The organism is Bradyrhizobium manausense (genome assembly GCF_018131105.1).
Lineage (GTDB): Bacteria > Pseudomonadota > Alphaproteobacteria > Rhizobiales > Xanthobacteraceae > Bradyrhizobium > Bradyrhizobium manausense_B.
Window position 1 is genome coordinate 1 of sequence record NZ_JAFCJI010000007.1, and the last position, 57,671, is coordinate 57,671.

Sequence of the window (57,671 nt, forward strand, 5' to 3'; positions counted from 1 at the left end):
GCGAAGTTCGCCGTGAACGTCGCCAGACCCGTCGGCGCCGTGCCGCCGGCCGTGTCGGTCCCGAGCGCGCTCTCGTCTAGGATCAACGTGTCCCGGAATACGTCTGACAGCCGCCCCGCCGTGGGGCCATCGTCCTGGATCGTGAACACACCGGTGCTCAGGTCGATCGGTGTCGACACGTGGTCGCCATCCGCATCCGTGATCGTCTGCACGATTTGAAGCAGCCCAGCGCTCGTCGTCAGCGTCGCGGCGTCGTCCGAATCGCCCGTGTTCGGATGCCACAGATTGTGCAGCTGCGTGAACGTCACGTCACCAGTCGTCTCGTTGATGGTGATCGTGAAGTAGGTCGTGCCGTTCGCCGTGCCGCTGATCGTGTCGCCGGACTGGTTCAGCACGATCTGCAGGCCCTGGCCCGGATGGGCCGCGTCGACGTCGGTCGGATCCAGCGCGTACAGACCCGACGCGACGTTCGAGCCCGTGAGCACCAGCTTGAACACGGTGCTGCCGGCGCCGTCGGCGCCGTAGATGCCGCCTGAGAAATTATCACCAAATTTCGCGGTCACCGTCGCCAGACCCGTCGGCGCCGTGCCGCCGGCCGTGTCGGTCCCGAGCGCACTCTCGTCCAGGATCAGCGTGTCCGTCGCCCCCGTCACCGTGCTCGGAAGCGGGCCGTCGTCCAGAATCGTCAAATGCGGACCGACGTCAGCGCTCGCGCTTGAGCTCTGGTTGCTATTGTCGGTCACCGTCGCCGTCACAGTCACCAAGCCCGCCGCCAGCGAGATTCCCTCATTGGAATCGGATGGATTGTTCTCGTGAACGCTGCGCAGATCCGTCAGCGTAATGTTGCCGGCGCCGTCCACCGAGATCGTGAAATCCCTGAGCCCGGCGGCCGCCGCTCCGGCATTCGCCCCTTCGCGGCCGACCACGACGCCGTTCTCAACGAACAGGAACACGTGATTTCCGGTCTGCGAATCGATCAGCCCGGTGTCCACGCCCGGCGCGCTGATCGACAGCGCGAAGGTCAGCGACTGCTGGCCACCCGGCACATTGAGCGTGACAGGCAGAAGCCCCGATACCGTCGTGCTCGCCAAGCTGGGTGTGGTGCCGTCAATGGCGTTCGTCGCTGATGTCAGGAAGCTCTCGTCCACCACCAGTGCCGGCAGGGCACCCAACGAGATCGTCGGCGCGGGAGAGGTTGGGGTCTGCGGCACGAAGCCGGTGGGGAAGTCGACCTGGAATGTCGGCAACTCCTCCTGCGGGGCCAGCGTATTGGTGGGCACCGGCGGCAGAGGGTCGACCGTAAACGGGCTGAAATTCGCGCCGCTCGCCTGCGCGTTGTTCTGCCCGAGCGAATCGCCGGCGGCCGGGAGAACGGCAGAGGCCGCGGATGGATCATTGATGATCGGGAACGCGCTGGCAAACTCGGCGACGGTCAGATCGCGACCCGGCGCGACCTCGATGGTGAGATTGCTGAGTTGATCGTGGCGGGAGTCGAAGAACGGCTCGACCGTTACGGTGGAGTGATTGTCGAAAAGGATGATCAGCTTTTCGCCGACATGGACGAGCGTAATCTTCTCATTCGAAATCGCCGAAAAGTCGACTTGAACCTTCTGGTCGTATCCCAGGTTCAAAACGACCGCCTGATCGGCGAATGGCTTGGTCAGCTTGAAGATGCGCGGCTGAGATGCGTTGTTCGAATTTCCGGCACCAGTTGCCTGGGCAACCCGAAACTGCTCGTTCATGAAATCTCTCCGCGAAAAGGACGTGAAGTGAAAATTACGGGTAAATTTACGTCGAAGTGTATCTTTAAGCTATTGTTAACCCCCCGAAGGGTCAAGAAAACTATTTGGTTAATCAATACTTTCGATCAGGATGTGGTAAAGGGCCGCGCGACAGCGACATGTCGCAAAACGGGGCGAAAACCGCCTGCCATTTTCGCGCATGTCGCTCCAGGCCTAGAGCGGCAGCTGGAGCTAAAGATGAGGAATTTACTGGTAACGGCCGTGCTGGCGGGATTTTTCGGGTTGCAAAGCGCCGCGGCTCAAAACTCGACGGTGCCGGATCCACAGACGGTCGAACGCACGGTCAAGGCGCTTCCAAACAAGGATACGCAAATCGGGCTTTACATTAACGTCAGACCCGATTGCACGTCCGGGCCCCTGCCAACCATCCGATTGGCAACCTCCCCGACGTCGGGAAAGGTCGTCGTAAAGTCCGGTAAGGTGAAGGCGACCAACTACAAGGCCTGCCTGGCCCTGGAAGTGCCCGCTTACATTGCCTTTTACAAGTCCCCCCCGGATTTTACGGGGGACGATCAACTGACCATTGAGGTCAAGTATGCCGGTGGACGGACCGAGATCCAAAAGATCACGGTCAGTGTCGTGGGCCCCGGCGGTCAGAAAATCTAGCGGCGGATCAAAGCCCGGGATCGGCGGCCATATGGCCAAAGCTCCGTCGATCGGGGCTTAAGTTTACTCCACCCGCGTGACCTCGCATTCGCTGCGAGAGTTAGGTCCAACCACGCCGATATTGACGTTCTTGAACTGGTAGCTCGCATGCGCGGGAACAGGCTGGTTAGCCCACACCAAAACTGTGGTGGCGCGCTCTCGATCCCCATCCATCCAGCAAGTCAGCTCGACGCTGTCGATCTTGTTGTCGGTGCCGTTGGAAAGCACAAAACTGGCAATTCCGTAATTGTCGGCGCGCCGCGTCGTCTGAAATGAATCGATCTTGACGAGTTCGCTCAGGCCGGAATGCGCTACGGGCGGTTGCGTGCCTTGCGCTGCCACGACGCCACCCAGGGCGCACAGCCCCACAAAGCAGACGATCTCGGCCAACGACCTCATCACGCGCCTCGTCCCCACACGCGGCGATCTTTCCGCGCTTTCGGGATCAGCGCAAGTGGCCGTCGCCATTGCGGCGCGACAACTCGCGCCTGCCTCACGAAGCAGCGACGTCAGTGAGAGATCGTCTTCACCAGCGAAGACTGCGCCGGGTCTGCACCGCAATCGCCGATCCGATGCGCCACGACCAGTTCGACCCTCGGCACCTGCCCTTCGCTAAGCTCATTCTGCTCAGTATAGGACTCATCACTGTGAACCGTGATCACCGTGCTGACGGGCCCCATGAAATCGCAACGGTTGGCGAAAGTGTATTGATTGTTCTTCTTTTCGGGCCTTGCAGAGACGCAGCTGCCAACCGAGGGCGACGAGAACGTCGCCTTCATCGAAACGGTCGGATCGACGCAGGCCGTCACCTCCCGCTCGAGCAAACGCTGCTTCGACTTGCGATGCGCGACCATATCGAGCGTACGAACGAAGTGCCACAGACCCTTGCGGAAGGTCGGCCCCGCAAATTCATCTGCCTTGGCTACAGTCGCGATCGGGGCCATCAGAAGCGCCACAGCGGCACAACGAATGATGGAAGATGCAAGAATTGAACGGCGGTCTGTGCTCATTGTCTCCATACCTGCTCGCTTGCTCCCCGGCGGGATAGCCGCACAGTCAAATCATTGCCGCAGGTTCACGCACCGCCGTAAAGCAAACATTAACAATACGGCAGCCCCGTTAAATTACGGCAAACTCGCATGCCCTGATCGGCTGCGCCTCGAATCGTGCGTGACCACCCCTGCTCCCCGCGCGACTTCTTGTCACGGGCGTGGACGGCCGGTCAACCACGCGCCATTACGGAGAGGTCACCAAAGGCATTAAAGGCAATTTATGGAGCATTAATTCTGGCAACCGCGGCATTTCAGTAACAGTTGCTGCTCCCTATCGCGGATAGCATTCGAGCGCGCAAACGGGTCCTGCGAGGCACGGCCGTGGCCAAATTCTGTTTATCCCGGAGCTGGCGCAAGGGCGTTCGTGTACTCTGAAGGCGCGCGTCGGGCGGTTTCCCGGTCTCGTGGGCCCACCGGAAGCCTCGGTTTTGCGCGATCAAGACGGGATAAATGCAAAGCTCCGACGTCTTGTTCAGTCTGACACACCCGCACTCGCGAACAGCAATCCCGCGGTCAGATTCCGGAAAGCCGACAATGCTCGATGCTCGGCCCCTCGCGAGTCGTCGCGAACGCCAGAATGCACCCGGTTCAGCGCGCTGTAAAACGAGACGCCGCTGATTGACCTTTGACGCTATTTTTGCTCTTTTAGTTGAATATTTCTCGCTTTTGGGGGCTGCGATGCTGAGCCGATTCAATGGGTTTCTAGGGGGAGCGATCTTTTTGAGTCTGGCGGTCGGTACGAGCGCAGCCGGCGCGGCCGATTTGGGCTTGGTGACGTCGGCCCCCGTCGGAAGCTGCAGCGAACTGGTGTTTGTCTGCGAAAATGGCCGGCAGTACCCGCTTTGCCCGATTGCGGTCTCGGTTGCCGGCGAGGTCGTTACGGCGACTCTGCACACCGGCGGACATGGCGGTGCGCATGTCCGGATGATTCCAATGGGCGTCGGCTACCGTTACGCCGGACGGGGTGTCTGGCTCGACGGTTTCCGCGAAAATGCTCTGCTAAACTTCGGTAAGCACACCCAGATCGCCTGCACCCTCGCCCACTGAGGCGAGGGCTCTACAGCGCGTAGGTTATCCCTTGGTGCGCAGCACGACGCCCTGCGACCTCGGGTACATATACGCCTTGGGCTGGACGTAGACCGGGCAGTAATTATTCCATTGATACTGCTGCCAATTCCACTTCCAGCAACCAGCTTCAACTTGCGGTTCGGAGCCGAAATCGAGACGATACGGCTCGTCTCCGAAGGGATAAGGGCCGCAATGCGCGGCACTTGAAACGAACATCACGGTCAGGGAAGTGGCGGCTGCGGCCAGCAATTTTGGCATGTTGCCCTCGATCTTCACGAGCGAATGCGCGACAGTGCCAAAGCGGGCGTTTTCAATCAAGGCCCTCGTAGGCGAATAGTCGAGCGCCGGCCGGTCGTTTGCCCGTTGCGTCTCGTTTGATGTCCTGCTGATCATCGTGGTCGCCGTGCAAGCCAATCTCGCCATTCTTGTTGCACTTGCCAATCGTCCGAACGGGCGGATTGCGTTTGCCGAGTTCGACCAGCAACTCCAAACGAACGAGGGGAACGGAAAACTCCAGGAGCCGATCGAACAGCAGGTCTCAGCCGGAATCGAGCTTATCGAGGCCGGCCTTGCCGTCGTGGATGGCGATAGCCTGGAAATTACCGAGGCCGGCCGCTCAGTCATTGAGGGCCTCTCCCATCGCTCGTTAGCCCAGGCAAATTCGCTGGAGATCATCGATCACCTGGTCGGCGCCGAGGTGCGATCGAGGATATTCAACCTCGAACTCCGCCAAGAGATCGAAACCGACGCCCCCCAAGCCTCGGACGCTCCCGCAACGGACGGGGTGGACGATGCATCTCGACCTTCGACCGAACCGAGCCCCGCGAATCCGGATGCGGCTGCGGCTGCGGCTGCTGCGCCGCGACCGGTGACGCCGCCACCCAAAAGGGCTCCGCCATCGACGATGGTCGCGCAGGCCATCACACGCGAGCCAGAACGAGCGCGAAACAGGGGCGACTCGCGAGCCCGGACGATCGGCGCATTTGTGCGGCAGTTCCATCGCCTGGGCGCGCTGTGGCGGCGGCACCTTGAGGACGATCTGCCGAAAACGCGGACGATCAACCGGGGAGCCAATTTCAACGGAATCGTAATCGCGCTCGTCAGCTTGCTGGTCGTTATCATCTGCGCCGGTGCTGCGATTGCCTTAAGACAGATCCGGTCTCTGGAAACGGAGATCTCCTCTCTACAGCGCGAACTATCGCCGCTGAAAGATAAGCTTTCACGTTTTGATCAGGCGGAGAAAACCAGGCAGGCCGAAGAAAAGGCGCGAGAAGAACGGAGCAAACGGGCAGCCGACAATCCTCCACCGCAAGCGCCGCTCTCGCTGTCGCGCGAGGAAATCCAACTCATTCGCGAGTATATCAAACCCGCGCCAGGCATCTCCTCCTCGTCCGCGCCGGCGGTTGGCGATCCGATCGTCGGAGCGACAATACCCTTCCCTTCCCCGGTTACGGACAAGGTGCCCAAACTACTTGGCGCGAAATTCGCGATCCGCAATGGGGCCATCCTGATCGTCAGAAGGGACAGCCGTCAGGTCGACGCTGTCCTTGGGCCGAACTGACTGAACCGCGGCCGGCAGACGCAATTTCTTCCAGCGGGCGCCCCCTCCGTCGACCCGTCAAAGTGCGAGCGAGTAAGGAAATTGTCTCGTGAGATCGAGATTGAGATAACCGCTGGCGTCGATCCATTGATGTGGACAATAAGCGAGTGTGCTCGGATCGATAAGCAAACCGTCTCGAACAATAGCTTCGCGGGTCCCTATTCGGCCCGTTGCGATCCTTTCGCCCTCGCGGGGATCGAAACGTAACGCATCAAATACAGCGGTGTCGTTTGTCACTCTGGACCCCAAAGGTGCTGAAATTGACGTCATTAAAGTGTCAAAGACTATCGATCCGATCAATCAAGGCAAGCGTTATCGTTTTTGCATCTGCTAACGCGCCAGGAAGGCTCAGGCCGCAGTGTTCGACCACAAACGTCACAAGCTGAAATCCAGACTATGAACGAACGTCACTAAACTCGGCACGCGGGCTGACAACGCGCTGTCAAAGACCGGCGGCCACCTTCAGCGGCACCAATTCACCAAAATCGAGCTCTTTCGCTTTCCAAGATTTTGACGTGACAGGCGCCCCTATCCGCTACCGCCAACACGGAAGAGCGGCTAGATTTATCGCTGCCCACTCCTGTTTCCAACGGCTAATCTGAGAGGAGAATTGCGATGCAAGGTCCTTCACGCACACTGGCGACGGCCGCGCTTCTTGGCCTCTGCGCCCTCGCCACATCCGGATCTGCCCTCGCGGGCGGAGGTCGGAACGGAACGGGCGGGCTCCCGACCGTCGACACCGTGTGGGGCTTCGGATACGGCCCCGGCGCATCGACCTATTGGCCATCTGCTTCCGTTGCAGAAGACAGCGGCACCTTTCGCTACGAATATCCCGTTCCCGCCGGCCATGACGTGCGAGCGATCGCCGTCGATCTCTCCAGTTCAGGCTTTCGGCATCGGCGGGTCGCCGGACCGGGAATTATCTATTATCACGGCGAGCTTCCGCGGCCATATCGCACGAATCAATACTGGTGATTGGCGAACGACCCGCGCCGCATCGGCGCCAGCGGCATCGCGATGGATCCGGCGGCATCTTCCGTCAGCCGCCGTCTCCAAGTGGCCGCAAATAGTTGCAGAGGGAAACAGTGGCGAACGCGCAAGCGCGACAACCTGTAGGGGCCTCGCTCATCCCTCCGTCTCAATCGCCGGAACGATCGAGGGGCCTTTTCGATTTGGGTCTGCGCTTGCTGATCATTCCTCTGATCGCATCGTAGGCTTCGATGAATGGGGGTGTCAGCGAGAAGAAGACGTCGAGTGCAATTGCGATGATGGCTTGTCGTAGCGAGAGGCTCTGGGCATGCGCTTCCGTCGATCCATTGGTCACCCCCGCGGCCACACCGGGACGGCGCAGCTTACGCGGCGGGATCATCACGACGACGAAGAGAACATTGATCAGCAGCCAAATACCAAGAATGATTAGCAACGTTCTCATTCAGGAAATCCCGAAAGGCGAGCCTTCAAAACATAAATTCCATCGTCCGCAGGATAAATATGCCCGGGTTCACGTCACATTTGTCCAGACTGGCCCTTGATGCAAGTAAATCTTGGCCGGCAAAAATTAAATGCCCCGCCTGAACCAGCGATCGGCACAGGAGGCGGACTACCGGGCCAACAAGGCCGGCAATTGTCGGTTTAGGCAGCGTTCTAAATTGGGCCGCGGTGAGTCATGCCCCGGCGGGCCCGCGATCGCGCGACCCTAATCCAGGAATTCGACGCCGATGCGATTTTCGCTCGACCAGACGACACGACAATCTCTGATGATACGATCCTTCTCCAGCATCAGCCTGAAACGAGGCCTGACGAAAGTTCGATCTGGAACTTCAATCGCGGCGCCCTGATTTGACAAGCTGACCACGCGGCATCGCATGCTGGATCCGTCGCCCGCGATGTAGGCAACCTCGTCGACGGTCGCGCGCTGATGTTTACGACGCTCCTCCACGGACGATTCACACCCTGCTCAAGTTCTTGCCGTTGAGGAAGTGCACGCCAATATGCGCACCATTGATCCACGCCAATTCGCAGCGACGGAAGGCCGCTCCGGTTGTCGAAAGGAGCAGGAAGAACTCCTTCAGCGCAAGACCTTCGATCGAGCCGTCAACCTTGAGCTTCGCTCCCGCTTCGGCCACATCGGTCATCTGACATTGACGGCTCCATGTCCCGTCGATAGCCACCATGTGCACGTCGATGCCGCGCGAGAACTCGACGCGTGCCGTTTCACGGTTTTCGGGGGGTAGAAAGCCAGACATACCGGGTCAAATCTGGGTTGAAACATTCAATCAAGTCGCCTCTCGTCGAGGCCTGCTATTCAGGCCCGCCGGGCGACACGCCCTTACGATATTTACGCTTCCTCAGCCGCCGACCGAGACACGCATCACTGAAATTGCTGCGTCGTCGATAGTGCGAGACAAAAATTCAGGAAAGGCTAACGGCCGGCCGGATTCGGTAAAATCGAGGCCGAACTGTCCGCGACCGATCCAGGCGCGAGTGCGAGTCGAACGAGCGCCAGCCATCCTTTAATGGATTTTACAATCCTCACTCAAACGGCATAAAACAGGCATAACTCGGTTTTACGTTCCAGTACTTTTGCGGATTTCTGGCCATGTTCCATGATGATACGGTTCCATCGCGAGCGACGGAACCTTGCCAGCCCCGGGTCGAACGGCGCCGCAACACGCCCTTGGCCCGCCTCCACCGCACTTTTGCCGGAGGCGGGCTTCCTTTCTATCTCCGTTCCCGAACTGAAAGGGGCCGCTCAAAAGAGCGGCCCCTTGCCGGTCGAAATGATTGTCCGTGATGAAATGCCAGCCCCGGCATCAACACCCTACCGGTATTGAAGTGCCATGTGGATTCCGTTCTATTACGGTGAATGATACTGCCGTAATTCGTCGGCAGGGTGCGGGCTGTGAACGTGCCGGACGGGGTAGAAATAACGTCACCTTCGGCTTCACAGCCGCTCCGGAAACGGTTGAGCACTACGCGGGCCATCAACTCTCTTGAGGCCGCGTCCCGTTCGTTGCCGGCTTTGTAGGGAAGCACTTCCCAAGAAGCCTTGCCGGGCGTAGCGGGTTACAACTTGCAAGCCGCCTCCCTCAAGCGATCACTTTAGGTAAAGGACGGTTCGATCGATGATCCGAACGTGATCGTATGATACACGTAAGCTTATGCGCTGGCTCGGCCGGGCTAGTTTGCACCAGCGATGAGCAACAAATTGTTGATCACGGGGGTGGCGAGGAACGCCACTACAAGTGCGACGTTGTAGATGTTCTTGGCGCGCCAAAGAAGAGCTGCGACAACCACTGTGGCTGCGAGTTTAGGTATTAGCCACCATTCGCCCAGCGACGTTTGACTCCACGCCATTATCGGATTTGCCTCGTGCAACCCGAGCTCCAAAAACCTGTTTGTCGTGGCGAAGTCAGCGCACCCCAATAGCAGGACCGAAAGTATTAAGATTAGCTTAATGCGGTTCATTTCAGCCTCACTGGCCTACCAATGAACCAAGGTTACTGTGGTTCCCTTAAAAAAAAGTGAGCCTCTATATCCCAATCGGATTTATCCGAGATTGGGCTGAAAACCTGCGAGCAAAGACCCGCTCGAGGAAAGGCTTTTCGACCGCATCGATCTGACTGAGGCAGGCTTTATCGCAAGGAACGGCGCGCAGTTGTAAACCACCGGCGCCGACAGCGAGGCCGCCGGAAGAGCAGAAGCTTATCTTCATAGCAGGACGTTTTATGGGAGCAAATCAAGAGCTGCTACGATCCGCCAGTTGCTGCTGGCCGCCGCCCCGGGCATTATATTCCCGTAAGCCGGCTCTGCCCTCCTAGATTCAAATCACCGTCCGGAGAAGCTTCTGAGATGCAAGTCTGGATCTATACAGACACGAGCAAGAGCGTTGGTGATCCGCAGCATCTGAGGGTCTTTGCCACGAAGCTGGACGCACAAATGTGGTTTCAGAAAAATGCTCTCCAGGGCGTCGCTTTCGCTTATCAAACCACGGTGGCGCCATGCGACAAGCGATCTTCAGCGCCGAAGGTCGAGGCAAATCTGATCAAGACGCTCCTGGTTCTTTCCGTCTTGCTACTGGGGATCGCCGATCTTTTCACGACAAACGTGATTCTGAATCTCGGCCTTCACGAATTAAACCCGTTTATGCACTTTGCTCAAACGTGGCTCGGAGTGTGGTGGCTTGTCCCCAAATTGACCCTGACCTATTTCATGATGTGGCTGCTTTGGCGAAGCAACAACCCTTACAATATCGCGATCGTCGTGGCGTTTTGCAGTACGCCAGTATGGAACAACCTGGTGATTATCGCGGGTGCGCACTGAGGCTAACGAAGTCCAGCGCCATCGGCGCTCATTCCTCATGTGCTTTCGAGCAATGTTTTTGTCTCGATGCCCATGCGACAAATGGGTAAGCCAGCAGAAGCAGATAGTTTGAGGGCATTGCATTATCGACGCCAAATGTCTTCGGCCTCTGTCCCTTGGGAAGGTATACAGTTCCAAAGAGAAGATCGTAGAATGAGAACATGCCCGCGAAATTCTTGTCTCTAGCTTCCAGCTCGGAGCTGTGGTGCCAGTGATGAAATTCGGGCGATACCAGAAGGTATCGTAGCGGGCCATAGTTCAAGTGGACGTTGGCATGAACGAGATAGGCCTGCCAATAGTAAATGAGGAAGTAAGTCCCAATCGCTTCCGAGGAAAAGCCGAGCACGAACAGCGGAAACACCGAGCCCGCTTTCATGAATATCACGTCGAGCGGATGCTGATGAACCGCAGCGAGCCAATCCAGCTCTTCGACAGCGTGATGAACGGCATGGATGTGCCACATGGCAGGCACGGCATGCAGGATTCGGTGAGTCCAGTAGACTCCGATGTCACCAATCAAAACCACGAGGATGACTTGCACAAAAAAAGGAAGAGCATCGATCGCGTGCTTCACCGCCGTGGGAAGCACCGACTGATTGACTACAATGGCTACGGCGACGATAACGACCACGCCAGCCAGAACCAGCCACCCGTTGACGAACTGGAAGACCAGATCGGTTAGCAAACCGCGTCTGAAGATTTTTTGAGACCTCGCAGCAAATAGCCGCTCGACCGGAACGAAGATCAAGAGCGTCAGCAGGAATTTGCTAAATCCAAATAGCTCGTCCATTCAACTATCGCTTCAAAACAACAAGAGCCTATCGCTAGCTTGATTATTCGCCCATCACCGCGACGCGCTGAGTGACCAGTTCAACTCGTGCCCGCGATAATCAGGATTAAAATTATTCATTGCGCTGTCTCAGCGCATGGGAGAGTATCAAATTTTGATGATGCAGACGATGAGTTTTTGCCCGGCTTTTCGTTCGGTTTATCAAAAAGTTAATTTTGGCTGGCATCCTGGAGGCCGCCCTAGCGAGTGAGCACCGCCTTGAATCGACGAGTCGTTAGTGATGTCGGGTGAGATCGCGCGTACCGCTTTTTACCTGGCCCTGCTTTTGGGAGCCATCTACGGCAGTAGGTGGATTGAAAACCGATGGCCTATCGCGGACGTTCCCCACTCAGAGTTTCGGGATGACTGGCTTGCGGTCATCGTGAGCGTCGGTTTGTCCAGCCTGCTCGCTCCGCTCGCAGCAATCATTGCAGGTACCATTGCGCGTTATACCGGGCTTGGCTGGATACACTTACCGACGGAAGGCTATTGGTGGTACGCCTCTCTCGCGTGCGTCGTGCTTGCGCTGGATCTCTACAAATACACATTCCATCGTCTCCAACACGCCATCCCGTTCCTTTGGTCGATGCATTCGTTCCATCACAGCGCGAACGCGGTCACGTTCATCACCGGCGCCCGGCATTATTGGCTTGAGAGAGTGCTGGCTGACGCATTTCTTCCAATTCTGGCGATCTTGTTTCGGATCCCGCCGGATATGGCCATCGCCACGGGCTTTATCTTCTTCATTCCCGACGCCTGTGCGCATCTGAACGTGCGCATTCCGCTCGGTCGATTTGTGACATGGATCAACAACCCGCAATGGCATCGCATCCATCACTCGGTTCTCATGGAGCATCGGGACAAGAATTTTGCCGCCTTCTTTCCCTTCTGGGACTTTCTGTTCGGCACGGCGTGCGTTCCAAAACCGGACGAGTATCCGGCAACGGGCCTTGTGCCCGCCGAACGCGTGGACATCATCAACAGCGTGATCTGGCCACTTCGACACCTGCGGCATCGAGAGGCCAGGACCGAAATTGAATAGCGACTTCGCTTGATAGCCAATCGGCCTACGGCTGATTGTTCGGAGGCCGCTCGATGAATCTCCGGCTGCCGTTGAGGAGCTCGAGATTGTTGGCGATGACCGGATTGCCCGGGTCGAGTGAATAGGCCTTCTCGAACTTACGCCGTGCCGCGCTCAGATTGCCGCGCAGCATGTAGGAGTAGCCCTGATCGTTCAGGATCTGCACGCTCTCGCCGCCGAGACGGATCGCCTGGGCATAGGCCTGGTCGGCCAGATCGAAGCGGCGCAAACGGTCATAGCTTGCCGCCAAGCCGGTCCACGCGGTCAGGTCCTTCGGCGACTTCTCGACGGCGTCCTTGAAGTAGCGCTGCGAGAGTCCGTAATTGCCGCGATTGTATTGTTCGAGTCCCATCCGCACCGGCTCGTCGGAGGGATAGTATTTGACGTCGGTCGGCTCCTGAACGGGGTCCGGACCGCCGGCGTCCACGGGCGCAACGATCGCGGCCTCGCGAACCGTGGCATCGCAGCCGGCGAGGACTGCTCCCATCAGGCAACAGCTCAGCGTCAGGATGAGACGACGCATCGGTCCCCGCCCCCCGCCGGCTCGCAGCGGCCTTTGCCAGCCCCCAACAAAATTCTGCAAAACAACCCCATGCACAGTAGCCAAACCATTCAAATAACTCGAACTTTTCTACTTGCTTGCCGCTCCGCCAACCGGTATCGAGACACCGGCCGACGCGCCCGCTCCCAATCCTTGGACGTCGATCGTCTGGGTCGGCGTGGGCCGTACCCCCATTTGCGTCGTCGGATCGCTGATGTCAGGAAGCTGATCCACCGGCTGCTTGGTGTTGCCATAGCGGGTGACGGCAGCGCCGACGCGACGCGCGTCGGTCGCGATCCTGGTGTCGCCGACATAGCGCGGCCAGGGATTGATCGTGTGCGTGACGGCGTTGACCTGCTTGGCATCGCCGGCGCTCATCGTGATGGTGTCGGAGCGCTGAAAGTAGCGATCCACCTCGTCATGCCCGGCGAGCCCATAACAGCCCCCGAGCAGGAAGGGCGCGCACAGAGCCAGATACCTGATGGTCATCTCTCGCGTCCTTCAGTTGAGGGTTTTCACGACCGGCTGGTCGACGACTGCGGCCGGAGGCGGAACGGGCGTCCTGATCTCGGGCGCGATGATGTGGCCGTAAGGTCCCTTCACCTCGCCGCCGGAATTGACGTAGTCGTCGTAACGCTTGCGGACTTCCATCTGGCCGTTGAGGAAGAAATCGACGTCGTTGGCCGGCAGCCGCGAATCCAGCGGCGAGGCCAGTTGCTGTCCCGGCGCAGCCGGCGCCACCAGGTGCGGCGTCACGATGATGACGAGATCGGTTTCCTGCTGCTGGTAGGACTTGCTGCTGAACAGAGTTCCAATCACCGGTACCGAGCCGATCCAGGGCAATTGCGAGACGTCCTGGCGGTTGCGAGTCTGGAGCAGGCCGGCGATGGCGAAGCTCTGACCATCGCGCAACTCGACCGTGGTGCGCGCGTCGCGCCGCGAAAGAGCGGGAATCGTCGTCCCCGCGATCGTGACCGCGTTCGAGAAATCGAGCTCGCTGACGGACGGTTCGACCCGAAGGTTGATCGTGCCACGCGAAAGAACGGTGGGAACGAAGGCCAGTTCGACACCGAACTTCTTGAATTCGATCGTCACGGTCGGCACCAGCCCGGCAGTGCCCGCTGTGGAGGCTACCGGAACCGGAAATTCACCGCCGGCAAGAAAGCGCGCAGAGTCGCCGGAAAGCGTGGTCAAGTTCGGCTCCGCCAGCCGGCGTGCCAATCCCTTGGTTTCCAACGCAGAGATCAGCAGGTCGACCGAGCCGCCGTTGCTGGTCCTGATGATACTGGTGAGCAAGCTTCCGAACGGAGCCGGAGCGACTCCGCCTGCGGTGCCGACAAGCGTCCCGATCGTTCCAAGGATAGGGAGGCTTCCCGTGGGCGCCTGACCAACCGGGCCGCCTCCAGTGCCGAGAGCACCGTTGGCGGTATTGATGCCGCCAATAGGTGCACGACCCACAGCCGTAACCGCACCACGCCCAGTGTTTCCGACGTTAGTGCCATTGGCATTAGCCGCATAGAGGTTGACGCCCAGGTCGCGGCCAGCGTCCCGGTTTACCTCGAGAAAGCGCACCTCCAGCATCACCTGCTGCGGCGCTGCCACGCTCATCGCATTGACGACGGTGCCCCCCTTGGCGACCGTGCCTGTCGCAATCGCCATCGCCCGCTCGGCCGCGACGGCATCGGGGACCGTTCCGCTCAGCACCACCTGCCCCTCGGACGAGGAAACGCGAACGCTGGCGGAGCCGGTGCTGGCGCGGATGTTCTGCTGCAGGCTGTTGGTATCGATGGCGACCTCGACATCGAGGATGCCGATCTGCTTCATCGCGGCGTCGAACAGGATGACGTTGGTGGTGCCGGTTTGCTTGCCCTGGATGTAGATCAGGTGGTCGCTCAGCGACTTGACGTCGGCAATGTCGGACGAGCCCGCCACGATGGTCGCAAAAGCCTGCTCGACCCGGAAGGTCCTGGACTTGTTGACGATGACCTTGATGCGCTGGACGTCGTTCATCTCGCTGACGAACACGCCACCGCCGGACACCCGGCGGTCGGCAGCGCCCGCGCGGTCCGCGGAGCCCGCAAACGCAAGTCCGGTGCTCAGAGCCAAAACGCTCAGGGCGAAACGCCTGCTTCCGGCCCCCATGAAAACGCGACCGCCACCCATTTCGAAACCCCTTGCCGCATTCTGCGGCTGTCCCCCAACAATGTATTCCGGGCGCCTTAGCAACTCTCCTTCGCACGCAACGCCACAGAGCTTACAATTCGTTCCACTACAAACCGTTACCGGTTTTTATGGCAGCTGCACCGGACATTAAATGTTCCCTTGCATCCGCCCGGGATTAAAGCCGCCGGCCGCGTACCACGCCACAGAGGATCATCGTCAATCACACACTGAATTGGCAAGGCGGGACCTCTCGTGCAGTGCGTAAGCACCGCAAAAAACTGTTAAATGTGGCCCCTGAGCACCACTTCTCGTTGCTGGGTCGAATCCGCCCGGTCTGTGGCCGTCCACAAACCAATAGGTGGAATGGCACCACCGAGCCCCGATGAATTATCACGGCTGCTACCGGCCGAAGCGCCGCCCCTCAGGTCCCGCCTAAAACGGGATCTTGGTCGATGCGCTCGGCGCATTGAAGGATGAGCCCCAGCCCGTGAAAAGCATGGTGAAGCCCGACTGTGATGCCGTCACAGTCAGCGCGGACGCAGACGCGGCAGTGCTCACCGTGGGCGCAAGTCCGCCACTATACAGGAAGGGAACGATGGCCTGCTTGTCCGCGTCCGACAGATAGTCAGCAGTACAAGCGGATGGGGATGTGCCCGCTATGACAGCGGGCGTGTAGCAATTGACGATGTTCGCCCGCGCGCTGGCACTGGCAAGCATGCGCAACGATTGCATCGTGATCGCATATCGTCCGAAATCGAAGATGGTGAACATCAGAACGAACAGGGATCCGCCGACGAGGCAAAACTCGAAAGCGGCAACCCCGCGCTGATCGAGCTTTTTCATCACTGCACCAGACGCACGGTTTGGATATTCGGCTCTGCAGCCGACCCGCTACCCGCAGAGCCAATACATCCAGAGTTGTCCAGCGTCGTGCTGCCGGTGAATGACACGGCGTAGGCTATGACCTGGTAACAACCCGAACTGGGGGCACCCGACGAATTGCCTCCATAGGTGACGGGCGTATTAGGCACATAGACCGTGCCGTTGAAATAGCTCGTGGAGGTGCCACTGATGTTGACGCCTTGCTTCGTATAGGCCTCGTCATCATAGATGAGAAGCTTGGTCATCAGAGCCTTCACAGTTGAGGACAGTGTCGATGGCCCGGTGGGCGACGTCATCGCCGTCAGTTGAATGGTCGGGGTTCCGGTAACGGTGAAAGTTGCCCCTCCGAAAAAAATCAGGGTCGCCGTCCCTTTTATGGTTGGGCTGCCATTCAGCTTGACGTTTCCCGTAAAATAGTACGTGCCGCTCATCGTAGACGGGAACGTCGGATTGCCGGAGTTGTAACAGGCACCAGCTTCATACGAGACGGCCGTGGAGCCGCTGCAGGCTTTGTTCGGGAAATCCTTTGTACTTAGCGCAGCCATCGCCGCGGCCACCGCGCTGAGCGGATCCGGAATCGGTTGCTGATACGTTTTTACGCCCGTGCACTGGCTCCCGCCGGTCTGAGAACAGCTACCGACCGTGTAGCTTGGCGCATTTACCGAGATGCCCGAATTGCCGATGAAGCCGATCCCGTTTGCCGCAGCACTGTTCGACGAAATGCCGCACGTTGGTGACGATACGTTAGCGCTGCCCTGAAACGTAACAGGGTCTTTCAGGGCCAGCACACATGGGGGCTTCGCCAAACTGTCAACGCCGGCAACCGCGCTCGCAACCACATTGATCGTCGATAGACCCAGCAACTGAGCGAGGTATGCCGGCTGCTGCTGACTGATGGTGGCCTGGACGTAGCTTCCTGCAGTTCCGTTCCACGACCCCAGCGTGGCGATCTGCACCGACTTCGACACGCCTGCTGGAAGGCTGGTAGCACACGTGGCGCCGGGATAGGATGTGTCGCCTGAATTGCAGAACGAGTTCTGCGCTGCAACCTGCTTGCCGCGATAATCGACTGACTGCGTATTGCTGCAGGTTACGCCAGGCTGTGGAGCCTTGTCGCACGCCAACCGCAGGGCGCCCGAATAGGCGGCCGCATCGGCCGCGCCCTGAGCGCGTTGCTTGGTCACGTACCAGGATGCAGCCTCGCCTCCCAATGCCATAGCCCCGATCAAGGGCACTAACGCGACCACCGTTGCAAACGCGGCGGACCCTCGACGGCAGCGAAGCATGTCACGCATGGGACACCTATTGGAATCGCTCTGAGTATGTCAGCGTAAACGAACAGGCGTTGCCGGTGGTGCTCGTGCACAACACCGACGACAACACCATCGGGCTCAGCGTGATCGTTGTCGAATACACGTACCATTTGGCGAACGACGCACCAGAATTTCCAGAAGCGCAAACAGCATTGCTGTCGCCGCAAATGAGCTGAATGCTGGTGATCGGATAGCGGCTGTCGGCCTTGGCGAGCGCGGCCGACGACCAACCGGACGCGCTCGTGACGTCCGGTGGCGGCGAATACAGGATCGATTGCCCGAACGCGCGCAATGCCGAAAGCGCCGAAATGTACTGGTAGCCGGCCACGGCAAGATCAGCGAGCGGAAGAAAGATCACCGTCATCAGAAAAAGGTAGACGAACGGCATCTCGAACGCGACGGCGCCGCGTTGATCCGCGATAAGTGAACGTCTGCCGCTCTTGCGCCTCATCCGACCACTCACCTTCATCACCAGACGTACGGTATCAATCTCCAGCGCGAGGCTTCGTAACTCGCGTACTCGGAGCAGTTGCGCCGAAGCAGATCCTCTTCGTAGTAGATCCGGCATACCTGCACGCCCAGGTGCAACACGAACAGGGCCAGCGTCAGCGGCGACAAGACCTTGAGAACCACACCGAATATCGCGATCTCCTCCGCCAGATAGAGCGGATGCTTGATCCAGCGGTACGGACCTGACTGCACCACCGTGCGCGCCTGCGGCACCAGGCTGAACGACCGGCCAAGATGCCTGATCGTGAAGAGCATCATGGCCATGCCGATCAACAGGCACGCCGTGGACGCAATATTCGGCAGCGCCTTGTCGGTCTCGGCGAAGAAGCCGATCGTCCACGGCAAATAGGTGCCGACAAACGCCGCCACCCGCGGCAGCAAGCCATCCGCATGCGCCTTTGCCGGTGGCCGTGTCATGACCAGGAGCCCGAGCAGGACGTAGAAACTGGCGAGACAGAAGCTCGACAGGACGATCGACCAGGAATCGGAAAACGATCCGACCTTGATGGCGTAGACGAGCGCCAGCAGCATGAACCACATGCCGCCGAGCAGCTGCATCATCCGCTCGTAACTCGATTTATTCGATAATGTGACGGTGCTCATAAATGACCTACTTGAACGCACGGGCGAGGTGCAAAAACGGGCTTCCGCCCAGGATGACGAACATGGCCGGAAGCATGAACAGCACCATCGGAATCGTCAGCTTGGCGCCCAGCTTATGCGCCCGCTCCTCCAGCTTGGTGATGCGCTCTCTCCGAAGGTCTGCTGCAATACCGCGCAGCGCCTGCCCGAGCGGCGTTCCGTATTGCAGGCTCTGGGCGATCACCGTTCCAAAGCGGCGAAGCCCTTCGGACTTGGTGCCCAGCTTCTCGAATGCTTCAGCGCGATTCGGCAAGATCCGGAGATCGTCGAGCAGTCCGCGCAAGACCTGGGTGATCTCCGGATTGGTCTCCTTCATCTCCTCCGCGACGCGTTCAATCCCGCCTTCGAGGCCCATTCCCGCTTCGCTGCATACGACAAGCAGATCGATGGCATCCGGGGTCCCCAGCCGGATGGCCGCATCAAAGCGCCGCTTCAACACAAAAAGGATCAGGCGCGGGCCCATGATTCCGATCACCACTCCGAACAGCGTGAAGATCATCACGTCCGGGAACGGCTTTCCGAGAAGCTGGGTCGTCAAGAAAGCCGCGAGCGGAAACAGGAACATGCTGACCGCTTTGACACCAATCCAGATCGGCAGCGTTCGATAATGGTTGAAACCCGCCGAACGAATGATCATCCGGAGCTCTTCGAGGTTTTCCTCCGCATAGAACCGCTTGTAGCGACCGCCTATCGAGGACAGCCAACCCATCAGGCCCTGCGTGGAGCTCCGGCGGTGAGGGATACCCAGCACGGCACTCGCCACGCGCGCATCCAGCGCGCGGATATGCACCTCGCGAATGACCAGGATGAACATCGCGGCCGCGACGACCGTGGCAAGCGTTGCAAAACCGACGACGGCAGTCATAGGGCCGTCTCCCTCTTGATCATCCAGCGTATCACGAAGTGCCCCACGATGACCGATCCGGCCGCGTAGGCCAGCAGCATGTTTCCAGTCGGATCGTAGAACAGCAGGTCGATCGATTGCGGATTGATGGCATAGAGCAATCCGCCGATGATGAGCGGAGACAGCGAGAGCGCACGCGACGAGAAGATGACCTCACCCGCCAGAGCCTTCGCGCGCGCGGCCAGGGCAACCCGTTGGCTCACAGTCTCGGCCAGCGTTTGCAGGGTTTCCGCCAGGCTGCCGCCCGCCTTGAGCTGGACCGCGAGCGTCACCGCAAACATGGCGTATTCGGGAATCAGGGTTCGTCGATAGATCCCTTCGACGGCCTCTTCCGGAGCCTTGCCAAGGTTCAGCTCGCTGCAAACCGTCGCGAACTCGCGCGCTGTCGGCTGCGGCATCTCGCGCGCGATGGCGCGAAAGGCTTCGTTGACGGGCAACCCCGACCGAACGGTGCTGGTCACCAACTGTATTGCATCGGGAAGCTGGCGGAAAAGCTGGTTGATGAAACGACTTCGCTGCCATCCGAAAACGCCGCGCACGACCAGAAGGGCAACACCACCAGCAGCGATCGACACCGTAGACGTCGAAAACTGCAGCAATCGATGGTTGCCATAAACGACCATGCCGGCGGCCACCGCGCCGGCCAGAAACACCAGGGCGGGATGCACGGCGTAAACGATGTCGGCCTGGTAATTGACGAGCCGGTAGAGCAAATCCCAGCGCGACGCCTTGGCCGCGCGACGGATAGACACCGAGATTTCCGCCTCGGATGTCGGCAAAGCGACCTCGACCCGGCGCTCCATCCGCCTCTGTCGCGCGTCGAGCCACAGCGTATTGATCGTCGCACACAGCAGAAGCACCAGGACGATGATCAACGGCGTCGACATCAGATCTGCCTCATCGCGTCGGCCCAGGCCCGGTCGAGCCCATAATAGACGAGACGGCTCTTGAATTTCGGAACTGCGTTCGTGGACCGATACGTGCCCGATATCCGGCCGTGCACGTCCTCGTCCTTGTACTCGAACAGCGCGATGTCATTGGTGGTGATCACCTCGCCTTCCAGGCCAATCACCTCGGTGATCTGAACGATCCTGCGCTGTCCGTCCCGCATGCGCTCGACCTGCACGATCAGATCCAGGGCGGCCACGATTTGTGCGCGGATCGCACGCGACGGCAGATTGACCTGGCCCATCTGGACCATGTTCTCGACACGTGTCAGGGCATCACGCGTACTGTTGGCATGCACGGTCGAAATCGAGCCGTCATGGCCGGTGTTCATCGCTTGCAGCATGTCGAAGGCCTCGGCACCGCGCACCTCGCCGACGACAATGCGATCCGGACGCATGCGCAGGGCGTTCCACAACAGATCGCGTTGCGTGACCTGTCCCGTACCCTCGAGGCTCGGCGGCCGGGTCTCCAGACTGATCACGTGGGGTTGCTGAAGCTGGAGCTCCGCCGCATCCTCGATTGTGACGATACGTTCGCTGTGGTCGATGAACTGGCTGAGAGCATTCAGCATGGTCGTCTTGCCCGAGCCCGTGCCTCCTGAAACCAGAACGTTCAGCCGGCAGCGGGAGGCAATCTCCAGAAGCTGTCCGAGCGCGAGAGTCATGGATCCGTTCTCGATCATTCCGGCAATGTTCAAGCGCCGGCTCGGAAATTTTCGGATCGATACGCAGGGACTGTGGATAGCCAGCGGCGGCAGAATGATATTGACGCGGCTGCCGTCCGGCAGACGGCAGTCCACCATCGGACTGGATTCGTCCACGCGCCGGCCAACCTGCGCTGCAATCTTCTGCGCGATCGCGGCAATGTGGTCGTTGTCCCGGAACCGTACCGCGACCCGCTCCAGCTTGCCGCTCCGTTCCACGTAGACGTTGCTCGGCCCGTTGATCATGATGTCGTTGATGGTCTCATCGAGCAGAAGCGAACGCAGCGGCCCATAGCCGGTCATGTCGTCCGCAATTTCTTCCGCCAGCAGCAGTTGCTCGCGGCCTGACAGTTCAAGCCGGTCCTGATTGGCGATGCCGTGAATGATTTCCTCGATCTGCCGCCGAAGGATCTCGCGCGAGACCGACGCGGCCGCCGCAGGCTCGATCTGCTCGATAACCCGCTCGCGCAACGAGGCCGGCATGACCGGGTGCCCTGTTGCAGGCTCCTCGCGCTTCTGCGTCGACACGGACAGAGCCGGAGGCTCCCCATTCGGCACAATTGACATCACGTTAGGCGCAATCGGCGGCGGGACGGGCAACGGCGGCGGCGCGCCCGGCGCCTCCGCCGTCCGCATCGACAAAGAGATCGGCATCTCGTCTGGGCGCCTGCCGAACTTCTTCATAGCCCGAGCCACCTTTTCCACCGCCTCTTTTCCTTGGAGCCGACGCCGGTGATCTCCCGCACGATCGGAGCCAGGTGACGCCGCAGCCCACGCACGTGCTTCAGAGCCGGGATGCCGAGGTTGACGGCCTGGGTCATTCCCTTGCCGAGATCAGGGATCACCATGTCAGGCTCTGCACCCAGCGCCTTGACGATGGTCGCCTTGGGCAGCCCCCCGGGTCGGTTCGCGCGGTTAAGCAAGGTAAAGACCCGATCCTTGCCGGCGATGTTGGTGACCGCGTTGCGCAGGGCATGGGCATTGCGCAGTCCGGTCACCTCGGCTTCCAGCAGCACCAGCACATGACGGGACATCTGGATCACCGGGTACATGGAGGCCGCGAAGGGCACCGGCACATCGACCACGATGTAGTTGAACCGCTGGCGGAGCAGGCCCAGCACGTGCCGCACGCCCGCCTCGGTGATGTCGAGCTTGGCGTCGAGTTCTTCATCGCCGGAGATCAGGCTCACGCGATCGTTCACCTCGATTGCAGTGCGCTCCAGAAACAGGGTGTCGGCCCGCATCGGGTTCTCGAGGGCAATACGCAGGCCGGGCCCCGGACGAACGCCCAGCATGACCGCGGTTTCACCGCCCTGCAGATGCAGGTCGAGCAACGCGACCTTGGCCTTCGTCGTCTCGGCCAGCTGCATCGCAAGGTTGATCGCTACACTCGTTGCACCGGCGCCGCCCTGCGCACCGCAAATCGAGACCACATGCCCGCTGCGATCGGCCGGGGCATGCGACACGTCGCCCAGCAGCTTCGGGCGCAACTGGTCCAGCACGATATCCCGCGTGAGCGGCTTCGGAAGATATTCCGTGAGGCCGAGATCGATCAGCGCGCGGTAGAAGGTGATCTCCCTGTTGTCGCCAATCAGGGCCACGCGGACATCCGGCGGGCAGACGCCCGCCAGGCGCTCCAGCTCGGGAAAGGGATCATCGATGCCGCTGATATCGGTCACCAAAGCGAGCAGATCGGTATCCGTCTCCAGCATCTTGATGGCGCTGCGGATGGTGCCGTTCTTGATCGAGAGATTGCTGCCTTCGAGGCCCTTGCCGAGGGCGCTGGCGCTGACCTCGTCATTGACGAAACAGACAATCCGGCTGCGCGTGACGACGGATGTCGTTTCCTGGGACGGAGTGACCACTGCCATGTTCATCAACGCTTCTCCGGCAACTTGGCACCAAGGCCAATCGCGCTTGCGGTGCGCTCCGCGGCTTCCGATCCGTCGCAGGTCACGGCCGCCTCAACGCTTTCGGCGTCCTGCTTCCTGACCGTGTACTGCCTCACATCGCCGCCGGAATGAACGACCACGGCCGTTCTCTGGCCGGCGATCGCATTCTGGCGCGCGAGCTCCGGCGAGACGTCGCAGCTCGAGATCACGCCGGCGTCAGCCTTGTCCCACTGGTCGATGGCGGCCCGCACCGCGAGCGACAGGGTTCCGAGCTGCTTGGCCACCGTGACCTTCTTCACCTGCTCCTGCGTCAGCTCGAGCGAGACGGTTTGCGGCAACTTGCCGGTGACGGTGCTGATGGTGCGCCCGCCCTGCACCAGCTCCTGGTCGATCGCGATGACGCGGACATTTCGCAGAATCGTCTCGCTCATCGCGCGACGGGCGGGATCCGCCTTCTCGAACACCTGGGTCAGAACGACATCGACATGATCACCCGGCCGTACCAGGCCGGAGACGCCGGACTCCTCGTCGACCTTGATGCTGATGGCACGGCTGTCCGGCGCCAGCACGCTGGCGAGGAAGCCGCGATCGCGCGGGCGCAGGATGTCCTGCAGCGTGATCGGGCTGCCGGCGTCGACGAACTTGCGAACCAGCGACCCGGGAAGTCCAACCTTGGTATCAGGCGTTTCGAGGATCGCCCCCGAGGGGACGCGATCCGGCGTCACCTGACGCACCGCGAAATCCTCCTCGCGTGCCAGCGTTCCCCTGGCAAGGGGACGTGTCGCAACAAAATAGCTGACGGTCGTGGGCGCGGCCGGCAGCTTTTCCGCGACCGCGTCCGCGACGACCGGTCCCTTCGCCTCGTTCGCATTATAGGCAATCAGCCCGAGCGCGACGGCTGCGAGCAACAGCACCATGATGACGGAGACGCGCAGAGCGGACGACATGTCAAAATCCTTTGCTCAAAATTGTCCAGATACCGCCGCACGCGATGGCAACCCCATAGGGCAGCGGTGCATGCCGCAAGTGGCGCCAGCGCTCGACGGCATAGACCCGACGCACAAGCGAGGATCCGGCGGGCGCCAGCTTCGGATACGGCAGGTGGCGCATCATCATATGCATGGCGGCCAGGACGCCCCCGGCGAGTGCGGTAACGGTCAGCAGCTCAACGACGCCGCTCAATGGAAGACCGACCGCCAGAGCAACCAGCAACTTGACATCGCCGCCGCCGATCATCCCGCGCTGATAGATGACGAAGAGCACCAGGAACAGCAATGCGGCGACGAACAGCGACTGGCCAAGCTGCATCGGACTGGCTAATTCGCCGACAATTCCAAGCAACGCCAACGCCAGACAAATCTCGTTTCGGATCAACCGTGTCGCGATATCGATGGTTGCGACATACAACAACAATGCGATTTCCAGACACGAGGTCGTGGACGCAATCCAGTTCATGAAATTTCGCCTCAGACGAGACGGAGGGCACGTACAGTGCCCCCGTCTTCAGACGATCTTCTGCGTCAAGCGGCAGAAGCGACAGCGGTGGTGATCTTGCCGATCGCAGTCGTGAGCGCAGTACCGATTGCACCGGCACCGTCCGTTCCGAACGCAGCGGCAACGGCGCCGACGATGCAGGCGGCAACGATCACGTACTCGAAAGACACGACGCCTTCCTTGTCCGCGCGCAAAAGGCTCAGGGCCTCCTTGGCTTTGAAATAATGCTTCAGCATAGGCGTAATCCCTTTTCCAAAATAATGAACGCTACATGGAGCGCCGTTGGCAGAAAAGCCGCCAACGGGATCAGGTGCAGGCGAGGCTGAGCTCGCCTGGCGGCTCCATCCGCTCTTAGGCAGCCGAGGCGACCGCGGTGGTGATCTTGCCGATGGCGGTGGTGAGGGCAGTGGCGATGCCGCCACCTGCGGTGGTGCCGAAAGCGGCAGCGACCGCACCGACGATGCAGGCGGCAACGATCACGTATTCGAACGACACAACGCCGTTCGTGTCCGCGCGCAGCTGCTTCATGGCTTCGGTGGTCTGGATGTAAAACTTCAACATAGGAGAAAATCCCTCGTTACTAAGATGAATTGACCATTACCGTTGGCAGCAAAATTCAGCCAACTGCATAAAACTCTAATGTTTTTCTTTAAAGGTGTCACCTGCTAATCGTTTTTTAACCTTACTCTGGGCGCCCGGAAGACTACGGCCGGGAACAGGATTTAAGGCGCTAAAGCCCGTTAAATTGCGGGTTTATCTGCACATGAACGAAGCGTGCGATGGATTCGCCGGGCGCGGGACGCGACGATTTATCATCGCCGTCCGCTTGCCGGGAACGCTGATGCCAACGCGATTCCGAATTTCCGATGAACAGCAGGCCGCAGGCGCCAACGGCTATGCGTCGTGCGCCGAAGCCGGGCCCGCCAGCCTATTGCCTCACTGGGGCTCCTTCGGCGGCGCCGCGCTGCTGCCCTCGCTTCGCTGCTGCTGCTGGCCGTCCGGTGTGGCCCCGTAAGGCAGCGGCTTGGCGTCGGGATCGGCCCGGCCGCACGAGAGGCTGGTGCAGAAAAAGCCGACATAATCCTTCACGTCGGCGCGATAGAGTTTCACCAGCCCCTGGGTCTGGTCCACGATGACCGTGGCGCGGTGGACGACCTGGCCATCGGCAGCATAGGCCGTCATCATGACGCGACCGGCTTTCAGGCCGCGGATCGTGAACACGCGATCGGTTTCCGGAATCACCTGCGCGATGTCTTCGATCGAAAGCGAGAACCTGTTCACCGGCTGATCCAGCGTGAAGGTGCGGGCCTGCTCGGCGCGAAGCTCGATCGTCTCGGTGGCGACGATCTCCTGCATTCGCTGCGCGTTCGCGGGGCCGATGCAGAGGGCAAAAAGCGACATCAAGGCTGCCGGTAAAATTACGTGTCTCATAAAAAATTCCTCCCGGGAAACAGGAAGCTCATCACCGCAATTTACACGCGGCCGGAGAAGATTAGCATAGCCCGCCGCGACAGTCTGTTTCGTGTTGATCCGGGAGGCCACGACCTTGCGTTTATGCAAGGCTTGAGAGAAGCTGAATCGCTGGGGCGGCTGGGGACACGCATGCGCATTTACTTCGGTTTATCCGTTTTTATCGCCTGCTGCTGGATGTCCGCCGGCGGCGCGCACGGGCAGACCGCGTACATGGTCGACGAGAGGCCCTGCCCCGACCTTGATCCCCGCCTGCGCCAGCCCCGCGACAATGAGTGGTGCGACTACGTCACCAAGATCAAGCGCTGCGACGGCGATCTGGCGGAGCGGGTGTTTCCGCAAAGCCGGGCCCCGGCCTATCTCATGTCCGAACTCGGCACCGAGCACCCTCGCCGGCTGATCTGCCATCCTGACGAATGAGCCGTGATCGACCTCAATGCGACAGCTCGAGCTTCCGCATTTCGCTGATCCGGGCCAGGCAGTATTCGCGGTACAGCTCGTTAATGATGACCCACATGATAAATCCCCATTACTCGAAACAATAAAAGCCTAGCCCCGCCAGGTTTCAGGGCCATGTCGGCGCCTGGAAATCTGGTTTCCGGAGGATTTCCTGTCTGGGGAATTTATGTCAGCGTGCCTGTCATTTAACGAACGTTTATCCCCGCCGGCCCGCCGTCAGCGGCTTCCGCTCCCGGCCAACGAGCCGGTCGTCTCGGCGGTATTGAAGCTCGGCAGGCAATCGCGGCAGATGACGAGTTTTTCGGCCAGCTGCCGGTCCCGCTCGCCTTCGATGTCGTCGTGAACGGCCCACCAGGCGCTGGAGTACGGGCGCAGCGTCGTCAGCGTCCGCTCCCGCTCGCTGATGCGGTCCACCGACGCCGGCTGTGCCGCCACCGGATGGCGCATCGGAGACCTGGCCTGATTGGGATTTCGCCCAAGTCCATCCCACGAAACCGACCTTGTCGCGCCGGCGCGGACCGGTTCAAACGTCGCGCAGCCCGCGCCCCAGATCGACAGCGCCAGGGCGGCGGCATGCCGGGCGCATTTCATCGTCAACCGTCTGCGATAACCCGTGGGCATGATGGCCGACGCAATCCTGTCCTAGCGGAATTTACGCCTGTTGATCACGACGCCGGCCGAGCCGAGAACTACCAGCACGCAGCCTGCGATGATGAGCCAATGTGGGGGCTGAAGTCCGCGCAAGATGTCGATCATGATCCCGTACCGGTTCGACGGCCGCAGAGACGTTGCCTTCAACTGGTCGCGCGGACGGGCCAAGCGTTGATGGCCGGTCCGACGCCGGGACCAAGGCTGCGCGCTTATGGTTAAAACGCCGTAAATCCGGTTTATGTCGCCGGTAAAGGCGTGCTCACGGCGTCATCAACCTGGTCCAGCCTTGCGGGGAGACCTTCGTTGCATCGTCGACATGAGGCGCACGAGGCGGTTCACGCGGCGGATGCTTTCGGCGAAGCGCGCGGCGGGGGCGCGATACCGGATATGGAAAACGAGCTTGCGAAGGCGTGTGAGCATGATGTCCTCCTCAAGACGAGGCGCAAACCGCCGGCTTCGGCAGCTCGCTGCCGACCAACCATCGATTACCGGTGCAGGCGTGGCGATCTGATATAGCGGGTCAGAACAGCCACGCCAGGCGCATTGGCGAGCACCCGGACGCTGACCGCCTGCCGCTTGCCGGACCGCTGATCGGGAGCCAGATTGTAGGTCACCCGGGCACCGGCCTCGGGCGTCAGGCCGGGCGAAAACGATTTGAGATGAAAGAATATGTCGGTGCCGCCGGAATCCGGCCGGATGAAGCCGAATGCCCGGTCGCCGTGATAGGTCTTGATTGTACCTTCCAGCATCCTGCAACCTTTCAGTTCGATAGACGCATGGTTCGCGGAATTACTCGTTGGGCTAACCGGATTTCCTCACCTGCTCGATATTCGTGTCAGCCGACACCGGGAAAACGGACGCGACATTTGAGGCCGGCGGGAAGCGCATAGTTCGGGTTCGGCAATTCAAGGCGAACACCGATCGTCCCGCTCGCCGCGTCGAAGACCTGATCGACGACCGTCACGCGCGCGGCGTATCGGCCGCCTACCGGTTCCTCGGGACGAATCTCCGCAGACGCCCCCACATGGATCTTTCCGAACTGGCTGAGCGGAACATAAACCTCGACCAGCAGCGGATCGATTTGCGAAATCGTCAGAAGATGGGCCTGGTCGTACGCATATTCGCCCGGCCCCAGTTTGCGCTCGACCACCACGCCGTCGATGGGGCTGCGGATGGTACGCAGTTTCAGGACTTCGTTGGCGCGGGCCACTTCGAGCCCAGCAAGAGCGAGGTTGACCTTCGCTTCCTCGACATCCTGTTCGGCCACGCGCGCACTCGTCTCCGCCTCGTCGGCAACCGCGACCGAAACCGTATCATTCTTGCGCAATAGCTTGGATCGCTCGTCCTTGCGCCGGAGGAATTCGAGTTTGGCGATGCTCGAGCGAACCGTCGCGTCGTTCTCGGCACGAGCCTTCGCCAGCAGCACCGCCGCCTGCTCGACTCCCGATTCGAGCCGCGCAACGACATCTCCCTTCTTTATGACGTCACCACGATCGACCAGCACTTCGCTCAGGAGACCCGGAACCGACGTTCCGAGCTTGAGAACCATTTTCGGCTGTATCAGGCAATCGAACTGCCCCTCCGGCTTCGTCTCTTGCGCGTTGGCGCATCCTGCGCCCGCCACCATCGAGACGATCAGAATCGCGAGACCTCTACGCCACACGCCCGACGCGTCAGGGCGCCCCGCATCGTCACTGTCGTGATTGCAATCCCGGAACTGCGCCCGCAAGTCGTCGATGCATCCAAATGTCCGGACCTGTCTCATTCGCCCCTCCCCGAAAACGCAAGCACCCGGTCCAGCCGACGATCCAGCTTCACATTCTGGACGCGCACATAGCCATGTCGCCGCTCCGCCTGGAATTGAGCCAGCCAGCGTAACGAATGGTAGACCCGCAACGGAACAGGAATGCGCGTACCGACGAGTCGCGCAATCAGGCGCGTCATCGATCCTGCATGGATCATGAATACGTCGTCCTGAAGTGAAACGATGGCCTCGCAGCTGCCGGGATCGCCCTGCCGTGCGCAGCGACCGAATAGCTGGCGATCGACCCGCCGGGAATCGTGGTACTCGGTCAAGATGACATGCAGGCCGCCCCGCGCGGCAACGCCCGGGTCAAGCCGGATATCGGTCCCGCGGCCAGCCATATTCGTCGCCACCGTCACGCGCGCGGGCTCGCCTGCCCTCGCGACGACCTCCGCCTCATCCTGGTCCTGCTTCGCGTTCAAGAGCGCATGCGTGATGCCGCGAGCATTCAAGGCCGCGCTGATCTCCTCGGACGCGCCAACCGAGCGGGTGCCGATCAAAACCGCCCTGCCTTCGGTCACGGCCAGCCGCTCCACCCTGTCGGCAATGACCCGCAGCTTTTCAACCGGGGTCGTGCATACCAGAGGGGGAGCCACGCGACGCTGCGAGGGCCGGTTCAGCGGGATGCGAACGACATCGAGGCCGTACACGGATTTGATCTCCCGCGCGACCTCGCGGGCGGTACCCGTCATTCCGGACAGGCGAATGTAGCGACGAAACAGCCGCTGATAAGTGATGCGCGCGAGCGTCTCGCGCCGCTCAGTCGGCTCGCAATCTTCCTTGATCTCGATCAGCTGATGAAGGCCACGTTCCCAGGAGCGGTCGGGCATCACGCGTCCCGTCGACTCGTCCACGATTTGCACCTTGCCGTCCATGACGACATAGTGCTGATCGCGGTTGAACAGCAACATTGCGGAGAGAGCCTGGGTCACAAGCTCCTCGCGAGCCCGAACCGAACTCCAAACGCCGTGCAGCTCGTCAGCGAGCCGTCCGACCTCTCGGCACCCTCCCTTGGTCAGCGCCAGACTTCGCTCTGCGAGATCGATCTCATAGTGCTCTCCCGCGACGAGAGAGCTCGCGAACTGAAGGGCCTGCTCGCATTGCAATTTTTCCTCGGCGGCCCCCGTCGACGACGACAGGATGAGGGGCGTGCGCGCTTCATCGATGAAAATACTGTCTGCTTCGTCGACGATGCCAAAATAGAGCCCGCGTAGCACGAGATCCTCGTCCCGTCGCAAATTTCCGCGCAGCCGCTCGAGTGACAGGTGTAAACTGCTGCTTCGATGCGCCAGCGCGACACGGTCGCGCAGATAGTCGAATGCAAGCTCCTTGTTGGTGCAATATGTCACTGCACTTGCATAGGCGCGACGCCGCTCGGATCTCGGCATGCCCTGGACCACGGTCCCGACACTCAGGCCCAGGAACTCATAGAGCGGCCTCATCTCGCTTGCGTCGCGTTGGGCAAGGTAATCGTTGACCGTAATGAGATGCACGGGATACCCGGCCAGCGCCACCGCGGCCGCAGGCAACGTGGCAGCAACGGTCTTGCCTTCTCCGGTCGCCATCTCCACCAGTCTGCCCTTCAGCAGACCGAACCCCGCAATCAGCTGGACGTCGTAGTGCCGCTGACCGATGGTCCGCGATGCCGCCTCCCGTACCAGCGCGAAGCATCGGCCGACGAGAGGCAGCGTAAAGCCCGAGTTCCGCAGTTTCGCACGAATATCCGATACCTGCAGACGCAATTCGTCATCGCTCATGATCCGCAGGGCATTTTCATGTCCGGCGGTGTGCTCGACGATAGGCATCAGCGCACGAACGGGATCCCGTATGCCGCCGAGCGCGCGTTGAAGCAGATCCTTCGCCAGATATTCGGCCACTCGATCGTGAACCGCCGGCTCGCGGTCTGCGCGCTCCGGATAGGGACGGCCAACCGCCAGGTCGCGGTGATCGAGATCCATAACACTCTTAGACATGGAAGTTTGTCAACAATAGCAGTCTGACGCTGCGATACCATTGCACCGCCAGCGGCTCCTTCCGGTGTTCGAACCGAACGAAGACATGCTGGCCGAAATGGTCCACCGCCTCCAGACCTTCAAGCTCGATGTCGAATTGAAAGGTCCGCTGCAGCGTCTTCGGCCCCTTCGCGTCCCGCGGGTCAGTCGCAATATCCCCGCCTCCCTCCACACTCAGTGCTGCGCTGGGCAGGTATTCACCACCGGCCGGCACCGCCCGCAAAACGCGCCCCTCCAGGATCAGCCGCGGCTGGTCCACCGGACGGACCTGGATGCGGTCCGTCGTGAGGCGTACTCTGTCAACCGCCTCCTGAGGAACGACGACGCGTGCCAGCGGCGTCGTATTTCCGACAACGTAGCCAAGCAGCTCACCCCGACGGTAGTAGCGGCCGGGAATGTCGACCATTTGCGGCACGACAAACACACCATCGCTGCGAGCACGAGCCACAAGGTCCGAAGCGCGATCGCGGGCGAGGCTCAAATTTGCGCGCTCGAGTTCAAGTTTATCGCGGACAATCTGGGCCTTTGCCCGATCCGACACGAACTCCGCAGCATATTCGGCCTGCAGTTCCGTCACCTTGGCCTCGCTCCTGCGCAACTGCGCAACGAGTGTCGGCTCGCGACTCTCGACCAACGGGTCACCCAGTGCGACCTGCGTTCCCGGCGTCACCAGGAGTTCATGGACGAAGCCATTCGAAGCTGCGCGCACCATGGCTTCTTCAGGCAGCCACAACACCCCCTCGACGTTGGAATGATAGGGCATCGGGACGGCGAGCAGAAAGAAAGCCAGGCCGAGCAGGAGTCCGGCCGTTACCGCAACAGAACGGGCGCGATGCTTGCGCAGGCGCGGGTTTTCCACGAGATGACGCACCGCCTTTACAACCGGCAGCACCGCCATTGCGCCTACTGCCCATACGGCGAGAATAACGCCGATGAAGAAGAACTGTCCCGCGATGAACAACGCAATGAAGATCGTCACCATGATGCGGTAGACGGTCGAAGCAAAGCCGTAGAAGAAGAGCCATGCCCGCTCCACACCGGAATCGTCCGGCCGCTCCAGGTCGGAGACGCCAAGCAGGTATCGCTCGAACAAGTAGCCCCAATAACGCGCCGACCGCGCCGCCAGATTCGGAATCTCGATGAGATCCACCAGAATGTAGTAAGCGTCGTAGCGAAGCAGCGGATTGCCGTTGAACAGAAGTGTCGACACGCTCGCGATCAGCATCACATTGAACAGGATCGCCCGCACCAACCCCGGCTCGACCAGGAGCCACAGGTAGAACGCGATCGCCGCGACAAAGAGCTCGACACCCATACCGGCCGCACCGACGAGCGCGCGCCGATACTTGGATCTGAAAACGGTGGCGGCCGACGCATCGACGTAAGGAACCGGCAGCAAGACCAGCAGGATCATGCCGAGATCGTGCACCTCTCCGCCCCCGGCCTTGGTGGCGGAGGCATGCCCCAGTTCGTGCAACGCCTTGATCGCCGGGAAGACCAGATAGATGATGAACAGATTGTCGACCGCCAACACGCGGTCGCTGAAATTGTGGCTGAGCTCCGGCCAATGCGGCCAGACCAGAATGAAGGCCGGAAGCACGACCGCGAGCCACGCGATCGCCCCCCAGCCGCTCCAGATCAACCGTACAAGACCCGCCCAGCGATTGAGCAGCTTATCCGGATCAAACAGCGGAATGCGGATCGCCATGGGATTGCCATAGGAACGCAAATGGCGAGCCCTTTGCTCGCGCTCGCTGCGTGCAAAAAGCTCGGCGACGTCGGGGGTTACATCGCTTTCCAACAGGTCGGCGGCATGCAGTTGGCCAAGCAATTGGATGAGCTCGTCCTGGCTGGGTGCGTCTTCACCCAGGTGACGGTTCGCAAGTTCCCACAACTGCTCGACGGAATGCGTTCCGTCCATTAACGAGACAATCAGCCGCGCGGACGGGCTGAAGCGATGCACCCGCGAAGAGGCGCGATCCTGCAACAAATACCACACTTCGCCGCGATAGATGTGCCGATGCAATCGCGCATGTGCACGCAACTTCGGCTTTCGCGCTGCGACTCGATACCACCAATTGCTGAGCAACGGCGCGTTCACCACGACCTCGCAATCAGAACAACCATTTCCAAATCGACAGGCGAACCCAATCCACGAAATTGTGCGTCCAGATCCAGATCAGCTTGCGTTCGCCGACATCGATCTTTCCAACGCCCTCCATGCCGGGTCGCACGCGGTCGGATGCATTCTGGAGCCGCGCCTCCACCCGGAAATAGTTGCGGCCCTCCTGGGCGGTCGAGACTGGCGTCATTTGCTCGACCGAGAAATCCATCCGCCGGTGCGGGATACCCGAGAGGGTGAGCTCGCCCTGTTGACCGAGCCTGACGTAGGAAATGTCTCGCTCCTCGACCTGCAGAATGACGCGATAGCTGTCCAATGGCGCGACCGTGAAGAGCATCTTGCCCAGTTCGACCGGCGTCCCGAGGAGCTGGTGCAGGTCGCCCGCAACGACAATGCCGTCGAACGGCGCGAGCAGCGTGGCACGCGCGAGCTTGTCGGTGACGAGCGACAACATGGCATCGACCTGCTCGATCTGGGCCTGGAGGATCGTCATGGTCGCACGCTCCTGTGCAGCCAGCGCCTGCCGGTATTTGCGGTCAAGCTGCTCGCGCTCGGACGACAACCGTGTTTGTTCGAGCTTGAGTTCCCGGTCGTCCAGTTTGCACAACACCTGCCCGGCATGCACGGTGTCGCCTGCGCGAACGAAGCTTTGTGCGATATACCCATCGAACGGTGCCGCCGCGATGCGCTGCACCGCTCCTTCGATCACCGTCTTTGCCGCGACACGATAGGTGCCAGTCGCGACACTGAAGAACAAGATGACGCCCACCAGCAACAACCCGACGAGCTTCGCGCCCGGATGGCGCGGTCCGAACAGGAGCTCCAGGCCATGGTGCAACGAGGTCCCGGCATGTCGGACGACGCCGCGCTCGTTTTCACGCTTGAGCTTCAGGATCGGACCGAGCAGCGCGCCAACCGTCTTGCACAGCTCGACGGTTTCGGTGTCGAAGGGCTCGCCTGCGGTGCGTTCCAGAGTCAGCACGCCGGTTGCATGTCCGCCGTCCGCGAGCGGCACCGAGCACACCGCAATATCCCTGTACTCGCGCGCGAGATCGGCATGCGCGAGGGCCGCGCTCTCGACGTCGTCACGCGGAGGGAACACGAGCGCGACGTCGAGGTCGAGCACCTCGTCCATGGCATTGCCGATGCGCCGGCCAAGGTCCATTTTGGGGTCGAAGGTCGCGGTATGCGAGATCGCCTTGACTTCGACGCTGCCTGAACGCTCGAGTCCCACGCTCACCCGATCGCACGCCAGGCGTCCCGCAAGTTCGTTGGCGACAGCCAGCGCCGCCGCCGAGAAGTAGCGCTCCTGCATGGCGGTCGCCACAATGTCCATGGCGAGCCCCATACGCGCAAGCCGCGCGTCGCGCTCCTCCAGTGCGCCCTTGCGGAACTGGTCAATCAGCCAGGCGCTGGCCCAATGCAACAACCGCAGGGCCCGTTGCAACGTCGCTTCGGGGCCAGGCCCGATATCGAGCACGACGACCCCATGCAGGGTGCCGGACACTTCAATCGGATAGCCGATGAACGCGTGGTGTTCGCGCGACGCGCCAATCCCCTCCGAGGGCAGCACGATTCCGCGTCGCTCGGTCAGAGCCCGTTCGGCGGCCGGACTGAGATATTGCATGTCCAGACCGGGATGGGGCCACACCGCCGCGGGCACGTAGCTGCCATCCTTGTCGGGCCCCAGCAGCAGAAGCCCGCCGCCCACCCGCTCGACCTGCAGACAAAGAATTGCGAGCCAGCTTGCGCAAAACTCGGCACTGTCCTTGGCGGCCGAAAATTTGGCCCAGGCTATCGATTCGGCACGCGCTGCGTCCTCGGTGAAGGAATAGATCGGGGACGCGGTGGTCATGGCTACTTATCGCTCTCGGAGCTATGCCCGCGATGCTGCATTAACGGGCAGCATCGCGGCGCGCGCGACGGAGGCGACGCTGAGGCGTCGCATTCACAAGGAGGCACGGCGTGACCCGTTCTCTAGGCGGATGCTCTCGCCCCGTTCAGGTGATCGCCCGCCTCCGCGGCACCGTCAGGACCGCTCGCCGCCGGAGCCGTTCCCTTGACAACCGAGAGGCGCGACGGAAGAGCCTGGAAGTTGCGCATCGACTGAAGGTGAAGATAAAGCAGCTCCAGTTCATCCGTCTTGGCAAGCTCGGCAAGCTTTTCACCGGGCAGAGCCTTCAGCTTCTCCCGATTCACCGCCATGAATCCCGCGAGCGACAGCTTTTCGCCCGAGGCGAGCTCGACCTGGGCCTGCATCGGCTCGAGCAGATCGAGTTCGCGCACCTTGCGGCAGAAGGCCTGGGTGCGGTTGAACTGGGCCTGATATTCCTGCAGGAAAGTCAGGATGTTCTGGACATACTGGGTGGGCTTGCTGTCGTCATCGAACAGCTTTTGTCCCCGACCATCGCGGTTAAATCCCGAATAAGCCTCGTCGATGCAGAGGACGAACCTCTCGCCATCGGAGCTGGTCGAGAACACAAACGGATAGCGACGGAGGAAAGCCGGGACATACTTGCCGTCCCATTTGGAATCCTCCGACAGAAACAGGTTTTCGCTGTCTCGCACGCCGAGAATGACGGCCGGCATGACGTTGTCCTTGGTGCCGGCAAACACGATCGCATATTCGGATGCCGCGGCGGGAAACTCGACCGCCATCAAGGGTACCGAATTGGTCTTGCTGCTGAAGCCATAATTCCTGGCCATCTCGACTGCGCAGCCGCGGTGCCGCGCGGCGGATAACGGAATAACGGTTTCGTAAATCAACAACTGGGCAGTCATTACTAGGCTCCTTCCCTTGCAATTTCGGGCTCAGGCATGGCCCGCACTATTACTCGACAATGGGCGTACGCGGAGACTTGCGTTCGGATTCCACTGGGTCTCGTTCTGGCCCACGTGGTTCAGGAAATCGTCGAGCCACTCCTGCGAACCATTCGAAGGTCCTGAGGCGAGATGCTCGACGGCATCAAGACTATTCTCCCAGTTTATGCTGGTTGTTTCCTTCGCGCTATTGATATTGCGCGAGGAGTGATGCTCCGGCGAAGCGAGATCGTCTTGCGGGGAAGAGAGATCGTCTTGCCCGACTGTAGAACCTTTCGGGGCGCCGCCGGTCAGGCTTGCAGTCAGCGAGACAAACGACTTACCCAGATCTTCGGTTGTACCGATCGGCCTGCCGAACTGGGCATTCTGCGGCGCGCCTGCAGTCGGGCTCAGGAGGATATTCGAGATCAGCGTAATGCCGCTGGGCTCATCCGCCTTGGCGACCGCAGGTAGCGGCGGCGCGATCGTGGTCGTTGCCTGCGCAAACGGGATCAGCGTCATCTGAGGCACGGCCTGAGCGGCAACAGCGCTCCGCAGCACCGCCGCGGAAGCCGGCGCCGAATGCTCGGCAGGTTCCGGCAGCCGCCTTTCGCCCGCGCGCAGGGCCATGCCGGCCACGTCGTCACCGGAGTCTTCCGGGATTCCCATCGCATTGCCCATCTCATGGACCAGCGTCGTGAGGAGGTCCATGTGCCCGGCGGCCGGGCTCGACGGTGCAGCTTCGGATACCTCGCCGGACAGCCTGATCGAGAACTCGCGGTTGTTGCCAGGCGTCGGGTCGACGAACCATCCCCAGCCAGCGGCCTCCGCATCGAGAACGATCGTGGATCCCGTCGTCGCGCCCAACATTTGATCGGGCAGGTCCGCGATCAGCACCGTGACCTGATCGAGAACCGACAGGCGCGGGTCGGTCGGTCCAAGCGCGGCAGTCCAGGCCTGCTTCGCAGCCGCAACGAGGGCCGCCAGCTGGTCGGATGTCACCACCACTGTGTCTGTCGCCGGAGGCGCCGCCAGCGCGGCCACCTGCGGCGTACCGCCACCGGCATAAGCGATATCGTCACCGCGGATCAGCACGTTGTCGAAGGACGCATTGCCGTTGCGGGCGTAGAGCCCGAGGCTACCGTCGTGCACGAGGACATTGTAGTTGAAGCTCAGGACACTCTTGCCGTTGAGCACGACATTGACGTTGTTCGTCACGCCCTCGGACAGGGCGACGAGCAGATTGTAATCGGTCCCGGCCGTGATGGTCGTGCTTGCGACGGCGTCGACATACCAATTGCCGTTGCTGCGATGTCCCAGGACGACCTGGTTGGTTCCGGCGATGATGCCGGCATAAAGGAAGTCGTTGGTCGATGTGGTTGCGAAGGTAAGCCCTGCCGACACGCCGGTCTTGTTCGCATTCACCGTCGCCGAATACTCGACGTAAGACAGCGGGGCCACCGCCAGTTGCCTTGTTGACAAGGCGGCATCGTTCGCCGGCGGAACCGCAAAGTAACGACCGCTCGTCCCGCTCGTGGTGGTCCATGTCCCGGTCTGGGCCGCGAAGTTGTTTGCGACGCCGTCCGAGAGGTCCTCCAGGACCGCGTAAGTGGGCGCGAACGGAAGCCGCTGCACTGCATAGGTGGTGAAATTGGTCGCGGAATTGTTGGTCCCGAGACCCAGCATGCCGGCGTTGAGCGGCCCGGCAAAGGTGTACGACAGCGAATTGCCGTTGAAGGTCACCGTTGCCGTCGCGAAGTTTGCCGTCAACATGAACGCGGTTTGCTTGTTGGCTCCGAGTCCCTTGACTGTCAGCGTTGCGAGATCCGTCCATCCAGAGGCAGAGCGCTGCCCGATCTCGATCGTGTTGTGGGTTACGTCGATGCCGGCGTACTTGAAATTGTCCGGCGCCTGGTAATCGAAGATCACATAGCTGTTCTGGTTCGCTCCGCCACTGCCGACCTTCAAGGTGACCGGCACTTCATAATAGGTCGGCAGCCAGGTATCGAGGTCGAACAGGCTGACGTTATCGCCGCTGACCGAACTCAGGCTGTTCGAGTACGAGGCACTGACAACGCTCCACGATCCGGCAGCGGCGAACATGCCTGTCGGACCGCCATTGCCCGTGAAACTCGCGCTACGCAGCACGTCGCGCTGCGTGCCTGGGGTGTTACCAGCCTGCGGATCAGTCGGCGCACCGGTCTGGGCGTGCCAGGCGGTATCCTGCTGCAGCACCAGACCGAGCTCGCCCGCGGGTTCACCGTTACGACCCGGATTGGGGTCATTGACCTTGGTCGGCACAGGCGGCAGCGCGCCGTTGTTGAGATCGGAATAGCGCGTGGCGTCGACGCCGTCGCTCAGAGACTCCGCATACAGGAAGTGATGCAGGAACGGCTGCATCGTGCGGCTGACCGTCGCCATGCCGAATTCGGAGAACGGCACGAGATAGCTGTTGTACTCGCCGACCCAGTCGATGAGCCGGTCGCCGCCCGTATTGGCGATCAGAACGTCCTTCCCTGCTCCTCCGTAAGCGCGATCTTCGTAAGTCGGCGCGGTCTCCGGAACATTGTTCAGGCCGCCCGCCGTCGTCAGGTCGTCGTCGGCGTTGAGGAGGTCGTTGCCCCAGCCACCATAGGTGTGGTCGCGGCCAGTGCCACCGACGATCCAGTCGTTGCCGTTATCGCCGAAGATATCGTCGTTCCCGTCGTCATGGACGGCTGGGTACGTGACGGACTGGTTCTGGTTGCCCGGCGTGGTGCCGCCCGGCCTCAGCACGCCCTCGGTCTGATCGAAGTTCAGGAACCACTCGAGGCCGGACCCCGTGCTGCTGGCAGTTCCATCCGCATTGAGGAGAATCTTCCGCATCGGATTGTTCTCGTCATACAGCGCGAACTCGCCCGTACGATTCGCGATGTGCGGATGGGTGAACTTGCCGTCCGGATCCGTCGGATTGAAGCGCAACGCGTCGCCCGGATTGAACGGATGGTAGTAGTCGGTCTCTGCGATGCCCGTGAGATCGAGGGTCTTCGCGTTCTCCACCTGGGTATAGGAGAGCTTCAGCGACTCGGCGCCCGAAATCGCATCGTCGCCGGAACCACCGTGGATCCAGTCGCTGCCGAGGCCGCCAAAGATGATGTCGTCGTTGTGCGACTTCGTCTTGCCGTCGCTGGCGGCGCCGTTGTTCTTCGTGCTGACGACCGCGAAATCGTCCTTGGTTCCGTTGAAGGTCGGATCCGAGCTGAACGGCGTCACGTCGACGGTCTTCTTCAGCGCGCCGCTCACATTGATCGTGTCGGTCTGCATGCTGCCGGGCGTGAAGATGTACTCGTTCAGCGCGTTGCCGTTGCTGTACTTCGGATCGGGGTCGTTCGCGAGCAGCGGTGCGACGCCGTTGAGCGGCTCGCCGGCGCTCACCTTGTACTTGGCGCTGGCCGGGTCGGCGCTCAGGCTGTTGCGGCTGGTGTAGATCCGGCCGTCATCGCCGATGATGCCGTCATCGCCGGTGCCGCCGGAAATCCAGTCGTTGCCGTAGCCGCCGATGATGTCGTCGTTCTGGCCCTCACCGTACAGCGAATCATTGCCGAGCTGGCCGTAGATGAAGTCGTCGCCGGACTCACCATGAATCTCGTCGGCGGCGCCGATGTCATTCGGCGCGATTGCCGGGTTGGTGGGATCGGCCCCGTTGAAGTCCGGCCCGCCCGGGGAGTAGTCGAGCAGCCGCACGGCACGCACAACGATCTTGACGGCTTCGTCGTAAGCCGTCCCTTCCGCGGTGCTGGTGTCGTAGTTGAAGCGCAGGAAGCCGTTGAAGCTCTGCACCTGGGTCGCAATCGGGGTATTGGTGAGATCGGCGTTCACCGTGAAGCTGGCGACGGTCCTCAGCCCGACCGGATCCGCGACGTTTCCCTTGACGCCGACCAGCCGGATGATGTCGCCGTTGTCGCCGACGATCGCATCCGAATCATTCGCGTGACCATTTGCGGTCGTCGTGATGTTGCCGCTCGCATCGATCGTCGCATCGCCGATGGCGTTGCGCGCGACCGCTACGCCGGAGCCGCCGAAGATCAGGTCGGAGCCATCCGGGCGCAGGCTCTGGGAAATAACGAATGTCGGATCCTTCAGGCTGAACATATCGGAGTTGCCGCCGATCAGGTCATCCTGATTCTGGTTGCCGAGCAGCAGGTCGCTTCCGGCGTTACCTTCGATGTAGTCCTGGCCATCGGCCGCACCGTCGAATGACGGGCGCAGCAGCAGGCTGTTGTCCGCGCCGCGGAACGGATTGCCGGCGATATTGGTCGCGGTCTGATAGACCCCGACGCGTCCGCCGAGCTTGTCGCTCGCGCTGACGATCATGGCGCCGAGGCCATTGTCGATCAGGATATGCGACACGTAGTCGATCGATCCGTCGCCCTGGACCGTGTCATTGCCGGCCTGACCGAAGATCATGTCGTCCTGCGGCCCGCCCGCAATGTAGTCATCGCCAAAGGACTTCTCGACCGTCGCCGACTTGGTCAGGTCAGGCAGCGTATCGTACATGGTGACGAGGTAATCGCCCCACGCGCCGTGTCCGCGCGGATCGGCCTGCGGAATGCCGTTGGCGTAGTCCAGCCCGGCCCCAAGCGTGTCCGTGCTCAAGGCGGTGCTGTAGATCTTGGTGCCGCTCAGCGTCTCGAAGCGGAGATTCGAGTAGTTGCCAAAGTGACCGGTACGGTCGAGCGTGACGTTATCGCCGAAGATCAGGTCGCGATCGGTGCCGCCATCGAGCGCGTCGCTGCCCGGACCGCCGATCAGAACGTCGTCGCCGCCGTTGCCGTAAACGATGTCGTTCTTGCCGTTCTGCCGCGACGCACTCGTGATCGCGATATCACGCAGCGTCGTCTCGATGCGCTGCGGCTTCAGGTCCACCGGCTTGGTGGTATCGCGTGCCCCGGAGACATCCTGACGAACGTCGCCAAGGTCGGCAAAGATGATGTCGTTGTAGTCGCCGAACGCGTTGGTCGCGGTCGAGCCCTGCGCATCGCCATAGATCAGGTCGTTGCCGGCCAGGATCGGATCGACATTGACGGCACCGGAGGAACCGGCCGCGTTGGCGACCGTCAGCACGCGCCGGATCACGTCGACGTTGATGCCGGAGTCGCCATAGATCTGGTCGCCGCCGCGTCCGCCGATGATCAGGTCGTTGCCGGAGCCGCCGGCGAGGAAGTCGCCCGCCGCGCTGCCGATGATCGTGTCGTCGCCGCGGCCGCCATAGGCCGTGATGCCCACGGTCGGCAGAAGGCCGTCCACGATGCCGTTCGCTGCGGTGAACAAGCCGTGCGCATCGATGACGTCGTTGCCGTCGAACTGGTACTGGGCGGCCAGCGGGAAGACGAAGAAGTCCGCATTCTGGCCGAGACGATTGCGTTCGACGATCGTGTTAGTCTGCGGGAGGCCGCCGTTGAGCAAGGCCAGCGCGCCGGGCCGCAGGTTTGCAAGATAGAGCGTGTCGCGGCTCACCGGACCGCCACTGATGACGACGGGCTGAGAACCGCCCGGCGTCACGACCTTGTCCACGGTCAGCGTGGTCGCTGTAACGTTCAGCACCTTGTAGACCTGGTCGTTGGTCTCGATCGTTGCCCCGTAGACCGCGATCGAGATCGCCTTGTCCGGGCTCGCCGGCGTCGTGAATCCATCCGCAAGCCAGCTTCCGCTCGAGCGCGTGATGAAGTTCTGTCCGCCCGAGCTGGAGAACGATACCTGGTACTGCGTTCCGATCTCGGCGATCGTGCCGACATCGATGCTGATGCGCGCGGTCTCGAACGTGCTCGGCGCGGTCGGAGTCAGCTGCTGGACCGCAGCAAGGGTGAGCTGGGTCGCGGTCACGCCGGTGATGACGTAGTTCGGGCCCCCACCGCCGTCATTGTAGGTGGTGCCGGAGATCGAGATGCTTTGCCCGATCGCAAACTTGTCGGCAATCCAGCTGCCGCCGGCGTCGCTGCGGGTGATCGTGTCGCCGCCGCCGTTGCGGGCAAAGACCAGCGACGTGTAGGTCTTGCCGATTGCGATCAGGCCTTCGGGCACGAAGCCCGGATCGTACTGACCGGACGCGAGCTTGATCGACGCGGTGTTCCACTCCTTGACCGCCTGCGTGGTCGAGCCGGCCGCGTAGCCGGGCAGCAGGTTGTTGAGCACGAGGACATCGGTCGCTGTCGGGTTCGCCAGCGGGTCGGACGACTTGAAGCCGTAAACGGTGCCGACCGAAACGCCATTGACCGTGACCAGGCCGTTGACCTTGAAGCCCGCCGTGACCCACGAGCTGCCATCCGCTCTCGTCAGATTGCCGAACGTATCGTCGCTGACCGACACCGTATTGAAGCCGGTGTAGGGCGCGCTGATCTGGACCGTGCCGGCCGGCGCCGTGAGGTTGTCGAATCCAACCAACGGGATCGACGGGCTGGACAATGTGAAGGTCACGTTGTCCATGTGCGGCTGCGGCTTGTTGGCAAACTTGCCGAGCGACTGCTGCGTCGCGACGCCATTGTACCAGACGCCGTCCTGCGAGGTGTCGCCGTAGACGACGAGCGGCGCGTCGACGTTGATCGTCATCGGCACAGCCGTTTGACGCGGCAGAACCGCCTGATTCGGCAGCGCCGTGCCGTTCACGAGCAAGGTCTTGTAGTGGCCGGTGGTGCCGACTTGATCCGCGAAGCCGGTGACGATGAAGTTGCCATAAAGCGAGATCTTGGCCGGTTCGCTCGCGCCGAAGTCCAAGGTCGGCACCACGGTGTTGGCCGCGGTCAGCGTCAGCGTCGTCGCCGTGACATTGGCAATCGTGAAGCTGCCGTTGTTGGTCAGGAAGTCGCCGCTGTTGCTCGGGTCGGTGTTCTTGCTGGTGGTGTCGGTGATGACGATTGTCTGACCGATCACAAACCCGTCGCTCACCCAGTTGCCGCTGCTGCGGGTGATCGTATCGCCCGAGTTGCTGCGCGCGAAAACGACCTGCGGGAAGTTGAACGTAGCGCTGATGGTCACCTGCTGGCCGACCGCAAAGGCGCTGTCGCCGCTGCTGGTGCCGTCCCACGTGTGGCCGTCATTGCGGGTCAGGCGATCCGTCGTACCGGCGGGATCACCTCCGACACCTCCGACGGGTCCGACAGGCGCCGTCACGTCGAAATTGCCGGTTACCACCTCGCTGGTTCCGTTGACGTTGATGGTGTCGCCGCCGATGCGAACGATCGCAACCTTCTGCACCGCGGGCAGTGTCGTGAGATCGGCGCCCTGCAGCGTCAGCGTCGTCGCGGTCGGGTCGCCGGAAACCAGCCAGTAACCTGACTGGCCGCCAATCGCTACGGCCTGTCCGGGCGCAAAGCCGTCGCTGATCCAGTTGCCGCCGTCGCTGCGGGCGATCGTGGTCTTGGTGAGCGCAAACGGCGTTGCCGCGCTGGACGAAACCAGGTTGCGGCTGCTCACCGCCACCACGCCCGTCGTGGGCGACACCGCGGCAAGTGCCGCACCATCCAGGATGAGCACGCTACCGAAGCCCGATGTCGGCGTCGTGTTGTCGAAGCCGAGCACCGTGCGTGTGCCGAGGAGTCCGCCGATCGAGAACGCCACCTGCTGTCCGACCGCGAAGCCGAGGCTCGCCCAGGTGAAACCGTCGTCGCGCGTGATGCGATTGAAGCCCGCAGCACCCGATACCTCGAGGGTCCCGGTCGCCTGATTGCCGAGCGTCTGGCCGCTGACGACGGCAAGCTGATCGATGACCGAAATGGTGCCGATCTGGTTCTTGCCGAGCGGGTTCGTGGCACCGTCCAGAAGAGCTGGTGCGCCGACGGCAGGCAACAGCGTCAGGGCGCTACCGGGCTTGTGCGAGGCGTCCGGCTCCGCCGCCGGCGGATTGCCGATGGCGATGATGGTGTACGAGCCGACGATCCCACCAACATTGAGCAGCACCTGCTGGCCGACTGCAAAGCCGTCGCGTGCCCACTCCAGACCATCCGATCGCACCACTTGATACGTGCCCGCCTGCGTACCCGCATAGGTGCTCAACGAGCCGCCGTTATTGGCGATCAGCTGCAGCGGTGCATTGCCGCCGCCGTGGATCGTGGTGAGCCCGCCATGCTCGGAGACCAGGCCGATCGTGCCGTCGGCATTGTGGTCCGGACCCGGAATGAGCGTGCCGTTGATGTCGAGCTTGTCGTTGCCCTGGCCGAGGAAGAGATTCACGACCTCGAGCGTCGAATGGCTGGCGTCAGTCACAAACAGATGTTTGGTCGGATCACCGGGGAAGCCCGGATCCTGCGTCAGCACGATCGAGCCGTAGCTGATGCCGCCGACATACACGCCGCTCTCGCCGAACGGATGTGCTCCGCCGAGCATCGCCGTGAAGTCGAGTCCCGCCAAGTTCATGTTGAGGCCGGTGAGCGACGTCGACGACAGCTTGCCGGTGGCAGCTCCCTGGGTGCCGTCGCTGTAGACGTTGAGCACGTCGATCGACTGCGTCTCCGGCGGCTGTGGCGGAATGTTGAAGAACGGGCCATTGGCCTCGCCGGGCAGCAACACGGCCTGCACCAGCGAGCGGTCCGCGCTGGTCGTGCCGCCCTCGACCGCGAGCGGGCCTCTGATGCCGCTCAAAGTGTGGGCCGATTTCGGGAAGGCTCGCAGGTTCTCGTGGCCGGGCTGGATGTCGAAATACGGATCCGCCTGCACCTTGATCGTCGCCTGGGTGTACCAGGCATAGGTCCCGCCGGTCGGGTCGAATTCGACCCTTGCGGCCATCTGGACCATATTGACGTTGATCGGCGTGCTCGGCAGCAACCCGCTGGGCGGGCGGCCGCTATACTTGACGGGTCCGACAATCGTGCCATTCAGGCCGTCGGTTTCCGGATGGTCGGTGAGCACCATCTTGTCGAGCTTGCCGGCATCGGTTCCGGTGATCAGGTCGATCTTCACCAGCACCGGCGTGCCGCCGCCGACAGGCGTGATCTGCACCAGTTGGCCCTCGAAGAAGCCGCTGTCCAGCCAGCTCGAGCCGTCGGTGCGAACCAGCGTATCGAGCATCTTGCTGATGGCGGCGCCCTTGAGGTCACCGGCCATCCCGCTCAGCCCGGTCGTAGCCGTCAACGTCAGTTGCGTGTCGGTCACGCCCCCTGCGGCGATGGTGAAATCGCCCACGCTCGTGCCATCATTGCGTTGCAGGCGGATGATCTCGCCCGCCGCGAAGTTGTCGTTTATGAAGCTTCCGATGCCGGAGCGCGTGATCACCGCCCCGTTCACCGTGACGTTGCCGGTGAACATCAGGAACGCCTGGTCCGCCGCGGTGTACTTGACGTTGCCGTTGTCGTAGACGCCGTTCGACTTGACGGTCGTGATGGTGATGGTCTGGCTGGCCGTGGAGTTGAACGTCCCCGCCACGCTCGGCAAGGTCGCGCCGCCGGCGTTGGTCAGCTTGATGAATTGATCGCCCACCGATCCCTTGGCGGCGTCAATCTTGTAAGTGCCGTCCACGCCGCCCGGGCCGGTGCCGGTAATCGTGATCGTCTGTCCCGGCAGGAAGCCGTCGGCGATGAAGCTGCCAAGCTGGGACCCGGAAGCGCGGGTGATCATCCAGGCGCTCGTCGCTGGATCCTGGCCAACCGAGATGTTGCCCTTGCTGAACAGAGTCAGCGTCTGGGTAAAGCCGGTCTGCTGCAGGGTGATTTGGCCGCCATTCGTGAGAATGTCGGTCTGTCCGTCGGTGATCACGTCGACGTTGACCGTGGTCTGCGGCACCTTGGTCAGGCGCATCGTGTAAGTGTCGGGGTCACCTGGGCCTTGCGTGGCCGTGCCGGCGCTCACCAATGTGCTGCCGCCGCTCTCGAGCGTGAAGACGCCCGCCGCGCCGTCATCAAAGACCTGCGCGTCGATGGTCTGGGTGATGCCCGAACCGTTGATGCGGAACTTCACGGGCAGCAATGCAGTGGGATTCTCGACGGCCGGAATCACCGTCAAACGCGTGGTCAGCGTCAGGATGGTGCCGGTCACGTCCACGCTCTTGATGACGAACAAGGCGTTGTTGGTCAGGCCGCCGGCGATCGTCTGCGTGCCTGAGATGATGATGTTCTGGCCAGCCTTGTACCCGTCCGCGATCCAGCTGCCGGACGATCGCGTAATGGTATCGCCGGTCGCGTTCTGCGCGAAGGTCAGCGTGACGCCCGAATAGTTGATGCCCGTAGCGGCATTCTTGTAGGCGGTATCGGTCGTTAGCTGCCCGGCAATCGTGTCGACCACGGACGCCGTGATCGTCGTGTCGTGCGCATCCTCGGTCGAAAGGCGCTGCACGGCATGCGTCGTCACGATGACCGGCGTGGTGTCGCCAGGTCCAAAGGTGATGTAGTACACGCCGTCCTGGTCGGGCAGCGCCGGCTGGACAACATGGAAGCGGGCATCGGTCGAACTCAGCGAAACCCGGAGATCCTTCGGCACGCTCGGATCGAGATACTGCGGATTGATCGCCACCTGGACGGTGCCGGTCGGCGCGGTTGCGAGCTCAACCGCGAAATAGTCGTCCACCGCAGTCACCGGAGGCGGATCAGCAGGCGTGTTCAAGGGGCTTGCGCCCTCGAGCACCTTGGTCACGCCGTCGACCGGCCGGCCATAGCCCGGATATTTCACGAAGTCCGGCACCGTCACCGTGGCGTCGAGCTGGGTCACCTTGACCGCAGGCTGGTCGTTGTCGTGGACCGTCACCTCGACGTTGCGCACAATCGCGTGGTCGAAGGTCGGATCGGTGCTCAGCACCGTGTGGCTGATCGCAACCGTGCGGTCGCCTTCGGCGAGCTGGTCGTCGACCGCCAAGACGTGAACATACTGTTCCGTGTCCCAATTGCTGCTGTCGAACACGAGCACGATGGCACGCGCCGGCACGTGGATGAGCGTGCCGTTGAGCACGATGTCGCGCGCATAGGCTTCCGGCGTCAGCAGGCCGGCCTTGTCCTTATCGCCCATGGCAAGGGGATTGCCTGAAGCCAGCAGGATGCTGTCGCCAAGTCCGAGCGTGTCGGTGATGTCGCCAGACGCCGGAACGAGGGCGCCGCCCGTGACATGCTCCTCTTCCGGGTTCATTGCTGCCGAGATCGTGACGTAGACGGATGTTCCGACTACGGGGATGTGCCCGAGTCGAATGCCGTAGACATCGTCGGCGGGATTGGCACCGGGATTGGCATTGATCTTCTTGCCTTCCGTCACATCGGTGATACCCGGGCTCAAATCGTCCGGAACGTTCTCATCGATGATCACCTGCCCCTGGTCGGGACGTGAAACGCTGAGCGAGATACCATCGGGAACGACCGGCTTGTATGCCCCGTCGTCGGTCGAGATGCGCTGATTGATGGTCGAGCTCGTGCCGTTGATATCGCGCGACACCACGTCACCGGCCACGTCGCCCGCGACATTGATGGCATCGTTGCCAAGTCCGCCGATCACGCGCACGGCCATGCCTGGCGGCGTGCTCAACACATCGATCGTATCGTCGCCTTCGAGCGCATCGACCTCGAGCACCTCGATGTTCTTGTAGGTCACGGTCAGACCGGCGCCGAAGATACCCTTGTCGGTGACGACGATATGGTCGGCGAACTCAGTACCGAGGATCACCAGCTTGTCGAAGCCGGAGCCGCCATCGACCGAAACCGGCGCGTTGATGTTGTATTCGACCTGGTTGTTGCCGGCACCGGTGCGGATCGCCGTCTCGGCCGCCGTGGAGAAGCCCTTGGTCAGCTTCGGCATCGCAATCTGCTGCACCGGATCGAGCCAGACGATGTCGCCGCTCACGGGATCGGTCTGGGCAAGCGCGAATGCGCGAACCGTGAACAGGTCGTTGCCGTCGTCGCCTTCGAGACGCAGCACCGCCTGGTTGCTGTAGACCGAGAACGTGTCGTCACCGCTGCCGCCCTCGGCCACCAGCGGAGAGGTCGCACCGGCGGACAGCCAGCCGCGTGTCGTCGCCACCGTGCCATAGACGCTCTGCGGGGTGAGCGAGTTAGCAAGCTGCGGGAACAGGTCCGCGGCAGTGACGATGGATCCACCCAACGTGTTGCCGAGCGGCCCAGGTTGGTGTGTGCTGCCGTCGCGCTGATAACCGTAGATCTGTCCGATCTGGAACGTGTCGTTGGCAGCACCGCCGTCCAGGGTGGTGCTGGTGGCTTCGTCGTCGACCGCGAAGTAATCGTTGCCGCCCTGCCCGAACACCATCAACCGGCCATTGATCGAGCTGTCGTAGTTGATGCGCTGGACCGACTGCGTGCGTACGGTTCCGTCGCCCGGCACGTCGGAGGTCTGCGCCTGCGTGAGGGCCGAACCAGACTTGGTCGGATCGAAATCGAGCACGGCAACGAAGGCCGACTCGTTTGCGTAAAGCTCGGGACGGGCTCCGGATTCGCGCGGAATATCGGTCGTGCGGCGGAGCAGGAAGATATCGTCGAACGCCTTGCCTTCGCCGATGAAGTTCGGATCGATATTGTCCTTGCCGTAGACCGAGAGATTGTTGACGCCGTCCGTCGGCCCGCCGGTGTCGAGCACGTTGATGACGTAATTGCGATTGTCTGTGTCGCCCGGCACTCCCTGCGTACCCGTCGTATTGATGACGTAGGTATCGGTGCCGGCCTGGCCGTCGAGGGTCAGCGTGTCGCTCGACGCCGTCGCGGCGACGGTCTGGCCGTACACCATCGACTGCAGCTGGTTGACCACGAAGAAGTCTTCGCTGTCGCCCGTCGGCGCAAACGGATTGAGCCTGGTATTCTTGATCTTGACGTTGACGTTCGAGGCCGCCGTGACCACCCGAGCGGAGCTCAGTGTCAGCACCGTAGCCGCAGCTGAAATGCCCGTAACGGTATAGACGCGATTGTTGGCGATAGGATCGCCGGGATCGCTGGATTCGACCGTGATGACGTCGCCGATCGCGAACCCGGCGAAGGTGCCGCCGTCCGTGCGCGTGATGGTGTCGCCATTGGGATTAGGCGCAAACGTCACCTGCGCATCAATGCCGGCCGTGGTTGGGGTCGGCGTGTTGCTGCCGTAGGCGCGCGTGGTGCCGCCGGAATAGAACGACATGAGGCGAACCGGCCCGAGCCCGCCGGTCGGAATCGTCTGGTCTTGTCCGCCCGGAATCGGCGACGACGAGGTGCCGCTCAGGCCGCCGAGCCACGTCTCGTCAAAGAAGATCTGGTCGGTGTCGGCGTTGCCGAAGATGCGAGTGAGATATCCGCTCGCGGTCGGGCCGTGCGCGATGACGCCATGCAGGTGCATCACGGTGCCGAAATCAGGCGTGTCGTCCGGCGTGTCGGCATCGAATTGCGCGACGCCACTGGAAAGCTCGCCGGTCCGGCGGAAATCGCCGTAGATGTCGACGTTCTTGCCGGCGAGAATCTGCGAGTTCTCCTCCGTCGTCACGTTGTCGGCGACGCGCAGCAGGATCGAGCCGTTTGGCGTGTTGACGAGACCGTGCACCATGGTCTCCGGCGCGTTCTCGAGGAACAGCACGCTTCCGGAATCCAAGAGATGCAGATCCTCGCCCTGCACGGCGCTCTCGCGCACCGTGAAGCGGATGTTGCCGTTGATGTCTCCGTCGCCGCCGGCAATTCCCAGGGCCTGCAACAGCACGACTTCGGCATCGCGGGCGTAGAACGTACCTACGGCGGTCGTCGGCAGCGCTTCGCTCAGATCGATGCTGCCGGTCGCCCGTGCCCCGATCGTGCCATAGCCGTAGGCCTGCGAATCGATTTCGAGATCATTGCCGCCGCTCGAATCGCCGATATTGCCGCCCTCGGCGAACAGGTTGATCGTATTGCCGATGACGTTGGCCGTATCGGCGCCGACGCCGCCATTGCGGGCATCGACGATGGAGCCCGGATCGGTCGCGAGCGTGACGTCGCCCTTGGTTTGCACCAGACCGACCTCGAGGTCGTCGATCTCGCGACCAGAGCCATCGAGGGGCCCCTTCCCGCCCAGCAAGCTCTGCGACTCGAGGCCGCGCACCACTTCGGTAATGAAGATGCCTTGCGTGTTGGCCTTGCTGGCCACCGCGATGTCGTTGGCGGTCAGTACACCGAGGCTCGATCCCGATCCATAGAGTTCGTCAACATTGATCTCGAGGAAATTATCGGTGGATCCGATACCGCCGGTGCCGGACTTGTCGCTCGCCGTGCCGGTAATGCCGCTGTCGCCCGCCGTCATCGTGATATTGACGGCGGTGACGTCGGCTTCCGAACCGATGCCATCGTTCAACGCATCGATGATCATCCTGGGCGAATGCAGCGTCACGTCGTTCGCGGTCGACATGATGCGGCCGACGCGCAGATCGTCGGTCTTTTCGGCCAGATCGATCCAGCCGTTGGTCAGAACGTCGACATGGTGGGTGTCGGACGGACCGGGCGTGCCAGGTGCGCCATTGAGGTCGATCTCGGTGATCGCACTGATATCGATGATCTCGGGGCTCACGGCAACGGGCTTGGCCGCTGCAACAATGATGTTGTGCTTCGAGGTGATGCCGGCCCGTGTGCGGCTGCCAGTCTCGTCGAGTGCCTTGATCAGATATGTGCTGTCGATGTGCGATGGATTCGAGCCGAAAACGCCGACATCCTGGTTCTTCCGCGGGCCGGCATCTGGTTCGTAGAAATTGTAGTCCGGATCAACCGAGGGCGCGCCGATCACGTTGATTCCGCCGACCTGGCCGACGCTCGTCTCCTGTACGCTGCCACGCAGCAACAGATTCGCGTCGCCGTCGGTCTTTACCGCGTCGATCACGACGGAATACGCACCGGTTTCCCGTTCGCGGCCCCGCACGTCGAGATAGGCGAATCCCTGCGCCCCGGTTCCAGTCGCAATGACGGTGAAGCGTTGCGCCGGCGTGAGCGAGTGCTGGTCGGTCGCCGATGTGCCGCTGAGATCGATCGTGATCGGCGTCGTCGGACTGTTGACGTGCGCCAACTGTATATGCAACGCGTCGACGGCGATCACGTAATAGTAGTCGTTGTCCGTCAGGTTGCCGAGGGTCGTCCCCGAAATCTTGTGATACTGGACCAACTCTCCATTGAAGAACTGATTGCGTCCAAGATAGATCGAACCATCGGTTCCGCTCACCCGTGCCGCGATGAACTGAGTCGGCGCCGGCACACTTCCGGTGTCGACGACGTCGACATTGACCCGGTGGTTGGTGTTCGGCGTCTGCCCGAAGGCATCACCGGGGTTCTGCCCGATGCTGCCGGCATAGGCCTCGAGATCCAGGATATTGGTGCGGATCAGCGAGCTCGGATCGGCCGGCAACAGGCCTGGCGCATCCGGGTCTGCAGCGCGGCTCGCACTCGACAGGATGTCACCGGCCTTGTTGACCACGCGCGTCGTGCCGATCGGGTTCTCGATCAGGCCATTGAGCGTGATGGACGGCCGCGAAGCGCTGGTGCTCTCGATATCGACCAGCGTCGGAGCGACCGTACGTTTGATCGCAAACGTCAAGCCGCGCGAACCGGTATTGCTGATATCGACCTTCGGCTCAACCGTGCTGTTGATCACGTTGATGAGGTTCACTTCGAGCGGCTTGCTCGAATCGTTCTTGATCAGAACGTGGTCAAATGTGTCGCGGAACTCCCACGTTCCACCGACGCCATTGATATGGCTGGTGGCAGCGAAGAAGACGTCTCCCGGATCCTGGTTGCGGATGTCATTGACGACGATGGTGCCGCTCTTGATCTGACCGGACGTCTTGGTCGCGGATTCCCCCGGAGTGGCGCTGTCGTCCACAGTCACGTTCACTGCCCGGAAGATGTTGCCGCTGCCATCGATTTCCAGATCCGGCGACCGCCCGGCCAGGATCGTGACATCCGAGCTGAAGTCGATCTGCGGCGTGATGGTCGTCGAGCCGGCCTCGCCCGCACTGCCGACCGCAAGCGAGCGGCGGCTGACGTCGTGCGGCCTCGTCACGTCGATCGTCCCGTTGGTCGTATTGACGTCGAAGGCGAGATGCTTCGCGAACTGCGCATCGCCGTTGTTGTCGTGCAGCAAGCCCGCATCGTCCGGATCGCCCGAGGCAGCGCGTGGCCCGGCGGTGACCTTGGCGCGCGGCGAGCCGTTGCCGCTGCCGTTAATGTTCGAATTCAACGTCGTATTGTTGGTCGACGTCGAATCGACGAATCCGAACAGACCGGTCGCGCGACCGAACGAGTTCGATTCGATATGAACGTCGTGTTTCGACAGATCCAGATTGCCGTAGCGCGTGACGAAATCAACGCCTTCAAAGCCGGTTACAGTCGCGCTGTCGTCAAGCAGCACCTTGAGCGGCGAGACCACCGTGACGGTGGATTCGCCGGTGCCTGCCGCCACGAGGCCCGTACCGTAGCCCTCGGCATGGGCAATGACGGTCATCTCGGGCACGAGTGCTGCGAGGATGACCGTACGCCCTTCGATTGCCGCCGCCGGCTTGATCTCGACCTGGGTCAGGCTCGAGCCACCGGTGCTGGTCGCCGTCGCGTTGCCGTCGCCACCAAACCCGAGGCCGCTGGCATGCGCATTGGTGTTCTGGAACACCTTCCGGTTTGCAGTCACCTTGACGTTGTTGCCGGCGAGAATGTCGGAATCGTCGAAGACCGTTGCGGTCGTCGTATCCGTAATGTCGGAGTGCGCGTTGGCTATGGCCACGCCGACCGCTCCGCCCGTGATCGAATGGGCCGAGACGTCGGCATGATCCTCGGTGGAGGCCGCCAGCGTGAAGTTTTGTCCGGCGATGATACGGGTGTTGGCTCCGATATAGGCGATCGATTCGTGCTTCGCGTCGTCCTGATTCACGGTAGCGGTCGGATCGCCGACGCCGACGAACCCACCCGTCTCGTTCTTCGAACTCGCCGTCGCGCTCGTTATCGCGTTGCTGGTAACGGAGACGTCCGTCCCAGCTGTCACCAGGCCCGCCGTCAGGTAGGCAGTGACATCCGGATTGTCGTCGACCTTGCCGTCGTTGATGTTGACGCCGACGAAGCCGCCACCCGAGCCGTTGGCAACGGCCGACGAGACGCCGTCGCCCGTCGGCGGCGACAACAGGCTGAGCGACGTTCCGCCCGGGCCCAGCAATTGCGCGTTCAGCGCGAAAGCTCCCGAGAGATCGATCCGCAACTCCTGCTGACCCGTGCCCTTTGAGGTGAGGTCGATGGATTCCGGACCAATATGATGGATGCCGCCAGGCGTGCCGCCGCCAAGGATCCCAAGCGTCAGCAGCACATGGTTCGAATCCGCGAGGCTGAAGTGGTCGGGATCGTTCGTCGGATTGACGACATAGAGTTGCTGGCCGTCGAGGTTCACGCCGTTACCCGTCATCGGGAAATCGGAGAGCTTCGTCAGCTGCTGGATCGTGCTGTCACCGACGGTCTTGGTGAAGCCGCCGTTGGTCACCTGGTTCACTGCGGTGAGCGTCAGGACATTGCCGCTGACCCCGCCGAGCGCGATCGTGTACGAACCGTTGTTGGCTCCGGTTCCGCTGATCGTGATCTGCTGCTTCTCGGCAAAGCCGTGGTCGGCCCAATTGAAGCCGGCCGCCGCCGTGATCGTGTCGCCGCCGGCATTCTTGGCAAAGGTGAGCGGGAGCGACAAATTGCCTTCAAGCGCGATCGCAGTCGTGCTCTGCACAAGCGCATTGACGGCGTTCAGATTGTCGGTCGCGAAATCGTCGATCGTGACGGTCAACGTGCCGCCGCTCACGCTCTGGAGCGTGTAGCTCCCGCTGTTGGCGCCGGCACCACTGATGCTGATCGATTGATTGTTCTGGAATCCGAATTCAGACCAGTCATGGCCGTCGGACCGCGTGATCGTGCCTTTCCCCGCACCGTTGTTGTGGAACGTGATGGTGACGGTGTCGATCGCGCCGAGTTGCACCGTATCGGTGCCCGTCGATCCGGCGTTGATGATCTGGTAGATCTGTCCGTCCTGCAGACCTCCGATGACCTTCGCTGCTCCGGACTTCGGCCCGGGCGGAACGCTGCTGGTCGCAGTGTACTTCACCAGGTTGCCGTTGGAGAAGCCAGGGTCGGCGACCTGGCCGGTGGCCGAGTTGATGTACTGGATGTTGTTGTTATTGGCGGGATTCAGCGTTGCGACGTTGGCGATGTGTCCGAGATCCGGATCATCATAGCTTGTGAGGCTACCCGAAACGTCGACCTGCTTGCTGTTGAAGCTCAGCGTGACCGGCGCATGGTAGGTGACGGCTTCACCGTCGGTGAATCCGTGACCGGTAAGGCTGATCACCGTGCCGGAGGCCGGGGGCGTGAACTCCTTGGAGGTGTAGGTAAAGCCGGGATCCTGAAGCTTGATGCGCGTGCCGTCGATCAGCAGGACCTTGTAAACCTGACCAGGATTGAGCCCGCCGATACCCGTGCCTATGGGCTCGTATTCGACCAGGTCACCGTTCTGGAGATTGTGCGCCGACGGCGTCGTGATGATGTCGGTCACCGGATCAGCGGAAGCGCCATCGAACACCGCACCGAAGGCCAGGTGGCTTGGATCCGCCGCGATCACAGTCCGCAGCGCGATCGGCGTGCCGTTACGGTCGGCCGCGTTGCTGACGAGGCCGCCGACTGCGCCATCAGGAACCTGGACCGTATCGCCGGTCTGCAAGCCATGATTGTCGACCTGAATCGTATTGTTCAGCGGATCAGCCAGCAGCGGATCGACGAGGTCGCCATTGCCGCCGTCGGCGTTCTTGATCTGGTAGGTCGGAGGCGGATTGATTTGGACCGAGTCGGCTATCGCAGAAACCGTTATGCTCGTGCCGGCGTGAACCGCAGGCGGATCGATATAGGCGAGCACCGTCGGGTGGATGTTGGTGTAGGAGGTCGAGCCGCCGAGATTGACGAATCCGCCGCCGACGCCCTTGGTGATGGCGTCTCCCTCGGGATGGTCGGCGGCTTCCACATCGATGAAGCCGCTGGTCACAATGCTGCCGCCGCTCGATATATATGCGCTCACGTTCGGCGTGACGATCACCTTGGAATCGTTCGACTGCCCGCTCAAGAGGCCACCGCTCACCGCCTGCGCGGTGGCGCTCGCGGTCTCCGTGCCAGTCGCCTTGATCGTCAGGTCGGATGCGCCCGGGCCGCTGCCGTTCGCGACGCTGCCGTCGAGATGCGCCTTGGTTGTCCCGCCCGTATCGGCTTCCGCCTTGCTCGCACCAACGCCCAGGAGCCCGCCGGCGGCGCCTTCGGATTTGGCAACGGCGTGGTTATTGGAGACGGCGGTGATCTCCACCTTGCCGGCAGAGTTGACGCTGCTCTTGACCTCCGCTTCGATCGTCGGGAGCATGATGGACTTGGCGCCCGGGACGACCACGCCGATGAGCCCGCCGGCTGACGCTTGCGAATCCGCGCTGGCGCCGTATTGGTCATCCTTGCCGTCGTTCGTGGTGGCCTTGACGTAGACGTTGCCGGCCTGTGTCGTGCCGGTGCCGATGCTGGCCGTCACGGTCGGCTCGACATCCGACTTGGTAATCGACACGCCAACCGACAGGCCTTCGCCGCCGGAGAAACCTTCGACGAGCGTGTCGATATTTTCGATCGCCGCAGCGGTGACATGGATGTCGTTGCTCACCTTGACGTCGGCCAGGTCGCCAATCGTCGCGCTCGCTCCCGACGTGTCGGTCGCGTATGCGAAATTGACCGCCAGCGCCAGCAGCACGCCTCCCGACACCGCTACCGCGTGCACATCGGCCGTATTGTCCGACGTGGCCGAAACCGTCAGCGAGCCGACCGTGTCGGTCTGGCCGATATCGGCGCCGCCATCGACAGTTGCGCTCGCGCCACCACTCAGTTCGACTTCCGTGTAGGACGCGCCGGCAGCTGCCGCGCCGACCTGCATCATGCCGGTCAGTTCTGTGATGTTGCGGGTATTGCTCGCATTGACCGTCACATCGTCGGCCTTGGTCACATTGCCAAGGCTGGCTTGTGCCAGGCTGGTATCCGTTATCGAAACGACGCCCGCACCGATCGCTATGCCGCCGGCCGAGCCGTCAAGCGCATGCAAGTTAAAGTGCTCGTCGAGGATTGCATTGACGTCGATATTGCCGCCCGCGCTGAGCGTGCCATCGGCAAACGCGGTCACGTTGTCGCCGAGCGACACGATCGAGACTGCCGCACCGATACCGACGATGCCGCCGGCGATCTGGCCAGTGAAGACCGTGATGTGGTCTGATTCGTTCGCCTTGACGCCGATCTTGCCGCCGGCCGTTAATGTGGCACCGGCTTCCACACTTGCCGACGTACCGGGCGGCGTCAGGATCGCGAGATTCACCCGTTTCGTGATGCTTGTCTGGGTCGGCGCACTCGCATTGACGCTGCTCGCGGCCGACTGGGTACCGAACTTGGTCGCATTGCCGACAATCTGATGACCGCCGAGACCGGCCGAGCTGAAATGAATGGCATTGATGTCGTTCATGGCGTCGCTGTGCGTATTGTAGAACTTGAAGACGCCGCCGCCGGTATCCCTCACGTAATAGGTTCCACGATCCGTCAGCCCCCCGATATCGGTTCCGCTAACGCCGTGTGAATAGGTGACCTTGTCTCCGGTCTTGAGGCCGCTGGATGCGCCGAGATTGATGGTGCCCGCGCCGGGACCAGTCGTTACCGCACCCGCCACATCGAATTCCGCGCCGCCCGAGAACTGGCCGATCGCATCCGTAGTGGCACTGCTGCTGCTCTGCGCCTGACTCCCGGCGTCCTGATCGGCTTCGCCGTTGCCAATATTCGTCGAATTTTTCGCGCTTTCGTTACCGTCGTTGTCCTTGGCAGTCCGCTTGATGGTCGATCCGATCGACCAAACGCTGACTGCACCGCCCACACCAACCGCGCCGACGGCGCCGCTGACATCGACCCCCGTTATGTCCTTCTTGCCAAGCGCATTGACCTCGATGTCTGCCAATGCGTTCACCTGTGCATCGGCTTCTATGACCGCCTTGGTGTTGTTCTTGACGCTTCCGATGTCGACCGCGCCCGACACGCCCACGGCGCCTGCCGCGACGCCGACCACGAAGGTCTGCACGTTCAGCCTGTTGGCCGCATTGACGTAGACGCTCTGGTTGTCGTGCGCATCGTCCTGATGCAGCGTGTTGATGAACGCATGGTCATTGATGACCGCGTCCGTCTCGCTGCTGATCAGGGTCACGCCGACCGAGCCGGACGCTCCGACGTAGCCGAAGCCGCCCGCCGCCACGATGTGAAGGATGTCTTCGCTCGATTCCGCCTGGACGATGACGCCACCCGGTGCGGGTGTCTTCTTCTCGAACCCACTGGCGATAATGTTGCCGTCGAACGCATCCGCAACGCCAGCGCCACCGAGCGCATCGACATGGGCGTGATCGCTGATGAAAGCTTCTGTATCCTTGGTAAGGACCATGACGCCGACCGAGGCGCCGACACCAACGAAGCCGCCAGCCAGCGCGCCAGACAGCTCGAAGATATGCGTGTCGTCGGTCGCCGAAAGGTAGAAGTCGCCGCCGGCGAATACGGTGGCATGATCTCCGACGCTTGCCCATGCGTGATTGTCGATGCTGAGCACGTCGACGGCGCCGCCGACACCGACCGTGCCGGCCGCGATGCCGAATCCGACCATCACGACGTTTTCTCGCGCGGTCGCCTCAACGGTAACGTCGGCGAGCGCGTTTACCGTCGCCGATGAATCGATGTGCGCCTTGGTCGTGTTGGTCACGACATTGACGCCGACAGCCGGCGCGACGGCAGCTCCGCCCGCGACGGCAATCGTGCCGGCAACCGCCAGATGGTAGAAATCATCGCCCGCGCCGACCAGGACCGACTGCAGCGGATTGGCGGGATTCACCGAGGTATCGGTGTTGACGTTGGCACCCTGGCCGACATAGGCCTCGGTATCGGCGTTGACGACGTCGACTCCCGCCGACACCGCGACTCCCGCGGCGCCGCCCACAG

At 61.7% G+C, this 57,671-nt stretch carries 39 protein-coding genes (1 of these 39 running past the window's edge); 6 read left to right on the top strand and 33 right to left on the bottom strand.

The genetic code is table 11. From position 1 onward, the window contains the following. Positions 1 to 1,631: DUF5801 repeats-in-toxin domain-containing protein (locus tag JQ631_RS30670; protein WP_249161301.1), on the bottom strand; the 1,631-nt coding region annotated here is incomplete at its 3' end. Here JQ631_RS30670 and JQ631_RS32425 point away from each other — a divergent pair. After that, entirely contained in the window at positions 1,602 to 2,408 is an 807-nt protein-coding gene (locus JQ631_RS32425; protein WP_249161303.1) for a hypothetical protein, read from the top strand. The genes JQ631_RS30670 and JQ631_RS32425 overlap by 30 nt on opposite strands. Before the next feature lie 63 nt (positions 2,409 to 2,471). Here JQ631_RS32425 and JQ631_RS30680 read toward each other — a convergent pair whose 3' ends face one another. Continuing rightward, positions 2,472 to 2,837, bottom strand: coding sequence for a hypothetical protein (locus tag JQ631_RS30680; protein ID WP_212333342.1), 366 nt, complete (start codon positions 2,835 to 2,837; stop codon positions 2,472 to 2,474). Between the two features lie 119 nt (positions 2,838 to 2,956). After that, positions 2,957 to 3,457 carry a hypothetical protein gene (locus tag JQ631_RS30685; RefSeq protein WP_249161304.1) on the bottom strand — a complete coding sequence of 167 codons (501 nt, stop codon included), beginning with the start codon at positions 3,455 to 3,457 and terminating at the stop codon, positions 2,957 to 2,959. Between the two features lie 660 nt (positions 3,458 to 4,117). Here JQ631_RS30685 and JQ631_RS30690 point away from each other — a divergent pair. Then, positions 4,118 to 4,546 (top strand): hypothetical protein, encoded by a 429-nt coding sequence (locus JQ631_RS30690; protein WP_249161306.1) that lies wholly within the window; start codon positions 4,118 to 4,120, stop codon positions 4,544 to 4,546. 24 nt (positions 4,547 to 4,570) lie between these two features. Here JQ631_RS30690 and JQ631_RS30695 read toward each other — a convergent pair whose 3' ends face one another. Next, positions 4,571 to 4,960 (bottom strand): hypothetical protein, encoded by a 390-nt coding sequence (locus JQ631_RS30695; RefSeq protein WP_249161308.1) that lies wholly within the window; start codon positions 4,958 to 4,960, stop codon positions 4,571 to 4,573. 1 nt (position 4,961) lies between these two features. Here JQ631_RS30695 and JQ631_RS32430 point away from each other — a divergent pair, with 1 nt between their 5' ends. Continuing rightward, positions 4,962 to 6,128: a hypothetical protein gene (locus JQ631_RS32430; RefSeq protein WP_249161310.1), complete on the top strand. Its 1,167-nt coding sequence runs from the start codon at positions 4,962 to 4,964 to the stop codon at positions 6,126 to 6,128. Positions 6,129 to 7,305: 1,177 nt separating this feature from the next. On the opposite strand, the gene JQ631_RS30705 is transcribed toward JQ631_RS32430, so the two are convergent. From JQ631_RS30705 to JQ631_RS30720, 4 genes are all read right to left on the bottom strand, one after another. Beyond that, positions 7,306 to 7,599, bottom strand: coding sequence for a hypothetical protein (locus JQ631_RS30705; protein ID WP_212333347.1), 294 nt, complete (start codon positions 7,597 to 7,599; stop codon positions 7,306 to 7,308). A 264-nt stretch (positions 7,600 to 7,863) separates the two neighbouring features. Next, positions 7,864 to 8,106, bottom strand: coding sequence for a PilZ domain-containing protein (locus JQ631_RS30710; RefSeq protein WP_212333350.1), 243 nt, complete (start codon positions 8,104 to 8,106; stop codon positions 7,864 to 7,866). A gap of 7 nt (positions 8,107 to 8,113) precedes the next feature. Further along, the gene (locus JQ631_RS30715; RefSeq protein WP_212333353.1) at positions 8,114 to 8,413 is read right to left on the bottom strand and encodes a PilZ domain-containing protein; all 300 of its coding nucleotides are present in this window, start codon (positions 8,411 to 8,413) and stop codon (positions 8,114 to 8,116) included. 934 nt (positions 8,414 to 9,347) lie between these two features. Continuing rightward, positions 9,348 to 9,635, bottom strand: coding sequence for a DUF5658 family protein (locus JQ631_RS30720; protein WP_212333356.1), 288 nt, complete (start codon positions 9,633 to 9,635; stop codon positions 9,348 to 9,350). A gap of 384 nt (positions 9,636 to 10,019) precedes the next feature. Between JQ631_RS30720 and JQ631_RS32435 the strand changes: the two genes are divergently transcribed. Next, entirely contained in the window at positions 10,020 to 10,490 is a 471-nt protein-coding gene (locus JQ631_RS32435) for a DUF5658 family protein (RefSeq protein ID WP_249161312.1), read from the top strand. Between the two features lie 28 nt (positions 10,491 to 10,518). Here JQ631_RS32435 and JQ631_RS30730 read toward each other — a convergent pair whose 3' ends face one another. Beyond that, entirely contained in the window at positions 10,519 to 11,319 is an 801-nt protein-coding gene (locus JQ631_RS30730; protein WP_212333359.1) for a sterol desaturase family protein, read from the bottom strand. A 280-nt stretch (positions 11,320 to 11,599) separates the two neighbouring features. Here JQ631_RS30730 and JQ631_RS30735 point away from each other — a divergent pair, with 280 nt between their 5' ends. Then, positions 11,600 to 12,400, top strand: a complete 801-nt coding sequence (locus JQ631_RS30735; protein WP_212333362.1) for a sterol desaturase family protein — start codon at positions 11,600 to 11,602, stop codon at positions 12,398 to 12,400. A gap of 25 nt (positions 12,401 to 12,425) precedes the next feature. On the opposite strand, the gene JQ631_RS30740 is transcribed toward JQ631_RS30735, so the two are convergent. The 16 genes from JQ631_RS30740 to JQ631_RS30815 all read right to left on the bottom strand — a co-directional run bounded on the left by JQ631_RS30740 (position 12,426) and on the right by JQ631_RS30815 (position 25,832). After that, positions 12,426 to 12,962, bottom strand: a complete 537-nt coding sequence (locus JQ631_RS30740) for a tetratricopeptide repeat protein (protein WP_212333366.1) — start codon at positions 12,960 to 12,962, stop codon at positions 12,426 to 12,428. 108 nt (positions 12,963 to 13,070) lie between these two features. Next, positions 13,071 to 13,469: a hypothetical protein gene (locus JQ631_RS30745; RefSeq protein WP_212333369.1), complete on the bottom strand. Its 399-nt coding sequence runs from the start codon at positions 13,467 to 13,469 to the stop codon at positions 13,071 to 13,073. Between the two features lie 12 nt (positions 13,470 to 13,481). Continuing rightward, the gene (locus tag JQ631_RS30750; protein ID WP_212333372.1) at positions 13,482 to 15,143 is read right to left on the bottom strand and encodes a type II and III secretion system protein family protein; all 1,662 of its coding nucleotides are present in this window, start codon (positions 15,141 to 15,143) and stop codon (positions 13,482 to 13,484) included. A 432-nt stretch (positions 15,144 to 15,575) separates the two neighbouring features. Continuing rightward, a complete protein-coding gene (locus JQ631_RS30755; protein ID WP_249161314.1) occupies positions 15,576 to 15,986 on the bottom strand; it encodes a TadE family protein in 411 nt (136 codons plus the stop codon). Further along, positions 15,986 to 17,320 (bottom strand): pilus assembly protein TadG-related protein, encoded by a 1,335-nt coding sequence (locus tag JQ631_RS30760; RefSeq protein WP_212333378.1) that lies wholly within the window; start codon positions 17,318 to 17,320, stop codon positions 15,986 to 15,988. Before JQ631_RS30760 ends, JQ631_RS30755 begins: the two co-directional genes overlap by 1 nt. A gap of 7 nt (positions 17,321 to 17,327) precedes the next feature. After that, positions 17,328 to 17,789, bottom strand: coding sequence for a hypothetical protein (locus JQ631_RS30765; RefSeq protein ID WP_212333381.1), 462 nt, complete (start codon positions 17,787 to 17,789; stop codon positions 17,328 to 17,330). Positions 17,790 to 17,806: 17 nt separating this feature from the next. Further along, positions 17,807 to 18,451, bottom strand: coding sequence for a methyltransferase family protein (locus JQ631_RS30770; RefSeq protein ID WP_212333384.1), 645 nt, complete (start codon positions 18,449 to 18,451; stop codon positions 17,807 to 17,809). Between the two features lie 7 nt (positions 18,452 to 18,458). After that, positions 18,459 to 19,355 carry a type II secretion system F family protein gene (locus JQ631_RS30775; protein WP_212333388.1) on the bottom strand — a complete coding sequence of 299 codons (897 nt, stop codon included), beginning with the start codon at positions 19,353 to 19,355 and terminating at the stop codon, positions 18,459 to 18,461. Beyond that, positions 19,352 to 20,281 (bottom strand): type II secretion system F family protein, encoded by a 930-nt coding sequence (locus JQ631_RS30780; RefSeq protein ID WP_212333391.1) that lies wholly within the window; start codon positions 20,279 to 20,281, stop codon positions 19,352 to 19,354. Before JQ631_RS30780 ends, JQ631_RS30775 begins: the two co-directional genes overlap by 4 nt. Continuing rightward, positions 20,281 to 21,729, bottom strand: a complete 1,449-nt coding sequence (locus JQ631_RS30785; RefSeq protein WP_212333394.1) for a TadA family conjugal transfer-associated ATPase — start codon at positions 21,727 to 21,729, stop codon at positions 20,281 to 20,283. Before JQ631_RS30785 ends, JQ631_RS30780 begins: the two co-directional genes overlap by 1 nt. Next, positions 21,726 to 22,922, bottom strand: a complete 1,197-nt coding sequence (locus tag JQ631_RS30790; protein WP_212333494.1) for a CpaE/TadZ family protein — start codon at positions 22,920 to 22,922, stop codon at positions 21,726 to 21,728. Before JQ631_RS30790 ends, JQ631_RS30785 begins: the two co-directional genes overlap by 4 nt. Next, a complete protein-coding gene (gene cpaB / locus JQ631_RS30795; protein WP_212333397.1) occupies positions 22,922 to 23,884 on the bottom strand; it encodes a Flp pilus assembly protein CpaB in 963 nt (320 codons plus the stop codon). Before cpaB ends, JQ631_RS30790 begins: the two co-directional genes overlap by 1 nt. A 1-nt stretch (position 23,885) precedes the next feature. Continuing rightward, positions 23,886 to 24,392 (bottom strand): A24 family peptidase, encoded by a 507-nt coding sequence (locus JQ631_RS30800; protein ID WP_212333400.1) that lies wholly within the window; start codon positions 24,390 to 24,392, stop codon positions 23,886 to 23,888. A gap of 65 nt (positions 24,393 to 24,457) precedes the next feature. Beyond that, complete coding sequence (locus JQ631_RS30805) at positions 24,458 to 24,667, bottom strand: hypothetical protein (protein ID WP_212333402.1); 210 nt, start codon at positions 24,665 to 24,667, stop codon at positions 24,458 to 24,460. A 115-nt stretch (positions 24,668 to 24,782) separates the two neighbouring features. Then, a complete protein-coding gene (locus JQ631_RS30810) occupies positions 24,783 to 24,992 on the bottom strand; it encodes a hypothetical protein (protein ID WP_212333405.1) in 210 nt (69 codons plus the stop codon). Positions 24,993 to 25,367: 375 nt separating this feature from the next. Beyond that, entirely contained in the window at positions 25,368 to 25,832 is a 465-nt protein-coding gene (locus tag JQ631_RS30815; RefSeq protein WP_212333408.1) for a pilus assembly protein N-terminal domain-containing protein, read from the bottom strand. A gap of 201 nt (positions 25,833 to 26,033) precedes the next feature. On the opposite strand from JQ631_RS30815, the gene JQ631_RS30820 reads away from it, so the two are divergent. After that, positions 26,034 to 26,321 carry a hypothetical protein gene (locus JQ631_RS30820; protein ID WP_212333412.1) on the top strand — a complete coding sequence of 96 codons (288 nt, stop codon included), beginning with the start codon at positions 26,034 to 26,036 and terminating at the stop codon, positions 26,319 to 26,321. A 255-nt stretch (positions 26,322 to 26,576) separates the two neighbouring features. Here the strand turns inward: JQ631_RS30820 and JQ631_RS30825 are convergent, their stop codons facing one another. The 8 genes from JQ631_RS30825 to JQ631_RS30860 form a co-directional block, all read right to left on the bottom strand. After that, the gene (locus JQ631_RS30825; RefSeq protein WP_212333415.1) at positions 26,577 to 26,981 is read right to left on the bottom strand and encodes a hypothetical protein; all 405 of its coding nucleotides are present in this window, start codon (positions 26,979 to 26,981) and stop codon (positions 26,577 to 26,579) included. Between the two features lie 515 nt (positions 26,982 to 27,496). Beyond that, on the bottom strand, positions 27,497 to 27,760 hold the full coding sequence (locus JQ631_RS30830) for a cold shock domain-containing protein (protein ID WP_212333418.1): 264 nt from the start codon (positions 27,758 to 27,760) through the stop codon (positions 27,497 to 27,499). 86 nt (positions 27,761 to 27,846) lie between these two features. After that, a complete protein-coding gene (locus tag JQ631_RS30835; RefSeq protein WP_212333421.1) occupies positions 27,847 to 28,776 on the bottom strand; it encodes an efflux RND transporter periplasmic adaptor subunit in 930 nt (309 codons plus the stop codon). After that, the gene (locus tag JQ631_RS30840; RefSeq protein WP_212333424.1) at positions 28,773 to 30,773 is read right to left on the bottom strand and encodes a preprotein translocase subunit SecA; all 2,001 of its coding nucleotides are present in this window, start codon (positions 30,771 to 30,773) and stop codon (positions 28,773 to 28,775) included. The genes JQ631_RS30835 and JQ631_RS30840 overlap by 4 nt, the downstream gene beginning before the upstream one ends. A gap of 7 nt (positions 30,774 to 30,780) precedes the next feature. Then, positions 30,781 to 32,928 (bottom strand): peptidase M50, encoded by a 2,148-nt coding sequence (locus JQ631_RS30845; RefSeq protein ID WP_212333427.1) that lies wholly within the window; start codon positions 32,926 to 32,928, stop codon positions 30,781 to 30,783. Positions 32,929 to 32,941: 13 nt separating this feature from the next. Beyond that, a complete protein-coding gene (locus JQ631_RS30850) occupies positions 32,942 to 34,804 on the bottom strand; it encodes a GAF domain-containing protein (RefSeq protein WP_212333430.1) in 1,863 nt (620 codons plus the stop codon). A 122-nt stretch (positions 34,805 to 34,926) separates the two neighbouring features. Beyond that, on the bottom strand, positions 34,927 to 35,730 hold the full coding sequence (locus JQ631_RS30855; RefSeq protein WP_283841836.1) for a SapC family protein: 804 nt from the start codon (positions 35,728 to 35,730) through the stop codon (positions 34,927 to 34,929). Between the two features lie 30 nt (positions 35,731 to 35,760). Next, a protein-coding gene (locus JQ631_RS30860) for an LEPR-XLL domain-containing protein (RefSeq protein WP_212333436.1) crosses the window boundary here: on the bottom strand, positions 35,761 to 57,671 show its 3' portion. 6,856 nt of this gene lie beyond the right edge of the window; 21,911 of the gene's 28,767 nt are visible here — the last part of the coding sequence; its start codon lies off the right edge, out of view — the gene reads right to left on this strand; it ends in the stop codon at positions 35,761 to 35,763.

Coding starts and splice junctions, on each gene's coding strand:
- JQ631_RS30835 (WP_212333421.1), bottom strand. CDS start 28,776: ATGAGACAGGTCCGGACATTTGGATGCATCGACGACTTGCGGGCGCAG.
- JQ631_RS30790 (WP_212333494.1), bottom strand. CDS start 22,922: ATGAACATGGCAGTGGTCACTCCGTCCCAGGAAACGACATCCGTCGTC.
- JQ631_RS30825 (WP_212333415.1), bottom strand. CDS start 26,981: ATGCCCACGGGTTATCGCAGACGGTTGACGATGAAATGCGCCCGGCAT.
- JQ631_RS30740 (WP_212333366.1), bottom strand. CDS start 12,962: ATGCGTCGTCTCATCCTGACGCTGAGCTGTTGCCTGATGGGAGCAGTC.
- JQ631_RS30760 (WP_212333378.1), bottom strand. CDS start 17,320: ATGCGTGACATGCTTCGCTGCCGTCGAGGGTCCGCCGCGTTTGCAACG.
- JQ631_RS30855 (WP_283841836.1), bottom strand. CDS start 35,730: ATGACTGCCCAGTTGTTGATTTACGAAACCGTTATTCCGTTATCCGCC.
- JQ631_RS30720 (WP_212333356.1), bottom strand. CDS start 9,635: ATGAACCGCATTAAGCTAATCTTAATACTTTCGGTCCTGCTATTGGGG.
- JQ631_RS30765 (WP_212333381.1), bottom strand. CDS start 17,789: ATGAGGCGCAAGAGCGGCAGACGTTCACTTATCGCGGATCAACGCGGC.
- JQ631_RS32435 (WP_249161312.1), top strand. CDS start 10,020: ATGCAAGTCTGGATCTATACAGACACGAGCAAGAGCGTTGGTGATCCG.
- JQ631_RS30770 (WP_212333384.1), bottom strand. CDS start 18,451: ATGAGCACCGTCACATTATCGAATAAATCGAGTTACGAGCGGATGATG.
- JQ631_RS30780 (WP_212333391.1), bottom strand. CDS start 20,281: ATGTCGACGCCGTTGATCATCGTCCTGGTGCTTCTGCTGTGTGCGACG.
- JQ631_RS30810 (WP_212333405.1), bottom strand. CDS start 24,992: ATGTTGAAGTTTTACATCCAGACCACCGAAGCCATGAAGCAGCTGCGC.
- JQ631_RS30785 (WP_212333394.1), bottom strand. CDS start 21,729: ATGAAGAAGTTCGGCAGGCGCCCAGACGAGATGCCGATCTCTTTGTCG.
- cpaB (WP_212333397.1), bottom strand. CDS start 23,884: ATGTCGTCCGCTCTGCGCGTCTCCGTCATCATGGTGCTGTTGCTCGCA.
- JQ631_RS30820 (WP_212333412.1), top strand. CDS start 26,034: ATGCGCATTTACTTCGGTTTATCCGTTTTTATCGCCTGCTGCTGGATG.
- JQ631_RS30685 (WP_249161304.1), bottom strand. CDS start 3,457: ATGAGCACAGACCGCCGTTCAATTCTTGCATCTTCCATCATTCGTTGT.
- JQ631_RS30755 (WP_249161314.1), bottom strand. CDS start 15,986: ATGAAAAAGCTCGATCAGCGCGGGGTTGCCGCTTTCGAGTTTTGCCTC.
- JQ631_RS30800 (WP_212333400.1), bottom strand. CDS start 24,392: ATGAACTGGATTGCGTCCACGACCTCGTGTCTGGAAATCGCATTGTTG.
- JQ631_RS30830 (WP_212333418.1), bottom strand. CDS start 27,760: ATGCTGGAAGGTACAATCAAGACCTATCACGGCGACCGGGCATTCGGC.
- JQ631_RS30705 (WP_212333347.1), bottom strand. CDS start 7,599: ATGAGAACGTTGCTAATCATTCTTGGTATTTGGCTGCTGATCAATGTT.
- JQ631_RS30745 (WP_212333369.1), bottom strand. CDS start 13,469: ATGACCATCAGGTATCTGGCTCTGTGCGCGCCCTTCCTGCTCGGGGGC.
- JQ631_RS30750 (WP_212333372.1), bottom strand. CDS start 15,143: ATGGGTGGCGGTCGCGTTTTCATGGGGGCCGGAAGCAGGCGTTTCGCC.
- JQ631_RS30840 (WP_212333424.1), bottom strand. CDS start 30,773: ATGGATCTCGATCACCGCGACCTGGCGGTTGGCCGTCCCTATCCGGAG.
- JQ631_RS30695 (WP_249161308.1), bottom strand. CDS start 4,960: ATGATCAGCAGGACATCAAACGAGACGCAACGGGCAAACGACCGGCCG.
- JQ631_RS30805 (WP_212333402.1), bottom strand. CDS start 24,667: ATGCTGAAGCATTATTTCAAAGCCAAGGAGGCCCTGAGCCTTTTGCGC.
- JQ631_RS30735 (WP_212333362.1), top strand. CDS start 11,600: ATGTCGGGTGAGATCGCGCGTACCGCTTTTTACCTGGCCCTGCTTTTG.
- JQ631_RS30715 (WP_212333353.1), bottom strand. CDS start 8,413: ATGTCTGGCTTTCTACCCCCCGAAAACCGTGAAACGGCACGCGTCGAG.
- JQ631_RS30775 (WP_212333388.1), bottom strand. CDS start 19,355: ATGACTGCCGTCGTCGGTTTTGCAACGCTTGCCACGGTCGTCGCGGCC.
- JQ631_RS30815 (WP_212333408.1), bottom strand. CDS start 25,832: ATGTCGCTTTTTGCCCTCTGCATCGGCCCCGCGAACGCGCAGCGAATG.
- JQ631_RS30850 (WP_212333430.1), bottom strand. CDS start 34,804: ATGACCACCGCGTCCCCGATCTATTCCTTCACCGAGGACGCAGCGCGT.
- JQ631_RS30730 (WP_212333359.1), bottom strand. CDS start 11,319: ATGGACGAGCTATTTGGATTTAGCAAATTCCTGCTGACGCTCTTGATC.